The sequence below is a fragment of the Gordonia sp. IEGM753 genome, assembly GCF_050321825.1.
In the GTDB taxonomy this organism is placed as follows: domain Bacteria; phylum Pseudomonadota; class Gammaproteobacteria; order Pseudomonadales; family Pseudomonadaceae; genus Aquipseudomonas.
In genome coordinates, this window is record NZ_JBNQGB010000001.1 from 2,148,833 (window position 1) to 2,206,503 (window position 57,671).

Consider the following 57,671-nt stretch of genomic DNA (forward strand, 5'->3'; position numbering starts at 1 on the left):
CGCAAGGAAGATGCGCTCGACCATGTAGCCGGATATGCCTTGTTCAACGAAGGCTCGGTGCGCGATTACCAGTTCATTTCGCCTCAATGGACGGTCGGTAAAAACTTTGATGACACCGGTGCATTTGGCCCGACCCTGGTCACGGCCGATGAGTTACCGGCCGGCGGCAAGGGCTTGCTGCTGCAGACACGCGTGAACGGCAAGGTCGTACAATCGGCCAATACCGACGATATGCTGTTCGACGTCGCCACCATCATTTCCACATTGAGCGAAGCCGTCACCCTGGAAGCGGGCGATGTGATTGTCAGCGGCACCCCGGCCGGTGTTGGTTTCGGGATGAACCCCAAGGTCTACCTGAAAGCAGGTGATGTGGTCGAAGTCTCTATCGAGGGCATTGGCAAACTGGTCAACCCGGTGGTTGACGAAGCCTGATCCGCAACACCGCGTCGAACCCGGCGCACGGCCGACTTCTGCCGTGCGCCTCATTACAAGAATAATTAAATGGAGGCAATCATGAGCGTGTCCCATGGTGTGCATTCAATCGATCATTACGCACTGAACGTCCCGTCTCTGGACGAAGCCTGCCAGTTCTTTGAAAGCTTCGGCCTTGACGTTCAACGCGAACCTGAGCAACTGCTGCTGCGGGCTGCAGATGGCCATGTGTGGGCCAGGATCTTGCCAGCCGCTTCCAAGTCCCTCGCCTATTTGAGTTTCAACTGCTACGCCTCAGACTACGACGCGTTGCGTCATCAGATCGAAACTGCGGGCGGCCGCTTTGAGGACCGCGCAGATCCCGGGCTCTGGTTCCGCGACCTCGACGGCAACCTGTTGCAAGTGAAGGTCGGCGAAAAGACCATGCCGGACCAAAAGACTCTGCGCGCAGCCTTCCCTACGCCGTCCGACAGCCGTGGCGCGACAACGCGCGATGCGGTGCCACACATCCGCCCTCGCCGTCTGTCCCATGTCTTGTTGTTCACGCCTGATGTACTCGGCGCCCTGCATTTCTACGAACAGGCGCTGGGCTTGAGGCTGTCGGACAAATCGCTGGACATCATCGCCTTCAGCCATGCCTCCCATGGCTGTGACCACCATTTGGTGGCGTTCGCCAAGAGCAGCGCCAAGGGCTGGCACCACGCCGCGTGGGAAGTCGACAGCATCGATGAAGTCGGCGCCGGCGCTTCGCAAATGGCCGCGGCGGGCCACGCAAAAGGTTGGGGCACCGGACGTCATTGCCTGGGCTCGAACTACTTCCACTACGTGCAGGATCCCTGGGGTTCGTTCTGCGAATACTCGGCAGACATGGATTACATCTCCGAGGGCAGCGCCTGGCCGGCCGGCGATTACCCACCCGAAAACTCCTTGTACCTGTGGGGCCCGGACGTGCCGGACAACTTCATTTTCAACACTGAAGCGCAGCCCCCGGCACCCGCCTGAGTCGCACTGTTTTTTCACCGTCACACATTCCTGAAGTGCGCGAGCCTTGCCGCCCGCGCAACAGGCCCGGCTACGCCCGGAAATCATTGCGCAGTACACGAGGCACAGTTCATGAATCAGCAAAACACAGTCGATGTTGCCATTGCCGGTTACGGTCCCGTGGGCCAGACCCTGGCTATCTTGTTGGGCCAGATGGGTTACTCGGTGGCGGTATTCGAGCGCTGGCCAGTGCTTTATCCGTTGCCGCGCGCGGTATTTTACGACCATGAGATTCGACGCATTTTCCTCGCCATGGGCCTTGGCGACGCGCTGGAAAAAATCTCCCAGCCATCGGCTCGTTATCAGTGGTTCAACGCTGACTGGAAGGTCCTGGTCGAGATCGATTGGTCCGCTGAGTCCATCAGTGACGGGCCGTTCGGCTATCTGTTCAACCAGCCTTCGCTGGAGGCGGCACTGGACCGTAAAGCCAAGACCATCAGCAATGTGCAGGTTCACCAGGGCTGGGAAGCGACGGCGCTAAAGCAGGATGCCAATGGCTGCGACCTGGTGCTGACACGGGTCCTTCGCGAAGACGGCAAGTTCAGCCTCGGTGAAGAGCAGCAACACGTTCGCGCTCGCTACGTGATTGGCGCCGACGGGGCCAACAGTTTTGTGCGCCAGTCGCTGGGCATTGAATGGCAAGACCTGGGTTTCCAGGAAGACTGGCTGGTGGTCGACCTGCAGCCCAAACCGGGTGTGCAGCTGGATGTGCCGGACATCGGTCAGTGGTGCAACCCCGAACGTCCAACGACCATGGTCCCCGGCGGACCCGGTTATCGCCGCTGGGAATTCATGCGCCTGCCGCACGAAACAATTGAAGACCTGCAAGACACCGACAAGGTCTGGTCGCTGCTGTCGCGCTGGGTGACGCCGGACACTGCAGACCTGGTGCGCCACGCGGTCTATCAGTTCCGTTCGCGCATCGCCGCAAACTGGCACAGCGGCCGGGTACTGCTGGCGGGTGACGCGGCCCACGTGATGCCACCGTTCATGGGCCAGGGCATGTGCTCGGGCATTCGCGATGCGTGGAACATGTCCTGGCGCCTGGACCTGCTGCTGCGCGGTTTGGCTGATGAACAGCTGCTGCACAGCTACACACTGGAACGCAAACCGCAGATCCGCGCCGTGATCGAGGCGTCGATGGCCATGGGCAAAGTCGTGTGCGTGTCGGACCCCGTCAAAGCTGCCGAACGTGATGCGGCCTACCTGAGCGGTAACGTCGCGCCGCTGCCGCCCTTTCCCGGGCTGACCGATGGTTTGTTGCACGAGGATGGTCAGCTACGCGGCATTCTCGGAGTGCATGGCTCGATTGAAATCGACGGCAAGGTCAGTCGCTACGACGAGGTCATCGGTCGTGGCTTCCACCTGCTGGTGCGGGGTGATCAAGACCCTTTCGCAGTGCTCGCCCCACAACAGCTGGCCTTCATTCGAGACTACGGCCTGAGCATTGTGCGGCTCGCCGAAACGGCTGACAGCGCCAAGGGCATCTACCGCGACGTGTCTGGCAAGTACCTGAACTTCATGGCCGAGGCCGGGCTGAAGGTGCTGGTGGTGCGCCCCGACTACTACTGCTATGGCGGCGTCGCCGAGGTGTCTGCATTACCCGAACTGCTGAATGCCCTGCAAAAGCAATTGCAGGGGAGCGCCCACGTACACCCACCCCTCAACCACGAAAAAACCTGTCACGTCTGACATTGATGCCCCGGGGGCATGGACGCCCCATCGATTAAAACTCTGACAATAAAAACAAGAGACAGACAATGAAAAACATCAAAGTGAAAACGCTTGGTGCGGTTCTGGCCGCCTGCGCAACGCTCAACACCCACGCCGCCGAGCCTCCTGAAACAGGCGAAGGCTCGCTGTTTCGTAGCCTGTTCGGCGACACACTGGAAAAGGATTACGGGATCACAGTCTCCGGTCTGTTTGACGTCGGCTACTCGCGCAACAATCGATCGACCCACGACGAACGCCAGGATGGCTTGAGCAATTTGCCGCTGGTGGGTTTTGCCGATGAAGGCCTGGAATGGGGCGGCCTGCACCTGTTTGTCGACAAGGCGCTGAAGGGCGATGTGGTGCCGCGAATCACCCCGTTGCCGGGTCCCGCGCCGAGCGAAGCATCGTTCGGTTTTACCTTCGAAATGAACTACGGCCGCAACGCTCAATTCGCCCGTACCCAAGGTTGGGATATGCATTGGGACGTCAACTCGCCGGGCGACGACGACCTGGCCAAAGCCCAGCGTGACAAACAGAAATTCCTGGCCATTCCCAACATTGCGGCCACCGCGTACTTGCCGTATGGCCCCGGCGTCACGGCCATGGCCGGCGTGTTCGGCCCGGCAATCGGTTACGAAATCCCGCCGAACATTCGTGCTGCACGCAACCCGTTTGCGAGCAAGACCTACGCCTTCGTCAGCGAGCCCGGCACCGTTGCTGGCGTGTTGCTCGGCACCCGCGTGTACAACGGTGAATCCTCGTTGCTCGGCGCGGAACTCGGTGTGGTTCAGGGCTGGAACAACCTGCGCGATAACAACGACCAGAAATCGCTGATGGGCGCATTGCGCTGGCGTACCGCCGATATGCAAACCTGGGTCGACTACGAATTTATCGTTGGCGATGAACAGAACGACAGTTTCAGCGATGTTCAGGCCCCGACCTCGCGCCTGGTGTCCACCAGCGGACAGTTCAAGCAGCAGCACTCGCTGAACGGCTGGCATCGCTTCGACTCGAACTGGTCGATGGGGGCCGAAGTGGTCTACGGCCGGCAGGACGGCGACGGTAAGGCCTCGACCGTCGACATCATCAAAGGTCCAGGCTTCGACGGCGCTCACTGGTGGGGCGCCAACGCGGTGCTCACCTACCAGCAACGACCCGACCTTTCCTACTCCGTACGCGCGGAACATTTTGCCGACCCGGACGGTTTCATCCTGCTGCCCGCCTCCACCGCCCGCGGCAACTTCAATGCCGTCACCGCCGGCCTGCGGTACGACTTCAACAAGTACATCTCGCTGCGCCCGGAAGTGCGCTACGACGTGTTCGATGGCAATGCCGACGATCACCCTTTCGGTGCCGGCCGCGACCGCACGCAACTGACCGGGCTGGTTGAAGCACTGATCTATTTCTAAGCCTTCGACGGCCGGGCGCTCGTAGGCCGTCACCCTCCAATTTCATCCGGGTAACAACCATGAATAACAATAAGCAAGCGTGGGATGTTCGCTACGAGTTCAAAGCGGTAGCCCTGCTGGCCCTGGGCTTCGGCCTGGTAGGCCTTGACCGTTTTATCATCCTGCCGCTGTTTCCGGTGATGATGAAAGACCTGGGCCTGAACTATCAGGACCTGGGGAACGTGACTGCAATTCTGGGACTGGCGTGGGGGATTTCTTCGATCTTCATGGGCCGACTGTCCGACCGGATCGGCCGCCGCAAAGTACTGATTCCGGCCGTGTTGGTGTTCTCCCTGCTTGCGGGGCTGTCCGGCCTCGCAACGGGCATCGGTGGGTTGATGCTGATCCGCGCCATCATGGGCATTTCCGAAGGGGCGTTTACCCCGACCGCCCTGGCCGCCACTGCAGAATCTTCGCTCCCACGGCGTCGAGGCATGAACATCGGCATCCAGCAGGCATTCTTCCCGATTCTGGGGCTCGGCCTCGCGCCGATCCTTGCCACGCAACTGTTGCTCGTCGTGCCATCGTGGCGCTGGGTGTTCGTGATCGTTTCGCTACCGGGTTTCTTGCTCGCTTTGGCGATGTACCGCTATTTGCGCGAAACACGACCGGTCGCGGTACAACAAGCCGAAACCAGTGCCAGGCCAGATCACGCCGGATGGCTGGACGCGCTGCGCTATCGCAACGTCTGGCTGAACATTGTCGGCATGTTCTGCATGCTCACGTGCCTGTTCGTCGTCAGCGTGATGATGCCTAACTACCTGATGGACTATTTGCACCTTGAGGTGCAGCAGATGGGGTTTGTGATGTCGGCGATCGGCCTGGGCGGCTTTCTTGGGCAACTGATCATGCCAGCGGTGTCAGACCGCATCGGTCGCAAGCCTGTGGTGCTCCTGTCGTTTGTCGCCACCGGTGGTTTTCTCTGGTTGCTGATGGGCACTGGCGCCGAACCCGTGAAGTTGTTCGCCCTGCTGTTCCTGACGATTTTCTTCAACTTCAGCATGATCTGCATGACGGTCGGCCCGCTCACCAGTGAATCGGTGCCTGCGGCATTGACCTCCACGGCGACAGGATTGGTGGTGGGGATCGGCGAGATATTTGGCGGCGGCGTTGCGCCGGCTATTGCGGGCTATATCGCACAGCATCACGGCATCGAAAATACCCTGTACCTGGCGCTGGGGGCGGTGATGGTCGGGTTGCTGGTAGCCACTTGTCTGCGGGAAACGGCACCGGCCAAAACGCCGGAGCGCACCACTGAAGTGGCAGACAGCGTTTAACCACCCTTGAAGCGCCGGCCAAACGCCGGCGCCCATTACCCAGGCAGCGGCAATGCATGGCTACTTCGGCCGACGCACCGCCCTCACCTTCCCGCTCGCGCCACCGCCACAGAAAAACCGCTGTGCGCCATCGGATTCAAGCCCCGAGACACCGGTTCCGGCCGGCATTCTGAGACTTTCCAACACCTCGCCAGTGGTGGCATCGATGTGCCGCAGTTCACTTTCGTCGCCCTCCCAGATGCCATGCCACAGTTGCCCTTCAACCCAGGTCACACCGGTCACAAAACGGTTGGATTCCAGGGTCCGCAGGATGGCTCCGCTGTCGGGGTCGAGTTGATGGATCTTGCGGTTGCGGTATCCGCCCACCCACAACGAGCCTTCAGCCCAGGTCAGGCCAGAATCATTGCCGCCACCGGGCGCAGGAATGGTGTTGATTACCTGGCCGGTGTGCGGATCGATTTTCTGGATACGGTCTTCGGCGATCTGAAACAGGTGCTTGCCGTCGAACGCTGTCCCGGCGTTTGCCACCACTTCAATCGAACGCGAGGTGTGACCGCTTTCCGGGTCCAGCGCGTGCAGTTTTTCGCCACTCGCAAACCATACTTCTTGACCATCCCACGTCACGCCATGCACAGCGTCAACACCGGGAAATGGTCCGTATTCACGAAGGATTTCGGCCGTCTTGTGTTTCATGGTTGCTTCCTCGTCACGGGTTAGAGGCGTTCATCCTAGGTCACTCGGCAGCGGCACCGGGAGTAACAAGGTCGTCGCGAAACCCGGCACTGGCGGTGTCACCCAGCGACGCGTGCGCCCATCACCGAACGACTGCACTTTGCCTGCTGCCGCCAGCGTATCAAGCACGCGCTGAACCGTGCGTTGACTAACCCCAAGGGCCAACGCCAGCGCTGAACTCGACCACGATTCGCCATCGGCGAGCAGTGCGAGCAACGGCGCATGTTTTTCATCCGCAGGTTGTGCCAGTAACGCGACTTCGCTCGACACCCGTGGCACCAATACAAATCCACGCGCCGTAGCGCTCACGTCAGCCAGCGGTTTCAGTGCCGCGCGCAGTCGTCCGATTTCGACGCGTAACCGCGCGCGGTGTGACCCGTCACAGAGCTTGAGGCGGAACGTCCTGGTCATCAGCTCTTCGCGTGACACATCGCCCGGCCATGCTTCGGCCAACGCCCGCACGAGTGCGAACAGTACCGGGCGCGTGGCCAGCGAAACCGACATACCGACGCCTCGCACGGCATGACGACACGCGTCCACCACCAACACCGTCGAGCCGAGCAGCGCTTCAACTTCGTACAGCAACAACACACGTACTTTGCCGCCGACAATCAGCCGCGCTGCCGGGCGACTAAGCAGCGCCATGGCGTTTTCGACTTCAGCGTTCAACGCCGCAATACCCGACTCCTGGGCCGCATGCCCGGCCCGGTGCAGCGCGGCTTGGGCCTTATGCGTTTGCAAGCGACGTAACGCGATGCCCGCGACCACCAACTCATGCGCCGCCCTTAATGCCGGCGGCAGGGGGGCCGGGTCCAGTTCGGCCAGTCGCTGTTCGGCGTCATCAAGACGTCCGATCAGTAGCAGGCGCCGTATGGCCAGGTACTGCGCATGAGCCGCATTGATCCAGTCCCCGTGAGCCACGAGAGTTAATCGCGCCGAATCGAGCGCTGTCGCCGGCCAGCCCAGATCCCGCGAAGCCAGCGCAATCTCTGCCTCGGCAACCACACACCGTGCTCGGGCCAGGTGCTCCCTGGGCCCAAATGCGCGGGCGGCTCGACGCACCAATGCTTTGGCACGAACCAAGTCACCCAACTGCGCCATCGCGATACCGCGCAACGCGAGTGCCGCCGCATCGTCGCGCAAGGCCACGCGCCGCAGCGCACCGAGCGAATCACCCGCCGCCAGCGCCTGCGCTGCTGCGGTTATCAGCGAATCCATTGTCGAGCCACGCCGGTCACTCCCGGTGAATGGAACTGTGTCAGTGCCGTTGATTAAACCGATCGATCAGACGCTAGCAGTAAAACACCCTTGCATAAAACTGCATCCAGTGGCGGGCCAGGGTGTCGGGTTTCACCCAGAAAATAAACCATATGATTCACTTGACTCTTTAATGATTCAAGTGAATCATTCGCTCATTGCTTTACCACCCAGTCGCCGCGCCTATGAGGCCACCGAGGACAGAACAATGAGCGATTTCAAACTGACGTACTCCACGATGTTCAACCCGCCAGCGGAGTTACATCTTCAGTTCGAGCGGGCACTTGCCACGCTCAAACACGACCTGGGTCGTGACTACGGATTGTTGATCGATGGCAAGAATGTCTTCAGCCCGCAAAAGATTGAAAAACGCAGCCCCATCGACCAGTTCTGGCTGCTCGGGCGCTTTCACATGGCGCGTGAAGAAGACGTCGATAACGCCATGAACGCAGCCCGCAAAGCCTTTCCAGCCTGGCGCGCAACACCGTGGAAGGACCGTGTCGCACTGCTGCGCAACGTGGCGCGGTTGATCGAAGAAAGGGTGTACAAAATTGCCGCCGCCGTCAGCCTTGAAACCGGTAAAAACCGCATGGAAGCCTTGGGTGAGGTTCAGGAAACTGCAGTATTTTTCGATCATTACTGCGACCTGATGGAACAGAACCAGGGTTACGACCACAGCCTTCCCAACGATCCGCTGGAGGATTTCACCAGCACCAATCGCAGCGTGCTCAAACCGTATGGCGTGTGGGCAGTGATCGCACCGTACAACTTCCCGTTTGCGCTGGCCGGCGGCCCTGCCAGCGCAGCCTTGGTGACCGGCAATACCGTGGTGCTCAAAGGCGCCAGTGAAACGCCTTGGTCCGGTCTGTTGCTGGCGGAATGTATTCGCGATGCGGGTGTTCCGGACGGTGTTTTCAACTACCTCAATGGCAGCGGTAGCGTGGTCGGCCAGGCATTGGTCGAACATCCGCTGACGGCCGGCATCACGTTCACTGGTTCGTTTGATGTCGGCATGCGCATCGTCCGCGCTCAGCTGGATAAGCCCTATCCTCGGCCATGTATCGCTGAAATGGGCGGCAAGAATGCAGTTATGGTCAGTCGTCACGCAGACCTGGAGCGTACCGCGATGGGCATCATTCGTTCAGCATTCGGCATGCAAGGGCAAAAATGCTCGGCGTTATCGCGGATTTATGTCGAGGAGCAGGTTGCGGATCAATTGATTGCCCTGCTGAGCGATAAAATTCACGCGATCCAGATCGGTGACCCCGCTGTTCCCGCTCACTGGATGGGCCCGGTATCAACGCGCAAGGCCTACGACGATTTCGCCCTCTTCAGCAAACAACTGCAGGAACACGGCGCACGGTTGATTACCGGTGGCGAACAGTTGAAAAGCGAGGCCTACAGCGCAGGCTTCTACTGCACACCAACGTTGGCCGAGGCCCCCCTTGAGCATCCGCTATGGGCGGTCGAAATGTTCCTGCCCATCGTCATGCTGGCTCGGGTGAAGAACCTTGACCAGGCCATGCAACTGACCAATGAAAGCCCGTTTGGACTGACGGCAGGCTTCTACGGCAACGACCAGGAAACCCGATGGTTCTTCGACAACGTCGAAGCGGGCGTCACCTATGCCAATCGTCCGCAAGGTGCAACCACCGGCGCCTGGCCTGGCTATCAGCCGTTTGGTGGCTGGAAGGGCTCAGGCAATACCGGCAAAGCAATCGCTTCGTTCTACTACTTGCCCCAATACCTGCGCGAGCAATCCCAGACCCGTGTCGAGTAATGACCTTTTAACCGTTTCAACGAGGAAAATGCACGTGCATAACACCCACAACAAGCATCTGCTCACCGCCCTGCCCGGCCCCAATTCCCGCGCCATGATCGAGCGTGACAGTGCCGTGGTTTCACCGTCCTACCCACGCGACTACCCCTTTGTGATGAGTCACGGTCGCGGCGCCGAGGTCTGGGATGTCGACGGCAATCGCTTCATCGATTTTGCGAGCGGCATCGCGGTCTGCTCCACCGGCCACAGCCATCCGCAGGTGGTTGAAGCGGTAAAAAACGCAGCCGACAAGTTCCTGCATATTTCCTCCGACTATTGGCATGAAGAACAGGTACGCCTGGCGGAAACCATGAATCGGCTGTCGCCGTTCGGCGAGCCGGCCATGACCTTTTTCTGTAACTCCGGCACTGAAGCCGTTGAAGGCGCAATCAAACTCGCCCGGTACGTGACCGGTCGCTCGCGGTTTATCGGTTTTATCGGCGGCTTTCACGGCCGCACCATGGGTTCGCTGGCGTTCACCGCGAGCAAATACACGCAACAGGCAGGCTTCTTTCCGAGCATGCCGGGCGTGACGCATATCCCCTACCCGAATAATTACCGGCCACTGCTGGCGGGCGAGGATCAGGGTGCGGCCGTACTCGATTATCTGGAAAACGTGCTGTTTCAAAGCAATGTTCCCGCACATGAAGTGGCGGCCATTTTGCTGGAGCCGATTCAAGGTGAAGGTGGCTACCTGGTGCCGCCGGACGGGTTCCTCGAAGGCCTGCGCGCCTTGTGTGATCGCCACGGCATCCTGTTGATTGCCGATGAAGTGCAATCGGGCGCCGGACGCACCGGCAAGATGTTCGCCTGCGAACACTGGGGCCTGAAACCAGACATCGTGACCCTGGCCAAAGGACTCGGTTCCGGCCTGCCCATCGGCTTGGTCACGGCCAAAAAAACCATCATGCAACAGTGGAAACGCGGCGCCCACGGCAACACCTACGGCGGCAATCCGCTGTGCTGCGCAGCGGCCTCGGCAACGCTTGACCTGGTTGAAAACGGCTACATGGAAAACGCCGCGACAATGGGCGAGTACCTGACGGAGCGTCTGCTTGAACTGCAACGCCGCTACCCGGACCTGATCGGTCAGGTCCGCGGCAAAGGCCTGATGATCGGCATCGAGCTGATCACCGACCGCATCAGTCGTAAACCCGCCAAGGCATTTGCCGACCGTTTGCTGCACACCGCTTACCGCAAAGGCTTGTTGCTGCTGACCTGCGGTGTCAGCACCGTGCGCCTGATGCCGCCGCTGATGATCGACCAAAAACTGTGTGACGAGGCTATCGAGCTACTGGACGCCGCGTTGGCAGAAACGCTGGACGCCTGACCCCCCATCCATCCCCGAGGAAAGCAGACATGAAGAAATTGCACGGTGTACTGGCTGTTGTATTGAGCCTGGCGGCGTTGACCGCCAATGCCAAGGACTGGAAAGACATTCGCTTGGCAACCGAGGGTGCCTACAGTCCGTTCAATGAAATTGGCCCTGACGGTAAACCGCGAGGGTTTGATATCGACATCGCCAACGCGCTATGTGAGCAGATGCAGGCCAAGTGCACGTGGGCTATTCAGGATTGGGATGGAATGATCCCCGCGCTCCTGGCGAACAAGTTCGACGCGATTGTGGCTTCGATGACGATTACGCCGGAGCGCAAACAAAAAATCGGCTTCACCGAAAAGTACTACAGCTCCTGGGTGCAGCTGATCGCCAAGGCCGGCGCCCGCTATGACGCCGCCCAGCCCGCGACACTCAAGGGCATACGCATCGGCGTGCAGCGCGAAACCACCCACGAAAAATTCGCCAATGAAGTACTGGCTAAAAGTGGAGCCGAAATCGTCAGCTACCCGTCATTGGAAGAGGCCTACATGGACCTGAAAAACGGGCGCCTGGATGCCACGCTGCAAGACACCATACCGGGGGTTGAAGGCTTCCTGAAAAAGCCTGACGGCAAAGGCTTTGCATTGGCCGGCCAGCAACTCAACGATCCGAAATACTTCGGCGACGGCCAGGGCATTGGCCTGCGCAAGGAGGACAACGATCTGCGATTGGCGATGGACAAGGCACTTGGCGAAATAATCGCCAACGGCACCTACGAAATCCTGCGCAAAAAGTACTTCGACGTGCCCATCCTCTGATTGCACCCGGCGCTGCCCTTTCGGCAGCGCCGGGCAAGCCGGGAACACATTTAAATAACAACAAGAACGCGGCTGCCTGATCAGCCGGAGGGTTTTGCCGTGTCTCGCGATCCACGCTTCGATATCCTTTTCGAGCCGATGAAAATAGGCCCCGTCACGGCCAAGAACCGGTTTTTCCAGGTGCCACACTGCAACGGCATGGGTTGGACCCAACCGCGAGGCCTGGCAGAGCTGCGCCGGGTCAAGGCAGAGGGCGGCTGGGGTGTTATCTGCACCGAAGAAGTCGAAATTCATCCCAGCAGCGACTGCTCGCCCTTCCACGAAGGTCGCTTGTGGAGCGACCTCGATATACCGGCGTTGGCGTTGATGGCCGAAGCCGTCCACGGTTACGGCGCGTTGGCCGGTATTGAAATCATGCACCACGGCCCGTCGTGCGCCAATTACGACAGCCGCGAAATCCCGATCGGTCCTTCCCACCGACCCATCACTTACAACGCTCCGGTGCAGGCTCGCGCCATGAGCAAAAGCGATATCCGTGAACTTCGCCACTGGCACCGGCAAGCCGCATTGCGCGCTAAACGCGCAGGCTTCGACATTGTTTATGTGTACGCCTCACACGATTTGGGGTTGCCCATGCATTTTCTGCAGCGGCGCAAAAATGATCGCTGCGACGAATACGGCGGCAGCCTTGAGAACCGTGTGCGGTTGCTGCGCGAGTTGATCGAGGACACCAAGGAAGCCGTGGGTGATCGCTGCGCCGTCGCCGTGCGCCTGGGCGTCGAAGAACTGCTTGGGCCTGACGGCATTGTCAGTGCCGAGGAAGGCCGCGACATCATTGCCATGCTCGCCGAACTGCCAGACCTGTGGGACGTCAACGTCAGCAGTTGGAGCAATGACAGCGTCACCTCGCGTTTCAAAAAAGAAGGCTACCAGGAAGAACACACAGCCTTTGTGAAATCCCTGACCAGCAAACCGGTGGTGGGTGTCGGGCGCTTCACTTCGCCCGACACCATGGTCAGCCAGATTCGTCGTGGGGTCATGGACTTTATCGGCGCCGCCCGGCCCTCTATCGCGGATCCCTTCCTGCCGAACAAAATCGACGAAGGCCGAACCGATGACATTCGTGAATGCATCGGTTGCAACATCTGCGTGTCCAGCGACTATTCCAGCTCCAACCTGCGGTGCACCCAAAACCCGACCATGGGCGAAGAGTGGCGCCGTGGCTGGCATCCGGAAAAAATTCCGACCAAGGGCTCGGACAAAACGGTGCTGGTGGTAGGCGCCGGCCCAGCAGGCCTTGAGGCCGCATTAGCCGCCGCAAAGCGCGGTTACGAGGTGCACCTTGCCGAAGCCAGCAGCGAACTTGGCGGCCGTGTGCTCCGTGAATCCAGCCTGCCGGGGCTGCGTGAATGGGGTCGAGTACGCGAATGGCGTATCGGCCAGTTGTTGCCCATGACCAATGTCAGCATCTACCGCGAGAGTCCGCTATCCGCTGCCGACATTCTTGAGTTCGGTGCCGGTCATGTCGCCATCGCCACCGGCTCACACTGGCGCCGCGATGGTGTGGGTCGCGCTAACGGCTGGGCGGTTCCGGGGTTTGACTCACCGAACGTATTCACCCCTGACGACCTCATGGCCGGACGGGTTCCCGAGGGGCCGGTGGTGATCTTCGATGACGACCATTACTACATGGGCAATGTGCTGGCCGAGCGCTGCGTCGAGCTGGGCCTGAAAGTGACCTTGGTCACACCCGCGTTGCAGGTCGCCAGTTGGGCCAGCAACACGCTGGAATCGACCAGCATCCTCAAGCGTCTGATGACGTTGAAGGTCGATTTGGTGCGTCATCACAACATCGTCCGTTTCGAGGAGGGCAGCGTGCGAGTGCGGTGTGAAATCACCGGGCATACGCAGGTGCTGGAATGCAAGTCGCTCATCAATGTCACTGCCCGTTTGCCCAATGATGAACTGCACCAGACCTTGCTTGGGCAAAGCGCCTCGCTGAGCGCAGCAGGCATCGGCAGCGTCAGCCTGATCGGCGACAGTCAAGCCCCGGGCACCATCGCTGCAGCGGTGTATCAAGGGCACAAATTCGCACGCTATCTGGACAGCGACCTGCCACCCCACGAGTACGCCCGCGAGCTGCCATTGATCCATCGCGCGAGCGCGGCCGCCACTCTCTTTGAACAGTGAGAATACCAACATGCTTTATGGATATGCAGACAGCATCCTCGCAGGTGCGCTGGTCACCATCAAAGTCGGCGTGTGTTCCTTTGCCGTGGCATTGGCGTTCGGTTTGCTGGTGGCGAACGGCAAGTTGTCCAGGCATCGCTGGCTGGCCACGCTGGCCACCGGTTTCACCTCGCTGATGCGCAGTGCGCCAGATTTTGTCTGGTTGCTGTTTTTGTACTACGGCGGGCAAACGGCGCTGAACCTGCTCGGCCAGCGCATGGGATTCCAAGCCATCGACATCAATGCCTTCGTGGCCAGCGTGATCATTCTCGGGGTGATCTATTCCGCCTACCTCGCGGAAACGTTTCGCGGTGCTTTCCTGGCAGTCGATAAAGGCCAGGCGGAATCGGCACAGGCCTTCGGCTTCAACAGGCTTCAGGTGCAAATGCACATTGTCGTGCCGCAAATGATGCGCTTCGCCCTGCCCGGCATCAGCAACAACTGGCTGGTGATGCTCAAGGCCACCGCGATCACCTCGATGGTCAGCCTCAACGAACTGATTTTTCTCTCGCGTTCGGCAGGCAAAGCCACGGGGCATGGCCTGGAAATGTTGATCGTCGCCGCACTCATCTATCTGCTGCTGAGCACTGTCTCGGTGGTCGCCCTCAGGTTTCTCGCCGCGCACTATGCCGCCGGCAGCAAGGAGATCACCTTATGAACTGGAACGTGGTCTTCGATAACCTGGCGTTGTTTCTCTGGGGCGACGGCACCCGCACCACCGGGTTGCTGCTGACGGTTGAGCTGTTTGTGACCTCGCTTGGGCTAGGCCTGTTGATGGCGATTCCGTTGTCGCTGCTGCGGGTGTCCAGCAACCCGGTGCTGCGCATTCCGGTCTGGCTGTTCACCTACTTGTTCCGGGGCACTCCGCTGCTGGTGCAGATCTACATCATCTACTTCGGACTCGCCGAAATCGGCTGGATACGCACAAGCTGGGCCTGGACCTATCTGCGCGAGGCCTACATTTGCGCGTGGCTGGCGATTGGTTTGAACACGGCGGCGTACACCATCGAAATCCTCGCCGGCTGCATCAAAAAGACTTTCCACGGCGAAATAGAAGCCGCGCGGGCGATGGGCATGGGCCGGTGGACGCAAATGCGCCACATCATCCTGCCAGGTGCACTGCGGCGTGCGATTCCCGCCTACAGCAATGAAGTGGTGCTGACCCTGCATGCCACTGCGTTGGCGTCGAGCATCACGTTGCTGGATCTGGCGGGTGTCGGCCGCTCGATCAGCATGCGCTACGCCTCGCCCTATGAAGCTTACATCGCAGCGCTGGTGCTTTATGCCGCGTTTACCGCACTGGTGTTCCTGCTGTTTCGCCTGGCCGAAGGTAAATGGCTGGCGTACTTGCGGCCACGCTCAACCCATCCATGACAAGACGGCCAACCATGGCTGCAAAGGTGCACGACATGTCCAAACTGCAGGTCAACGACCTCCACAAAAGTTACGGCCAACATGAGGTGCTGAAAGGGGTTTCACTCACCGCCAATGCAGGCGACGTGATTACGCTGATAGGTTCCAGCGGCTCAGGTAAAAGTACGTTCCTGCGTTGCCTGAACCTGCTGGAGCAACCTCAGCGCGGCGAGATTATTTGGGATGGCGCGCCCATCGCCATGAAACGTGCGCGTGACGGCAGTTTGCAGGCGCGTGATGCGCGGCAGTTGCAACGCCTGCGCACGCAATTGTCGATGGTGTTTCAGAGCTTCAACTTATGGGCGCACCTCAGCGTGCTGGAAAACGTTATCGCCGCGCCCATGCGTGTGCAGAAATTAAGCCGCGCGCACGCCACGGAAAAAGCCTTGTACTACTTGAACAAGGTGCAAATCGACCCGGCCCGATTCGCCGCAAGCTATCCATCACAGCTGTCCGGAGGCCAGCAGCAACGCGTGGCGATTGCCCGGGCATTGGCCGTAGAACCGGAAATGATATTGCTCGACGAGCCGACGTCGGCACTCGACCCAGAGCTGGTTGGCGAGGTGTTGACGGTGATCCAGAACCTGGCCAGCGAGGGGCGCACGATGATCATGGTTACCCACGAAATGAGCTTCGCGCGTGAAGTCTCCAGTCAGTTGATCTTCTTGCACCAAGGGCTGATTGAAGAACAAGGCGCGCCAGCGAAACTGTTCCGGTCCCCTGAAAGTGCACGGCTCAGAGCCTTTCTCGGCACGTCGCTGCGCAGCCCAGAGCCCTTTCCTGTGTCCGGAAATAAACCATTTGTTTCATCAACATAATTTTTTTAACAACCGAGACTGCTCGCGTTTCATCTGTTCGCCGGGTGACGCCAAGGAAGTGTCCGCATGACTCATATTTTTCACCGCAACCCTGCCCTGCCCCTGCCCATCGCCGTGCGCGGCGAAGGCTGTTACCTGATCGATGCCAACGGCCGGCGCTATTTCGATGGCTCTGGCGGCGCGGCCGTGTCGTGCCTTGGCCATGCCCATCCCACGGTCATTGCCGCCATGAAGCAACAGATGGAAACGCTCGACTATGCCCATACCAGTTTCTTCAGCAGCGAACCCGCCGAGCGGCTCGCCAATTTGCTGGCTGAGCACAGTCCGTCGACGCTGGGTAATGTGTACTTTCTTTCCGGTGGCTCGGAGGCCATGGAAACCGCGCTGAAAATGGCCCGCCAGTACCACGTGGAAAATGGCCAGGTACACCGTCATCACTTCATTTCGAGACGGCAGAGCTACCACGGCAACACCCTCGGCGCGCTGGCCATTGGCGGCAACCTGCCAAGGCGCAAACTGTATGAACCGTTGCTGATGAAGACCACTCAGGTGTCGCCCTGTTTCGCCTTCCGCTACCAACACAGTAATGAAAGCGACACGGATTATGTCGAGCGGCTTGCCCAGGAACTGGAGCAGGCAATTTTGCAAGCGGGCCCGGAAAATGTGGCGGCGTTCGTCGCTGAGACCGTGGTCGGCGCGACGTCCGGCGCAGTCACACCGGTGCCGGGTTACCTGGCCCGGATGCGCGAAGTGTGCAACCGCTACGGTGTGTTGCTGATTCTGGATGAGGTGATGTGCGGCATCGGTCGCACCGGCAGCTATCACGCCTTCGAACAGGAAAACGTGCAACCCGACCTGTTGGTGCTTGCCAAAGGCCTGGGCGGCGGTTTTCAACCCATCGGTGCGGTCATGGCCAGCGACCGCGTGGTGCAAACCATCAGCGGCGGCAGTGGCAGCTTCCAACACGGTCACACCTACGTCGGCCACCCTATCGCGTGTGCTGCTGCGTTGGCGGTGCAACAGGAAATTATCGAACAAAACCTCTGCGCCAAGGTGCGTAGCAGCGGCGAACTGTTGGGTAGCCTGCTGCAGGAACGCTTCGGTGAACACGCGCACGTCGCTGACATTCGCGGCCGGGGTTTGTTTTGGGCGATCGAACTGGTGCAGGACCGCGACAGCAACACGCCGTTTGCGGCGGACCTGCGCCTGCACGCGAAAATCAAACAGGCGGCACAGGCCCATGGCCTGCTGTGTTATCCCGGCGGCGGCACCCTCGACGGTGTCCTCGGTGATCACGTCCTGCTGGCTCCCCCGTATATCAGCACGCCCCAGCAACTGGCCTTTGCGGTCGACACGCTCGCCGTGGCGCTGGATGAAACGCTGGCCATTCAATGACAACAAAAAAGAGGCATAAGCAATGAATCATCGTTATCTGAACCCTGTGCTCCTGGCCTGCGCTGCCGTCCTGCTCAGTCAGGCCACGCTGGCTGCTGACCCCCAACGCGCACGCGACCTGGGCATTCCCTTTGAAGGCACGCCTGGAAAACTCAACGCCATCACTGATGTGCCCGGCGTCGAAGTCGGCCAGGTCACGCTCAACAGTGGCGAAGGCAAACTGGTGCCAGGCAAGGGGCCGGTTCACACCGGCGTGACCATGGTCATACCGCGCGGCAAAGCCGCGGTGAAAGCCGTCAACGGTGGCTTCTTTAACCTCAACGGCAATGGCGAGATGACCGGGCAATCCTACTTGCAGGATTTCGGCCTGGTGTACGGGCCGATTGGCATTTCCAACACCAATGCGATTGGTCCGGTTTACGCCGGCATCACCGAATGGTCGGCAAAAACCTTCGGCAACGCGATCTGGCCTGTCGTTGCAGAAACATGGGACGGACGCCTGAATGACATCGAAGGCCTGCATGTGAAACAGGAGCATGCAATAAAGGCTATCAATGAGGCGAAGGGCGGCGCGGTGCAGGAAGGCAACGTCGGCGGCGGCAATGGCATGGTGTGCTTCGGCTTTAAGGGCGGCATCGGCACCTCCTCACGTGTGGTTGAGGTCGACGGCAAGACTTACACCGTTGGCGTGCTGGTGCAATGCAACACCGGACAACGTGACACCTTGCGCGTGGCAGGTGCTCCGGTGGGACAGGAATTGGCGCAAAAATGGCTGGGCTGTTTCCAGCCAGGCGTAGCGGCGACCGACAAAACCCCGCATTGCCAGAAGAGCGGCGATGGCGGTGCCCCGAGCAAGGATCAAGGCTCGATCATTATCGTGGTGGGTACCGATGCGCCGCTGCTGGCGACGCAATTGAACCGTATCGCCAAACGCGCCTCGATGGGCCTGGCACGCATGGGTTCGTTCGCGGGTAATGGCTCGGGCGATATCATCGTTTCGTTCTCGACAGGTGACGCAATCAACGACGTCGAAGAAGAAAACCCGGTGACCGTGACCCAGTTCCCGAACGACAAGATCGACCCTGTTTTCAACGCCACGGTGCAGGCCACTGAAGAAGCGATCACCAACGCGCTGGTCGCGGCGCGCGACATGACCGGGATCGACGGTTACACCTCATACGCCCTGCCCCACGGCGAACTCACCACCCTGCTGAAAAAATACAACCGGCTGCAGCAATAAACGCAAAAGCATCGCTGGCAAGCCAGGCTCCTACAGGTCGGTGGTGATTCCCGGATTGATGCCGTAACGCAAATCCCGTAGGAAACCGGCTTGCCGGTGATGGCGATTCCGAAAACGCCATCGCTGGCAAGACAGGCTCCGACAGGTCGGTGGTGATTCCCGGATTGATGCCGTTAACGCAAACCCGTAGGAAACCGGCTTGCCGGTGATGGCGATTCCGAAAACGCCATCGCTGGCAAGCCAGGCTCCTACGGATCGGTGGTGATGCCCGGATTGATGTCGTAACGCAAATCCGTACGAAACCGGCTTGCCGGTGATGGCGATTCCGAAAACGCCATCGCTGGCAAGCCAGGCTCCTACGGATCGGTGGTGATACCCGGATTGATGCCGTAACGCAAATCCGTAGGAAACCGGCTTGCCGGTGATGGCGATTCCGAAGGCGCAGCGGTTATTCCACGTAAACGCTAAACCGCTTGAGCTGCGCTTCGCTGTTGGCGATTTCCTGCAGGCTGTCCTCGCTGCCGTTGGCCACCAACAAGGCTGCGAGCGTTTGCGACACCGCGAGTGCGGGAACCACCGAAGGAAACAGCGATGGCGTGGCGTTGCGCACCACGATCAACACATCTGACGGCGCTGCGACGGGTGACACGGGGCTATCGGTAATCGCGACCACTTTGGCCCCGCGCTCACGGGAAAACTGGACCGCGCGCAACGCGTCTTGCGCGTACGGGTGATAACTGAACACCACCAGCGCGTCATCCGGGCCGATACGCCGCAGTTCATCGGCGAATGCACCGCCAATACCGCTCAGCAGCGTGGTGTTGTTGAGAAACATGCCGCAGACATAGCTGAAGTAATAAGCCGCCGGAAAAAGACTGCGCAGCCCCACCACATAAATATGTTTGGCGCTGGTCAGCAGAGCGTGAGCGGCCAGGATCTGTTCGTAGCGCTCAGGGCTGAACGTATCTTCCAGGTTGCTTTGCTCGGCGCTCAACATCTCACTGATCAGGCCTGTGTTCTGGTCACCGTGCGATCGTTTGCGCAATGCATCGGCACGCTGGGTAAAGATCGAATCGCGCTCCGTCAGCCACTGCCGAAAACAATCGCGCAGCTCTTCGTAACCACCGAAACCCAACTGTCGGGCCAGGCGCAGCATCGACGCCGGTTGCAGCTTCGCCATGCCCGCCACGGTACGCATTGATTGCAGCGCAATTTCATTGGGGTGATCAAGAATGAAACGGGCCGCCCGCTGAAGTGTTGGCGTAAGCGAATGAAAAGTTTCTTCAATGAGCTTGTCTAGTTGATGCTTGTCCATGGAAATCCTTCACCCCGATGTGGCGCAAATCCTAACATGTACCGGGTCCACAGACGTCGCGCGACCTCACTCGGAAATGGCCACTTGATTACGGCCTCGCGCCTTGGCCCGGTAAAGTGCCTTGTCTGCGCTGTCCATCAGGCTGTGAAGGTCGTGCTCGCCGGTGTCCATTGAAGCGATACCGATGCTGGCGGTGATGCGGTACACCGGAACAGTCATCAACCCGGCAATTGAACGGGTCAGGTGCTCGGCAATGTCCAGGGCAACTTCTATCGACGTGTCCGGTAGCAGCACCGCGAACTCTTCCCCGCCCAATCGGCCATGGACATCGTTTTCGCGAAAGCAGGTGCTGATGACCAAACCCATCTGGCGCAGCACCTGGTCGCCCACCTGGTGACCGTAAGTGTCATTGATGTGCTTGAAATGGTCCATGTCCAGCATCACCACACACAACGGCAAGCGCTGGCTCTTGCAGTAGCTGTGCAGCTGTTGGGCGCGCTCGAAAAATGCCCGGCGATTCTTCAGGCCCGTCAGCTCATCGGTTTGCGCGGCGTGCGTGGCAATCAGGTGCGCCCGCTCCATTTCACGGGTTAAACGGAACGCGGTTTCCAGTGCATCGGAGAGTTTGCGGGTAGCACTGGCCACGAATGAGGCAAAGACCAGCACCGCCAGCGCGATGCCCACCTGCATCGCTGAAGGTTGAACCAACAACCACAGGGTGCAAGGTAATAAAACCAGGGCGATAGACGCTAACGTCATGTAACGGTAAGCCGAATAGCAGGACACCGCACTGACCGACATTCCGACCGTGAACAGCATCACCAATGTCTGGGACAAAAGGTCATTTGCCGGCATTACCGCCAGCGCACCAAACCCCCAGATACCGGCGGACAACACCAGTGTGTACCAGTAACGGCGCTCCCAGCGCTGCGGTGTGCGCTCGATTTCCGGACTGCGGAAATAAACGACAAATAACACGATGCGCAACAACGTCGACCCGGTCAGCAGCGCTAGCCACCGTTCCATGACGCTTTGATCAAACTGTCCCCAACACAATGCGCAGAGCATGAGCGCGGCTAGAAAACTGCCGAAAACCGCTGAAACGGATTGATGGAATAGCTGATGTAATCGGTCAGTGCGTACCTGTGCTGCTATGAAATTTTCTTGGTCGTACCGAAGTCCAAGGCCATCCATTTGATCCGCCCGATCATGATGCTGCGACAAAGATTCATTGTGGCACCTCGCCAGCAACGCAAACAAACATTTAAGACGCTTCAGCGTCCGAAAAGACTGTTGACAAAAAATAACAGCACTGGGTGAAGCTTATACCGGGCCTGAATACGGCGCCTCGTCGCGCTGAAAGTCTTTGCCTATCAACGCCCAATGCCCAGCCTATTAGCTATCTGACCCAGAGCGTCTAGCCTTGATGCAGCGCCGGTGTAAGCCGGCCGATTTAGCCCGATAAGAGATAGGAAAGCGTTATCAGCGCGCCAGGTTGCCGTGGTTTATTTTGCAGGCACCCAGGTAGCGACTGCCCAGATTTCCAGATGTACATGACCAAAGGTAACTTTCACATGGCAACTGAATCGAAATGCCCGTTCAATCACGCCGCTGGCGGTGGTACGACGAACCGCGACTGGTGGCCGAACCAACTTAACCTGAAGATTTTGCATCAACACTCCTCACTGTCCGACCCGATGGACGACGGCTTCAACTACGCCGACGCGTTCAAAACCCTGGATTTTGCGGCGCTCAAGCAAGACCTGCGTGCGCTGATGACCGACTCACAGGATTGGTGGCCGGCCGACTTCGGCCACTATGGCCCGCTCTTCATTCGTATGGCCTGGCACAGCGCCGGCACCTATCGCACCGGTGACGGGCGTGGCGGCGCCGGTTCTGGCCAGCAGCGCTTCGCCCCGCTCAACAGTTGGCCCGACAACGTCAGCCTGGACAAGGCACGCCGGCTGCTCTGGCCGATCAAGCAAAAATATGGCCGCAAAATCTCCTGGGCCGACCTGATCGTACTGACCGGCAACGTTGCGCTGGAGTCCATGGAGTTCAAGACATTCGGTTATTCCGGCGGCCGCGCCGACGTCTGGGAACCCGATGAGGACGTGTACTGGGGCACCGAGAACAAATGGCTGGGCGGCGACAAACGCTACGGCAAAGAAGAAAAGGAACCGATGCAGGAACCGGGTGAAGGCCCACTCGTTGCCGAACCGGGAGAAAATGAAGAAAGCCGTACCGAGGATGGACGTAACCTCGAAAATCCCCTGGCCGCCGTGCAAATGGGCCTGATCTACGTCAACCCCGAAGGCCCGGAAGGCCAACCCGACCCCGTAGCGTCAGCCAAGGACATTCGCGAAACCTTTGGCCGCATGGCAATGAATGACGAAGAAACCGTGGCACTGATTGCCGGCGGCCACGCCTTCGGCAAAACCCACGGCGCCGGCCCTGCGGACAATGTCGGCCCTGAGCCCGAAGCGGCTGGCCTTGAAGCCCAGGGGCTTGGCTGGAAAAACAGCTTCGGCACCGGCAAAGGCCCGGACGCCATCACCAGCGGCCTGGAAGTGATCTGGACCACCACGCCCACCAAGTGGAGCAACAACTACCTGGAAAACCTGTTCGGTTTCGAGTGGGAACTGACCAAAAGTCCGGCCGGAGCCCACCAGTGGACACCCAAAAACGGTGCCGGCGCGGGCATCATTCCAGACCCTTTCGACCCGGCCAAACGGCGTAATCCGACGATGCTGACGTCGGACCTCGCCCTGCGATTCGACCCGATCTATGAACCGATTGCGCGGCGCTTCCTGGCCAATCCAGACCAACTGTCCGACGCGTTCGCCCGTGCGTGGTACAAACTGATCCACCGCGACATGGGACCGCTTTCGCGCTACCTGGGCCCGGAGCTGCCCACTGAAGAGCTGTTGTGGCAAGACCCGATCCCGGCGCTCGATCATCCCGTGATCAACGACACTGATATCGCCTCGCTCAAAAGCAAAATCCTCGCCTCGGGCCTCAGTGTTTCGCAGCTTGTATCCACTGCGTGGGCAGCCGCTTCGACATTCCGCGGCTCGGACAAACGCGGCGGTGCCAATGGCGGTCGCTTGCGTCTGGCCCCACAAAAATCCTGGCAGGCCAACCAGCCTGAACAACTCGCGAGCGTTTTGGCGAAACTCGACGGCATTCAGCGCGAGTTCAACAACGGTGGCAAAAAAGTCTCGCTGGCCGATCTGATCGTGCTGGCCGGGGATGCCGGTGTCGAGCAGGCGGCAAAAAATGCCGGACACACGGTGACAGTCCCGTTCACGCCGGGCCGGATGGACGCGTCGCAAGAACAAACCGACGTCGAGTCGTTCGGATTTCTCGAGCCCATTGCCGATGGTTTCCGCAATTATCAGAAAGCCCAGTACAGCGTTTCGGCTGAAGAGTTACTGATCGACAAGGCGCAACTACTGACGCTGAGCGCGCCAGAGATGACCGCATTGGTGGGTGGTTTGCGTGTGTTGAACACTAATGTTGGCCAGAGCAAGCACGGCGTGTTTACCCAACGGCCGGAAGCGTTGACCAACGACTTTTTCACCAACCTGCTGGACATGAGCGTGGAATGGAAACCCACCTCATCTGATGCGCAAGCGTTTGAAGGTCGTGATCGCAAAACCGGCAACGTGAAATGGACCGGCTCGCGTGTCGACCTGGTCTTCGGCTCCAATGCGCAGCTACGTGCATTGTCGGAGGTCTACGCGAGCAGCGATTCCCAAGAGAAATTCGTCAAGGACTTCGTGGCGGCGTGGACCAAGGTGATGAACCTTGATCGCTTCGATGTGAAGTGAAGTGAAGTGAAGTGAACCAGGCAATTCCATGAAATGAAAAACGGCCCTCCCGACTTGAATGTTCAAGTCGGGAGGTTTTTTTTGCTGGTTGATTTCATCCAGCCCGATAAACCTGTGGTAGAACGCTGCTTGATCTTTAAATTGTCTCAAAGGATTACGTCAGTGAGTTCCCCCGCTACCCCGGATTCCGGCACCGCTGCCCAGGCGGGTCTCAGCCTGCAAACACGATTGATCGCGCTGATTGTCGCGGTCACCTTTTTCATGGAGAACCTCGACGCGACGGTCATCGCGACGGCCCTGCCGACGATGGCGAAAGCATTCGCCATCACCGCGGTGGACATGAACATCGGGATTACCGCCTACATCCTTGCGGTGGCCATTTTTATTCCGCTGTCCAGTTGGGTTGCCGACCGCTTCGGTGCGCGACGGGTATTCGCCGGTGCAATCGTGGTGTTCACCCTCGCCTCCCTCTTGTGCGGGCTTAGCCAGAACATCGAGATGTTTGTTTTCGCCCGCGTGCTCCAGGGCATTGGTGGTGCGCTGATGGTGCCCGTCGGGCGGTTGGCGGTACTGCGTAATACCGACAAGAAAGACCTGGTGAAAATGATCGCGGTGATCACTTGGCCTGGGCTGGTGGCGCCCATTCTCGGGCCGTTAGTTGGCGGGTTGATCGTCACCCACGCCACGTGGCCGTGGATTTTCTACATCAATTTGCCACTCGGTGTGCTGGCGTTGATTGCGGCGCTGTGGCTGGTGCCCGAAGGACGTGAGGAAAACGTACGCAAATTCGATGCTAAAGGCTTCATCTTGCTGGCGGGTGCCTGCGCCTTCTTGCTCGGCGGTCTGGAAGGGTTGGGCAGCCAACACGGCAATGCGATGTTCTGGGGTGTGGGGGCAGTGCTTTCAGGCACGGCGTTGGCCGTGTGGGCCGTGCATCACTGCCGGCATCATGCCCACCCGCTGCTGCCCCTCGGCACCTTGTCGATCAATACCTTCAGGGTCAGCATCTTCGGCGGATCGCTGTTTCGGGTCGCCATCAGTGCCTTGCCATTTCTGCTGCCATTGCTGTTGCAAGTGGCCTTCGGCTTAACCCCCGTCGACGCGGGTTTGTTGGTGTTGGCGGTGTTCGCCGGCAACCTGGCGATGAAACCGTTCACCACCGCCATCATGCAGTGTTACGGCTTTCGCAAAGTGCTGCTGGTGAACGGGTCGATCGGCGTGATCTCGATTGCGGCCTGCGCGCTGTTCACCCCGCACACGCCATTTGCAGTGATGGCTGCGGTGTTATTCGCCGGAGGGCTGTCGCGGTCGATGCAGTTTACGGCCTACAACTCCATCGGTTTTGCCGATGTTCCCAAGGCGCACATGAGCGAAGCATCGGCGCTGTTCAGCCTGTTTTTCCAATTGGCGATGGGCCTTGGCGTGACAGTCGCCGCCCTGTTGTTGCGCGCATCGATGTCGCTGCAGCACCACGACGTGCAGGCGCAGGTCGGCGACTTCAGAGTGGCGTTCGTCGGCATAGCGCTGTTGGGAATGTTGGCGCTGGTGGATGTGCTCAACCTGCCCAAGTCGGCAGGGGAAAGTGTCTTAAAGCGCACGTGATCAACGGCCTGACGTAACCCGCGTCAGGCCACTCGCTCGATAGATTCCTCACTGCTCTTTTTCTTGCCGCCATTGAAGTGGGTCAAAACGAACCGCACAACCTTGTTCCACACATAACCCACCGCGATGCCTCCGACGACGGCAATGACCACGGAGAGTGCCGGCACGTCAACGATACGCCGTGCCAACGATTGGAACTGAAAGTGCGTGAGGTAGATGTACAAGGTTGACGAAGCGATCAGCGCGACGCCGCGTGCGATCAGGCCCGGCACCGGCACAGACCTCACCCAGATCAACATCAGCACCGCCGGCAAGGCAATGTCGACATATTCCCTGAGCAACGCCTCATTACCGTAGACCGCCAGCGCGTCCTGCCACCCCATCAACAGCAGTGCGACGGCACTGACGACACACTTCTGCACGTTCGAATGGGCGTAGTAAATGGCCATGCCAAGCACCATCACCGACAGGTAATGCTGTGGCACCCGGTTCTGCAGGTCAGAGGCATCGAACACGTAGGCATTGATCAAGACGCTCGCCACGGCCAATCCGCATGCCGTAATGATAAAAAAGCGAAATGGATCCGCCAGGATGGCTTGGCGGACACGCTGGAACGACAAGGCCAACCCGATGATGGCAATCATCTGCACCAGCAGTTCGATGTACCAATAGGTAAAGACGCCGATGTCTTCCGTTCGAAACCAGTTTGAAATCAGCAATAACGTTTGCCAATGCACCCGGTCGAACATGACCTGCGTGAGTACCGTGTACAGAATTGTCGGCACTGCGATACTGACCATCGACTTGATAAGCGACCCGGCATTGCCGCGCTCATTGATGGCTTTCAATTGAAACCTTGCCAGACTGATGCCGGATATCAAGAACAGCAACTTGGTTTCGCCTGCAATCGGCCACTTTGAAAAAAGATGAAAATGCCCGGCAACAATCAACACAATGGCCAACACCCGTAAAAGCACCGGGATTTCCACGGCTCGGATCGAAAACCTTGAGCCTGGCGCTTTGCTCCTCAGTTCACACAGTTCACGTACCGGGATCATTTCCCATTGATCGGGCAGATGACCAATCAGGCCTTCAAGGACCATCGACGCCTGAACAAACGAGAGCGAATCACCCCCCAGTTCGACGAACGTCAGGTTTGCGTCGACGCTACGCACTTCAAGTATTTCAGCCCATGCATTGGCCAGTTGCGCAGCCAGCGGCGACAGGTCTTGAGTGGAAGTCGGCAGGTCCGCGCTACCGAGTGCTGAAGATAACGCCCGTTTATCAACCTTGCCATTGGGCGTCAGTGGAATCACATCGAGGAAAACAAACAGCGCCGGCACCATGTAATCGGGCAGTTGCTGAGCGACATGCTCACGCAATTGCGCAGATGAAACCGGCTCGGCACAGACGCAATAGGCAACCAGCCGGACCGTCGCGCTGTTGTCGTCAGCCAGTACCACGCACTGTTTGAGGTGCGGATGCCGAGACAGCACGCCTTCTATTTCGCCAAGTTCGATTCGATGGCCACGAATCTTGACCTGGCTGTCGCCTCGTCCCAGAAAGCTGACACTGCCATCGGACAAATAAGTGCCAAGGTCACCGGTTCTATAACAGAGGTCGTCCGGGGCATTGGTAAAGGGGTTAACCACAAACTTTTCGCGTGTTTGTGCGCTGTCGCCAAAGTAACCCTGGGACAAATAAGGACTGCGTATCAGGATTTCGCCGACTTCGCCCTCGCCAACCAGCTGATTGGCCTCATTCACCAACAGCAGTTGTGCGCCGTCTATCCCCTTCCCCAGCGCAATGCGCGTGTTGTCGGCTGCGGGGTCCACAGGATGGTAGGCCATTGCCTGCGGCGTTTCGGTGGTGCCGTAGAAATTCACACTCTGCGCGTTGGGTGCAACGCGGCTTATCTGTTCGAACAACGTAACGCCCAGCGCTTCGCCGCCCCAGAACAGATAGCGCAACGCATTGAATTTGAGTTCACTGATTCGTGCGCCGGTTTCAATCAGCTTGCCCAACGGCGGCGTGAGGTGAATGACCGAAACCCCATTGCCGTAAATCCACGCGGCCAGTGCCGAGGGGTTTACAACGGTCGACTGATCGGGAATGACGATTTTTGCGCCGATGGACAGCGGCGTGAAAACGTCCCGGTAAACCGGGTCATGACCCAGCCCGGACAGCATGGAAAAACAGTCATCCCGGGTTAACGAATGCTGCCGGGTGTGCCACTCGATGAAGTGCACCAAAGGCGCATGCGTTGTCACAATGCCCTTTGGTTCGCCAGTGCTGCCTGAGGTGAACGTGATATAGGCCGCGTTGCCGGGATCAACCTCGGGCAAGGCACCGCTGGCAGGGAACTCAAGCAATGCGGCGTCGGGCGTTTGCGGTATACGCACCACCCTCGCACCGGATTGTGCAGCCAAGGGTTCTAAGGTTTGCAGGTTCAGGCCGTCGGCCGCCTCACCGCACAACAACACAAAGGTAGGCTGAAGTGTGTGGATGATTTGCCCGATGCGCGCGGGTGGATAAGCGATGTCGGCAACGCTGAATACCAGGCCGGCACGCGAGACGCCAAGCATGGCGTAGACCAGTGCGGCACAGCGGCTCGAAACAATCACCACCCGCTCGGAGCCGGTGGCGCCGTTGGCTATCAGAAAGGAGGCGATGCCTTGGCTTATTTGTTCAAGTTGCCGGTAGCTGCAGCTCGCCTCTTGAGCGACGACAGCGATTGCCTCAGGCGAGTGCCTGGACTGCTGCACAAAGTCGATGAATATCGGGCGCTCGGCGCAATAATTCAAACGCAGCGTGGGGTTTGGGCGGACGTCCTGCATATTATTGTTATACCCGGCGTGATCAAGCGAGGGACAGATACGCAACGGCAATACATTGTTGTTCTGGGGCGCACTCTACCGGAAATTGAGCATAGCAAAAGGGTATTTAAGTGGCACGCGCGTGCCGTTAATCCTGCAAGCGCAGCCTAGACCGGAGAGATCGTCGCCAGCGCACCAATCAAAAGGGTCAGCAATAGAAAACCACCGAGGAAAATCGCCATCTTAGCCATTGCGGCCTCCTGCGTTATGAGTGTGCGGTGCAGTGCGGGACGCGCCTGCAAACCGTGCCGTTATTGTGAGCGACGGTAGGGGTGCATAACAGATGCAGATAGCGCAGGAAAAACCGTATCAGCGATTGAATCGCCCATAAAAAATGCCCGACCTGGGCCGGGCATTCCAGACAAACGCGAGACAGCAATCAGTCGGTGTAACCCAACCGCACCGCGTTTTTTTCCTGCGCTTTACTGCGTGTCGCCAGGCAATAGTAGAGCGGGCACGTCACCACCAGTCCCACCAGCCACGACAGGTCGGCACCCTCCACCCAATGCGCGTAAGGCCCCACATACAGCGACGTGTTGGCAAACGGCAGTTGCACGATGATGCCGATGAAATACGCGACAATCGCGTGCAGATTAAACCGACCGTAAATCCCGCCATCCGCACGGAAGATAGAGGCAATGTCGTAGTTCCCACGCTTGATCAGGTAAAAATCAATCAGGTTGATCGACGCCCACGGCACCAACACCAGCAATAACGCGAGAATCAGGCCGATGAACTGCGAGATAAAGTCTGCCGAAGCACCCAGGGCCACCACGCAGCAACCCACCAACACCACACTCGACAACACCACACGCACTTTGATGCTCGGCGTCCATTGACTGGCGAACGTCTGGATCGAGGTGATGATCGACAACACCGCGCCATACAGATTCAAGGCGTTATGGCTGATGATATTCAGCAAGAACAACACCATCAAAATCGGCCCCAGCCAACCAGTCGACTGCTTCACCGCCACCATCGCCTCGGTGCCTTCAGGCGTCGCCAATACCGCGACCGCACCAAAAGAAAACGACAGGATTGTGCCCAGTGTCGCGCCCAGGTACGTGGCGAAAAAAGGACGGGCGATGCCGATGTCTGCCGGCAGGTAACGCGAATAATCTGACACGTAAGGCGAAAAGCTGATCTGCCAGATGATTCCCAGCGACACCGTTGCCAGCCATCCCGACAGGTTGAAGCCACCTCGGGTGAAGAAGTCTGCCGGCAGGTCATGCGCAAAGATGTAAAGAAACCCGGCGAGCAATGCGCTGCCCATGACCCAGGTCCCGATGCGGTTCAGGCTGTGAATGAAGCGGTAGCCAATAACCCCGATGGCCGTCGCACTCAGCGCCCCTATCAGGATGCTGGCAGGTACCGGTACCGACGGCACGATACCGACGATCGATTTGCCGGCCAGCACGATATTGGAGATGAAAAAACCGATGTAGATGATCGCCGCGAAAAACACGATCAGCAGCGCGCCATAACGGCCGAACTGACCACGGCTTTGCACCATTTGTGGAATACCCATGCGCGGCCCTTGCGCCGACGCCAGGGCGATCACCAGGCCACCGATCATGTGCCCGAGAGCAATCGCAATCAGGCCCCAGAACAAGTTGAGATGGAACACTTGAACCACCATTGCGCCGGTGACGATAGGCAGTGGCGCGATATTGGTGCTGAACCATAAGGTGAAAAGATCGCGGGCCTTCCCGTGGCGTTCCGCGAGTGGGACGTAGTCGACCGTGTGATTCTCGATCAGGGGGTCTTGCCGGGACATCTGGGACATGTGCATGAACTCGAGTTTGTCTGATCTTATATTTGTATGAAGCCAAACCGGGGGTGCTCTCTGGCCTCCCCTCAGATGCCAGCCATATTATGGTATTCCAACTTTTAAACAAGACTGATCTGGTCTTTTCAGACGCATCTGATCTGCATTTATCAGGCACAACCGGCATGACCCATCGCCTTAAAGCCCCGTAAACATTGGGCTTAGCGCATGTCGATTACGTTTATCGGGTGGATAGAAAAGCCCTTGCAAATGATGTATTACGGTATACCATCATACCTACAAACTCATAAAAACCTGCTCCACCGCCAGAGGAACGCCCGATGATCGATGCCGCTATCTACAAACAAGTGATGGGTTCGTTTCCGTCGGGAGTGACCGTGATCACCACCCTGGATGACGATGGGCAAATCGTCGGTTTGACCGCCAGTGCCTTCAGCTCACTGTCCATTGACCCGGCACTGGTACTGTTTTGCCCTAACTACAGCTCGGATTCGTATCCGGTGCTGATCAAGAACAAGCGCTTCGCCATTCACGTATTGTCCGGCGGCCAGCAAAGCGAAGCCTATGCCTTCGCGCGCAAAGGCAAGGACAAGGCGCAAGGCATCGAATGGACGCTGAGTGAGCTCGGCAATCCGATTCTGGCGAATGCCACGGCGGTAATCGAATGTGAACTGTGGCGCGAATATGAAGGCGGCGACCACGCCATCATGGTCGGCGCGGTGAAGAACCTGATCGTGCCTGCGCACAACGCAGGTCCGCTGGTGTACTGCAACGGTAAAATGGGCGCCCTGCCCGTGCTTGCCTGATTTACGCTTGATGCGGGTGCCGATTCCGAAAACGCCATCGCTGGCAAGCCAGTCTCCTACAGGTCGGTGGTGAATCCCGGATTTATGCCGTAACGCAAACCCGTAGGAAACCGGCTTGCCGGTGATGGCGATTCTGAAAATGCCATCGCTGGCAAGCCAGGCTCCTACGGATCGGTGGTGAATGCCGCCATTCAGGGTTCCGACACAACCCCGTAGGAAACCGGCTTGCCGGTGATGGCGATTCCGAAAACGCCATCGCTGGCAGGCCAGGCTCCTACGGATCGGTGGTGAATGCCGCCATGCAGGGTTTCAACACAAACCCGTAGGAAACCGGCTTGCCGGTGATGGCGATTCCGAAAAACGCCATCGCTGGCAAGCCAGGCTCCTACGGATCGGTGGTGAATGCCGCCATTCAGGGTTCAAACACAAACCCGTAGGAAACCGGCTTGCCGGTGATGGCGATTCTGAAAATGCCATCGCTGGCAAGCCAGGCTCCTACAGATCGGTGGTGAATGCCGGATTTATGCCGTAACGCAAACCCGTAGGAAACCGGCTTGCCGGTGATGGCGATTCCAAAAACGCCATCGCTGGCAAGCCAGGCTCCTACGGATCGGTGGTGAATGCCGCCATTCAGGGTTCCAACACAACCCCGTAGGAAACCGGCTTGCCGGTGATGGCGATTCCGAAAACGCCATCGCTGGCAAGCCAGGCTCTCGTGGGTCAGGTGCGAAAACGACTGACCAACTGGTTCAGGGTTTCCGACAATTTAGTCAGGTTCTTCGCATCCTGGCGCGTGGAATCCGCCAGGCTGGCAACCAGTTGCGCATCACCGTGAATCTGGCTGATGTGGCGATTGATATCCTCGGCTACCTGATGCTGCTCTTCTGCTGCCGTGGCGATTTGCGTATTCATGTCGCGGATCACGTCCACCGATTCTCGTATCAGCCCAAAGCTCTCCCGCGCCGCATTGATCGACACCACAGTGTCTTGTGACACCTCAAGGCTGGCGTGCATCTGCTTGCCCATCTGATGGGTGCGGCGCGCCAGATTACCCAGCAAACCGTCAATTTCGCTGGTGGAGTCCGACGTGCGTTTGGCCAGTGCGCGCACTTCATCGGCAACCACCGCAAAGCCGCGACCTTGCTCACCCGCCCGAGCGGCCTCGATGGCGGCATTCAGTGCCAGCAAATTGGTCTGGTCGGCAATCGAACGGATGGTGCCGAGAATAGACTGGATGTCATTGCTGTCCTGCTCCAGTTGCTGCATGGCTTCGGCAGAATGGCTGATCTCCACGCTCAGGCGATCGACGTTGGTCACTGCCGCATCGATTTGCTGTTGCCCCGTGTGCGCCTGACGCTGGCCGTTGTCGGCAGACTCTGCTGCCTGGCTGCAAGACCGCGCCACTTCATTGGAAGTGGCAACCATTTCATGAAACGCCGTCGACACCATGTCCACCGCTTCACGCTGACGCGATGCAACATCAGCCATTTCCACCGAGACCTCAGTGGCACTGCCGGAACTGCTGTGAATCTGTCCCGCCGCCACGCCAATACGCTGGATCAGGGTGCGGATAGCCTCGAGGAACTGATTGAACCAACCTGCCAACTGAGCCGTTTCATCTTGCCCACGCACTGCCAGGCGAGCAGTCAGGTCGCCCTCACCTTGGGCGATGCCTTCCAGGCCGCTGGCCACACCGCGAATCGGCTTGACGATCAAACCGGCAAACCAGGCCCCGGCGATGGCGAACAGCACCGCGCAAGCCAAGGCAATAGCGGCGATGAACCACGTCAACCGTGTGGCACCCGCCATCACTTCACCTTGGCGAACCACGCTCACAAAGCGCCAGCCCAGCGCTTCGGACGGCCATACGAACGCCATGTAGCGCTCACCGTTCAACTCGACCTCCACCAGTCCCTTGCCTGCTGCGGCGAGTTGCCGGTAACCCTCGCCAAGCTCATTCAGGTTCTTGAAGTTATGCGTTGGGTCCGCAGGGTCGACCAACACCGTGTTGTTTCCTTCCATCAGCATCAGGTAGCCGCTGTTGCCAAGCTTGATCTGCTTCACCAGGTCCGTCAGTTGCTTGAGCGACACATCGATGTTGACGACACCGGCGTTGCTGCCCAAGCGATTGTTGAAGCTCTGGACGGTGCTGACCAGCACCACATCATCAGCCGCCCAGTAGTAGGCATCGGTGCGCAGCGTCTTGCCCGGTTGTGCCATCGCTGCCTTGTACCAGGGACGGCTGCGTGGATCGTAACTGGCGAGCTTCGGATCGCCAGGCCAGAACACGTAACCGCCCTGCTCGGTGCCCAGCGACAGATAGGCATAAGCGGCATGGCTCTTGGCCAGGCCAGCAAACAGCTGGAATAATTGCTGGTCGTGCTCACCCATCGGGACGCTGGCCGCATCGCTTGCCAGGTAGCGCTTCAGGCTGGCGTCAATGCCCTGCAATTGGGGATGTTCGGCCAGATAAGCTACGTTCTGGCTGATGCCTTCGAAAAACAACTGCATGGCGTTTTCGACCTGACGAATTTCCCGGCCACTGCTGTCGACGAACGTGTCTCGCGCCTCCTGACGAACGTTGAGGATGATCAGCACCGCCACCAGCACGACCGGCAGGCTGGCAATCGTCGCAAATGCCAGGATCAGTTTTTGTTTTATGTTCATCTAGCAAGCCTTCCTTGTGAGGTACTTACGCTACCGTCTGAGAGAAATATTTTGCGGATATTCCGTATTATGGTATACCAATAATCAATCAGCCGACCAGCCGTACTCAGCGACGCGCTAATACTGGCGATAACACCCGGGAGCGCCCCGCGCTCATTCCTGGCAACAGGCCCGCAGTCGACAGGCCGACAACAAAAGATTCGAGGTAAGCGTCATGAAATTTTCCCTGTTCGTGCACATGGAACGCTGGGACGAAAGCGTCAGCCACCGTCAGCTGTTCGAAGACCTGACCGAACTGACCCTGATCGCCGAGGCCGGTGGTTTCAGTACCGTCTGGATCGGTGAGCACCACGCCATGGAATACACCATCTCGCCAAGCCCTATGCCGCTGCTGGCCTACCTGGCTGCAAAAACCACCACCATTCACCTCGGCGCCGGCACCATCATTGCGCCGTTCTGGCACCCGCTGCGGGTGGCAGGCGAATGCGCGCTGCTGGACGTGATCAGTAACGGGCGCATGGAAGTGGGCCTGGCTCGCGGCGCGTACCAGGTTGAATTCGACCGGATGGCCGGCGGCATGCCGGCATCGTCTGGCGGCCAGGCGTTGCGCGAGATGGTCCCGGTGGTCCGTGCATTGTGGAAAGGCGATTACGCCCACGACGGCGACATCTGGAAATTCCCGACGTCGACCAGCGTGCCAAAGCCTATCCAGCAGCCGAACCCTCCGATGTGGATCGCCGCACGCGACCCGGACTCGCACAACTTTGCGGTGGCCAACGGTTGCAACGTGATGGTGACGCCGTTGATGAAAGGCGACGAAGAAGTCCTCGACTTGAAGAACAAGTTCCAGGCTGCGCTGGACAACAACCCTGACGTGCCACGCCCGCAACTGATGGTGCTGCGCCACACGCACGTGCACGCCGTTGACGACCCGGAAGGCTGGAAAGTCGGGGCCAAGGCGATCTCGCGTTTTTACCGCACATTCGACGCCTGGTTTGGCAACAAGACAGTGCCGGTCAACGGTTTCCTGGACCCAAGCCCGGAAGAAAAATTCGCCGAGCGTCCAGAGTTCCAACTGGAAAGCCTGCACAAGACGGCAATGATCGGTACGCCGGAAGAAATCATCCCGCGCATCAAGTACTACCAGGAACTGGGCGTGGATGAATTCAGCTTCTGGTGCGATAACAGCCTGCCCCACGCGGAAAAGAAAAAATCCCTGGAGCTGTTCATCAAACACGTGGTGCCAGCGTTTCGCTGAGACCGCGAACTGGCCCCCGGTTGCGTAACCCGGGGGCTGACTGACGTGTAGGGTCGATTCCCATGCCGAACGATCGTCGCCCATCACTCGCCCTTCCCTGCGGCGCCGAGCAGACCTACCTGCGCGGCGAATGGACCGCTTCGCATATCCATTTCAAACGCCTGCGCGCCAGCGTTTCAGCCAAGCAAAACGGCTTCTGGCAACCCGTTTACTGAGCCCACCCGAACAGAAATCAACGCACCTCACGTCGCGCCAGACGCGCGACGTGCGCTGCACTGTGCTTCGGCTCATGATCAGGTTTGCCCAATGAACAATAAAAACGCGTTGTTGATCATCGACATGCAACAAGAGGACGGTTTCGTCCTGCAAAACTTTGACGCGGTGGTGGACAACACTGCTGCATTGCTTGGCACCGCCCGCCTTCAGCAGGTACCGGTGATCTATACCCGCCACGTCAATCAAGCCGACGGCAGCGACATGCCGCGCGGTGAACCACGCGCGGCCGATGGCGGCCCGAGTAGTTACCGCGCCGGCACCCGGCAAATCCAGATCATCGAACAATTGGCACCGCAACCTGCCGACCTGGTATTGGATAAGGGCCGCTACAGCGCCTTTCACCGCACCGACCTGGATGCCCGACTCAAAGCGCTGGACGTCAATACGCTGATCATCAGTGGCGTGTTGACCGATGTCTGCGTACTCAGCAGCGTATTCGATGCCTTTGCCCTGGGTTATCACATACGTCTGGTGGGCGATGCGTGTACCACCACCACGTCGGCCGGACACTATTCGGCGCTGTTGATAATGGCCAATTGGGTTTATGCATTGGAAGTGCTGACCACGCAGCAATGCCTGCGAGCGTTGGAAAACCGTGATTACCTGAGCCTGATGACCGATGGCCCGGACCAGTTTGCGCATCAGCCCCATGAGTTCGAACGCACCATCGATCGGTTACAAACCCACCTCGCCCGGACTCAGGAGTAATCGCCATGCAAGTCGAAAAAAGAAGCATCGATTTCATTCCTGAATCCGAGCGCCATGGCCAACCCGGCTCACTGTTTTTCATTTGGTTTGGCGCCAACATGAACATCACCACCATTGCCTCGGGCGTGTTACCGGTGGTGATGGGGCTCAACCTGTTCTGGAGCGCGTTGGCGATCCTCGTCGGCTCGCTGTTGGGCGCGATTTTCATGGCATCGCATTCGGCGCAAGGGCCGAAACTGGGGATCCCGCAGATGATCCAGAGCCGCGCGCAGTTCGGTGTACTGGGCGCGGTGCTGCCGTTGCTGTTTGTGATGCTGATTTACCTCGGGTTTTTCGTTAGCAATACCTTGCTTGCTGCCCAGGCGCTGGAAACCGTCAGCCCATTGCCGGTGACAGGCAACATCTACCTGATTGGCGCGTTGTGCTTCGTTGTCGCACTGTATGGCTATCGCTTGATCCATCGGCTGCAGAAGCTGCTGTCGTTGCTGTCGTTACTGGTGTTCTGCGCCGCCACGGTGCTGGCGTTGCAATTGCCGATCGCGGCAGAACAGTGGTTGCCGAGCGGATTTTCGCTGTCGAAGTTTCTGGCGGCGGTGAGTATCGCCGTGACCTGGCAGCTGTCGTACGCGCCTTATGTCGCGGACTATTCGCGCTATTTGCCGAGCCAGACCTCGACCGCAAAAGTGTTCTGGTACAGCTACGTCGGCACAGTCACCGGTGGCGCGTGGATGATGATCCTCGGCGCGATTCTCAGTGTGGGTATCACTGACTTTTCGGCCAATGTCGGCGGGCATGTTGCCGGGCTATTCGGCAGCGGCGCGGTGCTGTTGTTCGTGTTCATCCTCTACGGACAGGTCTCGATCAACGTGTTCAACCTGTACGGCGCATTCATGTCGACCATCACCGTGATCGAACCGTTTGCACGGTTCAAGGTAACGCCCAGGGTGCGCGGTCTGTTCATGTTGCTGATCAGCGTGTTGGCCACCGCGTTGTGCACCATCAGTCAGGACGATTTCATCAACTTCTTCCTCAACTTCATCTTCTTCATGAGCTATTTCCTGATCCCGTGGACCGCGATCAACCTGGTGGACTACTACTGCCTGCGCAAAGGTCAGTACCGGATCGCCGACATCTTCGACATGCAGGGTATCTACGGGCGCATCAACTGGATCGCCTGCGGCAGTTTTGTGTTGGCGATAGCGCTGGAAATTCCATTCATGAACACCACCCTGTATGTAGGCCCGATGGCCACGGCGCTGGACGGTGTAGACCTGGCATGGATCATCGGCTTGCTGGTGCCGGCGTTGGGTTATTACTGGCTGATGAAGCTGGGAAAACGCACAGCCGAGGTGAACCCGGCGTTGTAACCAGTCGTTGAAAAGCACGACGCCGGCTCAGGGCCGGCGTCGTGTATTCAGCCATTACGTTAGTGGTTGTAGGCCCGCTCGTTGTGCTCGGCCAGGTCCAGCCCCATTTCCTCCACTGATTCATCGGCACGCAAGCCGATCACCGCATTGATCACCTTGAGGATTACCCAACTGATGGCAAAGCAATACACGGTCGTGAGCAACACGCCTTTGATTTGCGCCACCACCTGAGCGCCCATGGTCACGCCTTCGACCAGGCCACCCATCGACGGAACGCAAAACACCCCGGTCAATACCGCGCCGATCATCCCGCCAATACCGTGCAAGCCGAACACGTCCAGACTGTCGTCATAACCGAAGCGACGTTTGAGCACGGTGACGCTCAGGTAGCAGAACACGCCGCATAACAGGCCGATGGCCAACGCACCACCGACGCCGACATACGCGCACGCCGGAGTGATGCCCACCAGACCCGCCAAGGCACCACTGGCGAGACCGAGCGCACTTGGTTTGCCGACCTTGAACCACTCAGTGAACATCCAGCCAAGAATGCCCGCGCAGGCACCCAGTTGCGTGTTGAGCATGACGATGCCAGAGGTGCCATTAAGGCCGCCACCGGAACCGATGTTGAACCCAAACCAGCCGACCCACAGCATCGCCGCACCGACCATGGTCAAGCTCAGGTTGTGTGCCGGCATCGGGGTATTTTCATAACCCTTGCGCTTGCCCAGAATCAGGCACGCGGCCAACGCGGCAACACCGGCATTGATGTGCACGGCGGTGCCGCCGGCGAAATCGAGCACACCCCAGTTATGCATCAACGCCCCCGAACCACCCCAGACCATATGGGCCACAGGCGCGTAAACCAGGGTGAACCACAGCGCCATGAACCACAGCGCCATGAACCACAGTGCCGCCGAGAACTTCATGCGCTCGGCGAATGCGCCAGCAATCAGCGCCGGGGTGATGATGGCGAAGGTCATCTGGAAGGTTACGAACACCCCTTCCGGAATGTCACCGACCAGGCTCTCAGGCGTCATGCCCGCCAGAAACGCCCGGCTTAAACCACCGACAAAACTGTTGAACGTCACTTGCCCTTCAACCATGCCGGTGCTGTCCACCACCATGCTGTAGCCGTAAATCACCCACAGCACGCCGACCAGCCCGGCGACTCCGAAGCACTGGGTAAACAGCGAGAGCATGTTTTTCGCCCGCACCAGACCGCCATAAAACAGGGCCAGGCCTGGCAAACACATAAACAGCACCAGCACCGCGGCGGTCACCATCCAGGCAGTGCTGCCAGTGTTCAATGTGGGTGCGTCGGCCGCCTGGGCGAGCGGCGCGAGGGTGCCGGTCGCCAATAAGACAAGAAGGGATTTGCCGAGAAGACGATTGACCATGTTCAAAGCTCCTGCAAAAGAAATGGAAAGGGTCTGGCAGCGAGCGAAGTGAGTGAGCATGGGCCTCTTGAGAGACCTCTTGGTCGTTGAATGAACATGCCGCGGTCTTTCAGACCCGCTTATAACTGTGGCGAACGAGCTTGCTAGCGCTCGAGTGCGTAGCAATCGCAAAGAGTCTTGGGGCCGCTTCGCAGCCCAGCGCGAGCACGCTCGCTCGCCACGGGTTTTGTCAGTAACCGGTACCGGAGCCCGGTACCCAGTTTGTTCCTGCCAATGGAACCCGGGCCATGGCGGCAGACTCGACGGTCAGCGCAACCAGATCCTCTGGGTCGAGGTTGTGCAAGTGCGACTTGCCGCAAGCCCGGGCCATCGTCTGCGCCTCCAGCACCATCACCCGCAGGTAGTTGGCCAGACGCCGGCCACCTTCGACCGGGTCCAGTCGTTTCGACAGCTCCGGGTCTTGCGTGGTAATCCCGGCCGGGTCGCGACCGTTCTGCCAGTCATCGTAAAAACCAGCCGCCGAGCCGATTTTTTTCAGTTCCTCGTCCAGTCGTGGATGGTTGTCGCCCAGTGCGATCAGTGCAGCCGTGCCGATGGCCACCGCATCCGCCCCCATCGCCATGGCTTTGGCCACGTCGGCACCGTTACGAATACCGCCGGAAACGATCAGTTGAACCTTGCGGTGCATGCCCATTTCTTGCAAAGCCTGTACCGCTTGTGGAATGGCCGACAAAATCGGGATGCCGACGTGTTCGATAAACACTTCCTGAGTGGCTGCGGTTCCGCCCTGCATGCCGTCGAGCACAATCACGTCAGCCCCGGCTTTTACCGCGAGCTTGACGTCGTAGTAAGGTCGGCTGGCACCGATCTTGACGTAGATGGGTTTTTCCCAATCGGTGATTTCCCGCAGCTCGGCAATCTTGATTGCCAGGTCATCCGGGCCGGTCCAGTCCGGGTGACGGCAGGCGCTGCGCTGGTCGACACCGATTGGCAACGTGCGCATGCCGGCCACACGCTCAGTGACTTTCATGCCGAGCAACATGCCGCCTCCCCCCGGTTTGGCGCCCTGCCCCAGCACGATTTCAATCGCGTCAGCCTTGCGCAGATCGTCCGGGTTCATGCCGTAACGCGACGGCAAATATTGGTAGACCAGATGCTGCGACTGCCCGCGCTCTTCCGGGGTCATGCCGCCGTCACCGGTGGTGGTGCTGGTGCCAGCAATGGTCGCACCACGGCCCAGGGCTTCCTTGGCATTGGCCGACAACGCACCGAAACTCATGCCGGCAATGGTCACCGGAATCTTCAGGTGAATCGGCTTCTTGGCAAAGCGATTGCCGAGGATCACATCGGTGCCGCACTTCTCGCGATAGCCTTCCAGCGGGTAGCGCGAAACGCTGGCGCCGAGCAGCAGCAAGTCATCGAAATGCGGCAACTTGCGTTTGGTGCCGCCGCCGCGAATGTCGTAGATGCCGGTCTCGGCGGCACGCTGGATTTCCTGGATGGTCAGGCGATCGAAAGTGGCGGACTCGCGCAGTACCGGTGCAGTTTTCTCACTCATGTTGTGTTCTCCTGGATCAGTACGCAGAGGCGTTATCGACTTTGAAGTTGTACAGCTCACGGGCCGAGCCGTAGCGTTTGAAGTCGGCCGCTTTGTGGTTGAAACCGGCCGTGTTCAACAACGCTTGCAACTCCTGCAGGTGCTCGGCGCGCATCTCTTTTTCGATGCAATCGGAGCCCAGCGACTCGACATTGCCTTTGACGTAGATATGGGTTTCGTACAGTGAATCACCCAGCGCATCGCCGGCGTCGCCGCACACCACCAAGCGCCCGGCCTGGCCCATGAAGCAGCTCATGTGGCCAATGCTCCCACCCACCACAATGTCGATGCCTTTCATGGAAATGCCGCACCGCGCGCCGGCGTCGCCCTCAATCACCAGCAAACCGCCATGAGCTGTCGCGCCGGCCGCTTGGGAGGCGCTGCCTTTGACCCGCACGTAACCGCTCATCATGTTCTCGGCGCAACCCACGCCGACGTTGCCGTGCACGGTGATTGAGGCCTTCTGATTCATGCCGGCGCAGTAGTAGCCGGCGTGCCCCTGAATATCGATGGACACCGCTTCATTCACCCCGACAGCGAGGTTGTGTTTGCCATTGGCGTGAGTCACCACCCACTCGTGTTCGGTAACGTTGTTAACCTGGTCGTGCAGCGCCTGATTCAGGTCACGCACGGTAGCAGTGGAAAGATCGATGGTTTTCATGTGCGCTCCTTAAGCTGTCTCGCGTTCCCAGAGGTACAAAGTGGCCGGTGCCGGTTCCCAGATTCTTGCGTTCTCGATGCCTGGCAGGCTCGACAAGGCTTGATATTCGGAGGCCATGGCGACGTAGTCGTCAGTCTCGGCAAGGATGGCTGGCTTGCAGGCAATCGGGTCGCGGATAACCGCAAAACCGTTGCGGGTGCCAATAGCAAAGGTGAAGAAACCGTCCAGGTCCTCAAGCGAATGATCCAGCGCTTCCTTCAACGAATCGCCTTGCTGCAAGCGCCAGGTCAGATAACCGGCCGCGACTTCGGTGTCGTTGTCAGTTTCGAAATGGATGCCTTCGCGCTTGAGTTCCTGACGCAGGCGAAAGTGATTCGACAGCGAGCCGTTGTGCACCAGGCACAGGTCGGCACCCGTGGAAAACGGGTGACTGCCTTCCATGGTCACCGCACTTTCAGTGGCCATGCGGGTGTGGCCGATGATGTGGCTGCCCTTCATGCCGGCCAGGCCGAAACGCCTGGAAATTTCCTGCGGCAAGCCCATGCCTTTAAGGATTTCGATGCTCTGCCCGGCGCTCATGATGCGCACGCTCGGCGCCAGTTCAGCGAGGGCCGCACGCACTGGCGCCTCGGCGGCGTTGATCTTGAGCACCGCCGCGCTGGCATTCTGGAACCCGTCCAGTGAACAGCCGAGGCGCTCTTCGAGTTCACCCATCAGGGTTTTCCAGTCGAAGCTTTCGGTGGTTGCCTGCAGGGTCAGCTTGACCCAGCCTTGCGCCACTTCATCGCCATAAATCGCAAAACCGGCGCTGTCCGGGCCACGGTCGGTCATGGCTTGCAACATCGGCTCAAAGAGCTTGCCGAGCTGGGATTCCAGCTGCAGATTTTTCAAATAAAGACCTACGATTCCACACATAACAGCAGCACTCACTTCGTTCGGGAGCGACAAGTTGCGAGCGGTAAGCCGCAAGTTGACCGCGTTGATATGATCATTTGTGCCACGCCCCAAACCGCTTTACGTACGGCCTGACGCTTGCGACGTGTTGCTGCCGCCCGGCAACCTCAAAAAAATTCGGTGTAGCGCTGCACCTCCCAATCACTCACATGGCGGCTGTACTCCACCCATTCCATACGCTTGAGCTTGATGAACTCGCCAACGATCTGCGGGCCAAGGACCTCGGCAAACAGGGGGTCGGCTTCAAGTGCGTCGCAGGCTTCCTTGAGTGATTGCGGCAAGGTCTTGATACCCCGTGCGGCAATCTGCTCCAGGCTCAGGCTGTAGAGGTTTTCGTTGCAGACGTGGTCGATTTCCAGCTGACGGTCGATGCCGTCGAGGCCGGCGGCGATGATGGCGGCGCTGACCAGATACGGGTTGCAACCCGCGTCCGGCAGGCGGAATTCGAGCCGCCCGTAAGGCACGCGGACCATGGCTGAACGGTTGTTGGCACCGAAGGCTATAAAGGCTGGCGCCCAGGTCGCGCCAGACAACGAGTTGCCGACCACCAGGCGCTTGTAGGAGTTGACCGTGGGTGCGGCGAACGCACACAGCGCCGGGCCATGGGCCAGCAGGCCGGCAGCGAAGTGATACGCCATTTTCGACAGGCCCATGCCGCTCGGATCACTGGCGTCATGGAACATGTTCTTGTTGTCGGCACTGCTGATCGACAGGTGAAAGTGCATGCCATTGCCGGCGCGCTTCGGGTCTGGCTTGGGCATGAACGAGCAGATCATTCCGAGCTCGTTGGCGATCTCGCCCGCGGCCATCCGGAAAAAGGTAAAGCGGTCCGCCGAGGTCAGCGCATCGCTGTAGGTGTAGTTGATTTCAAACTGGCCGTTGGCGTCTTCGTGGTCGATTTGGTAGACCTCGAAATCCACTGCCTGCAAGGCTTCGGTCAGACGCTCAAGAAACATGCGCGAACGCGACAGGCCTTTGTAGTCGTAGCAAGGCTTGTCGAGGTTGTCGCTGGGATCCACCAATTGCAGCTTGCCGAATTCGTCGCGCCGCATCAGGTTGAACTCTGGTTCCAACCCGGTATTAAGCGTCCAGCCCTTGGCCGTCAGGCGCTCGACCTGCTGTTGCAATACATAGCGGCTGTCGAAAGGATGAGGCTCGCCGTTGACGTGACCGATGCACACGACCCGGCCATAACCCGGTTGCCAGGGCACCGGCGTCAGGGTCGATAAATCGCCGCGAGCCATGAAGTCCGGACCGTGCGGTTCCATGCCCATGCCACTGATCGCGAAGCCGGCAAAACCAGCGCCCTCTTCAGCCACGGCTTTGAGCCCACAAATCGGCACCGATTTGGTTTTGGCCGCACCATGAATATCGACAAACTGCGCAAGCACGTATTTGATCCCGTGCTTGTCGATGATGCGCTGGGTTTCTGCTGGCAACATTGCTCGTCACTCCTCGCGAAAGGCAAACCATTGTGGATAGGCCTTAACCGACTTTTTATTCCTAAAAAGAAAGTTAGTTTCCCTTTAGGAATGCAAAGCCCTTGCCAGATTCGTGACTGAAGCGCTCCAACGCCGTAAAAAGCGCTTTTGTGCTGTATATATGGGAAAATTCTTTTCCTTGTGGGAATACGCCAGCCCAACAGCTGGTGGAATTATTATCGATTTGCACTTTCCTAGTGCGAAACTAATATTACTGAACGGAAAGTGTGCAGGACTTGATGACCATGTCGACCGAAACCGCCCCACGCCTCAAGCTCGAGCAATACCTGGGACTGCAGATCAAACGCCAACGCCAGGCGCAAGACTTGAAACTCTCTGACGTGGCGAAGATTGCCGACATCAGCCAGGGCATGTTGAGCAAGATTGAAAACGCCCAGGTGTCCACCAGTCTCGATACGCTCAGCCGTCTGTGCGATGTGCTCGGCTTGCCCATGTCGAAGTTGTTCAGTGAGTACGATCAGCAAGATGGCAGCGCGCTGCTGGTCAAGGCCGATCAGGGCATGGAAGTGGTTCGGCGCGGCACCGAGAAAGGCCACACCTATCACTTGCTCAATCACACCCGCGGGCCGAAGAAAAGTTTCGAGGCATATATGGTGAGCATGGATGACGCCAGCGAGGAGTTTCCGACCTTCTCTCACCCAGGCACCGAGTTTCTGCATTTGCTGGAAGGCGAGCTGATTTATCGCCACGGCAATCAGCTGTACCGCATGGAGGCAGGTGACAGCCTGACATTTGAAGGCGAAATCCCCCATGGCCCGGAGGAACTGGTGCAGGTGCCGATTCGGCTGTTGTCGATCATGAATTATGGCAATGACAAAGAGTGACTGAATGCGGCTCGCCTGCCGCTTGATCGCGGCGCCGCTCTGGCAAAAAACACCACGGCCCTTGAGCAGTTTCGGCATAGGCCAAAAACCTCGCCGACCCTAGACTTGCACCCCAAATACTGTGCCCACGCGCACCCAAATCCAGGACAGTTCCAGGGGAACCCGCATGAACCCAACCGATATTTTTGTGATCAGTGCCGTCCGCTCCGCCATCGGCAGCTTCGGTGGCTCGCTCAAGGATGTGCCGCCGATTCAATTGGCGACCGATGTCTGCCGCGCCGCCATCGAACGCGCAGGCCTGGCGCCTGAGCATATCGGCCATGCCGTCATGGGCCATGTGATTCCCACCGAAGCCCGGGACGCCTACCTCTCCCGCGCCGTGGCAATGAACGCCGGCCTGCCGAAAGAAACGCCAGCCTTCAACGTCAACCGCCTCTGCGGTTCCGGGCTGCAGGCGATTGTCAGCGCCGCACAAAGCCTGATGCTGGGCGATGCAGGCGCGGCGCTGGCCGGTGGCGTCGAGTCCATGAGCCGTGGCGCGTACTTGCTGCCGCAAGCACGTTGGGGCGCTCGCATGGGTGACATGCAAGCCATCGACTACATGCTGGGCGTATTGCAAGACCCGTTCGCCGGTTTCCACATGGGCATCACCGCAGAAAACGTCGCCGAGCGTTATGGCATTACCCGCCAGGCTCAGGATGAACTGGCGATGGTCAGCCAGCAGCGTGCTGCACGGGCAATTGCCGAAGGTCGTTTTACCGGTCAGATCGTGCCCATTGAAATCGCCACCCGCAAAGGCACCGTGACGTTTGCCACGGACGAGCACGTGCGCGGCGACGTCAGCGCCGAGCAACTGAGCAAGATGAAACCGGCCTTCAAGAAAGACGGCAGCGTCACCGCTGGCAACGCTTCGGGCCTGAACGACGGTGCGGGTGCACTGATCATGGCCACGGGTGAAATGGTTCGCGAACACGGCCTCAAGCCAATGGTGCGCGTGGTCGGTTACGCGCATGCCGGTGTTGAACCGGAACTGATGGGCCTGGGACCGATTCCGGCGACTCGCCTGGTTCTCAAGCGTGCCGGCCTGACCGTGGCAGACCTGGACGTTATCGAGTCCAACGAGGCCTTCGCCGCACAAGCCTGCGCCGTGGCACAGGAATTGGGCTTTGACCCGGCAAAGGTCAACCCAAACGGCTCGGGCATTTCACTCGGCCACCCGGTGGGCGCCACCGGTGCGATCATCGCGACCAAGGCGATTCACGAACTGCTGCGTGTTCAGGGCCGTTACGCGCTGGCGACCATGTGCATCGGCGGCGGTCAGGGCATCGCCGTACTGTTCGAACGCGTCTGATACAGCAAAAAAATTACGGCGCCCGATGTGGGCGCCGTAATTGTCAGCTCTGCTGCGGTTGGATCAGTGTGCGATGCACACCGATTTCAGCTCGGTATACGCCTCGATGACGGCACGTCCAAACTCGCGGCCCATCCCCGATTGCTTGACGCCACCGAACGGCATTGCCGGGTCGAGCAGCACATGCGCGTTGACCCAGACCGTACCGGCTTCGATGCGCGGCACCAGGTTCATCGCTTTACCGAGGTCGTTGGTCCACAGGCTGGCTGCCAGTCCATAACGGTTGTCGTTGGCCAATGCGATGACGGCGTCTTCGTCGTCAAACGGCATGACCCCCAACACCGGGCCAAAAACCTCTTCACGGGCCACCGTCATGCTGTGGTCAATGTCGGCCAGAATGGTTGGCTGCACGTAAAAACCGTCACCTTCAAGCAACTCGCCGCCCGACACCACGCGAGCCCCTTCCTTACGCGCCAGTTCAATGTGTTTGAGCACCGCTTGCTGTTGCTTGCGCGACACCAACGGATTGATCGCGGCCTCGCAGTTCATGCCGTCCCCAATCGGCATCGCCGAGACCGCAGCTGCCAGCCCTTCGACAAACGTGTCGTGGATCGAGCGATGCACGTAGAAGCGTGAGGCCGCCGCGCAGACCTGACCATTGTTCAACAGGCCACCGAGGATCGCACCTTGAATGGCTTTGTCGATGTCGGCATCGGCGAGCACGATCATCGGATTTTTGCCGCCCAGCTCCAGCGAGAAACGCGTCATGTTGGTCATGCACGCCACACCGACACTTTTGCCGACGGCGGTAGAACCGGTGAAAGACACTTTGCTGACCAGCGGGTGCGCGGTCAGCACACCGCCCACCGAGGCACCACCACCGGTCACCACGTTGAACACGCCTGCCGGAATACCCGCTTCAAGGGCCAGTTCCGCAAGACGCATGGCGCTCAGCGGGGTTTCCATTGCAGGTTTGATAATCACGGTGCAACCGGTGGCCAGCGCCGGCATCAACTTCCAGGCAGCGATCAGCAACGGGAAATTCCACGGCACAATCCCGACCACCACGCCCACCGGTTCGCGCTTGGTGAACGCGGTGAACCTGGCCCCCGGCGGCAATGGAATCGACACATCGAACGTCTGCCCTTCGATCTTGGTGGCCCAACCGGACATGTAGCGCATGAACTCGACGGTGGCGTTCAAATCCAGCGCACGCGCCATGTTGATCGACTTGCCCTGGCTCAGGGTTTCAAGCTGCGCCAACTCTTCGGCGTGTGCCTCCACCAGGCGCGTGAAGTTCAGCAGGATGCGTTCGCGATCAGCCGGACGCAGCCCGGACCAGACGCCGGATTTGAACGCGGCGTGCGACGACTGCACCGCACGTTCAACCACCTCCAGTGGCGCGTCCATTGTCTGGCACAGGGTTTGACCATTGGCCGGGTTGAGCACGGCGAGGCTTGGTCCCTCGGCAAACACCCATTCGCCATCGATGAAGCAGCCATGACGACGGTTAATAAAGGCAGCTACCTGCGGCAGAATTTCCACGTTGCTCATAAATCACCTTTGACTTAGACGCGTTTTTCAGCCTGAAACCGGCTGATTACTGTTGTTCTTTGAGGTAACACCCGACGGCCTGCCGGTCGTCGGCAGAGGCCAGGCCCATGTACGGCATGTAGGTGCCTGGCACAAAGGCCTGAGGTTGGGTGATGAATTGCTCGAGGGTCTCGATTTGCCAGTTGATGTCTTTGTTGCGCATCGCCTGGGAGTAGTTGAAGCCTGCCAGCGAGCCGGATTTGCGCCCGACCACGCCTGCCAGGTTTGGCCCCATCATCCCGGTCGCGTTCTTGGTGACCGAATGGCACACAGCGCATTCATTGGCGAACACCTGAGCGCCATGACCTTGGTCAGGTACGCAATCGGCAGCCATTGCGCCATGCACCAAAGTCAATGAAAGCAAACCCGCAAGGGGCAATCGCAGCGAGATGAACATAAGAAACGACCTTCAGATCCGCGTATTCGTCAGCCGACGAACACCAACACTAAAAATGCCGATGCGAGGCGCATCGGCTGGGTTGGTACGGATTGTCGATGGTCACAGGCAGGCAGGTTTTTCCCTGCGTGCCAGTCGTGTTGGCTGGGCTGCCAAACCGGGCATTTTGGCAAGCACAGCCAACTCTTTGGCAACCACGCAACAGGGCAAAAAAAAACCCGGCATTAGTATCTGAAAAGACCGCAAACCTGCGCTCAAGAACAAGAACGGATGCCACACCATGCTCAAATCCCCTTTGCTTCGTCTCTCGACTCTCGCGCTGATGGTTAACGCCGGCAACGCGTGCGCGTATGAACTGTATGCCGACAGCGACAGCCATTTGAACGCCACGCTGGAGGCTGTATTCGGTATTTTCCACAGCCAGGAAAACTACGCCCCTTCCGGCCGTCTCGATCAGGGCTCCTCCTCGTGGCGCGAGGGCTACATCAAATACGGCTTGAGTTTCGATAAAGGCCTGGGCAATGCGGGCACCGCGTACGGTGCCGCGAACCTGCTCAGCTCCGGAACCTGGGGTGACGGCGACGCGGCAGGTTTCAGTGACGGTACGGAACGCACCACCCGATTCGAAGACGCCTACCTCGGCTGGCGTTCAGGCAAGCTGTTTGGGGCACTGGGTGATGACGGTGTCGACCTGTCCTTCGGCCGCCAGAACATTGTGGTGGGTGACGGCTTTTTGATTGACGGCGATGCTTTGAACATTGGCAAGGGCCTGGCCGACGGCGAATTCAACCGTGGCGGTGCGTACTACCTCGCCGCGCGCAAAGACTTTGACCAGACCGCCGTGTTGCGCCTGGGTGGCAAGGAAGGCTGGCGCAGTGACCTGATGTGGCTGAAGTCGGACAATCGCGCACAGGCCAAAACCGAAATGTATGTGGGCACCCTGGAGCATGTCGCGCCAGAGGGCACCGTCGGTTTGACCTACGTCGACACCACCGATATCGACGAGCAATACGCGTCCCCTGCGCAGCTGGAGCGCGACGGCATGAAAACCTACAGCCTGCGCGCCCAAGGCAATGCCGGGGTGAAAAACCTGTTCCTCTCGGGTGAGTACGCAAGGCAAGACAAACCACACGCCGGCAACGAAGACGCCTGGTACCTCGAAGCCGGATGGACCTTTGCCGATGTCGTCTGGGCACCGAATGTCAGCTATCGCTACAGCCGGTTTTCGGAAGGTTACGACACCTTGTTCTACGGTTTCAGCCGCGGCTATGGCACCTGGTTCCAGGGTGAAGTGGCCGGCAACTATGCCGGCCCTTTCAACAGCAACTCGCGGATCCAGAACGTGACGTTGAAAGTCTCCCCCCTGGAAAACCTCAACGTGGGCGCGATGTATTTCAATTTCGACACCATCGACCGCAACCTCGGCAATACCGATGGTCATGAAGTCGACCTGTACGCTGAATGGCACCTCAACGAGCACCTCACGGTGATGCCGTTGATTGGCCTGTATCAGCCCGAAAAAAGCGCCGCACAGGGCGGAACTCAACTGGGCAACAACGACAAAAACCTGTACAGCCAAGTGGTATTCGCGACCTCGTTCTAAGCCCGACCGGGGCCACGGCCCCTCCTCTGCGCTCAACACCGCAGATGCGTCTCAATAGCTTTCATTCGGCATCTTCTGGCGGGCTTCATTTTTACGCCTGGATGTTGTATGAAGCTCCAGCGATTTGAGTAAATGATTGCACAGTAGTGCTAAAGTGACAGCACACGCACCACCCGCCCGGATCAACCCTCCTGGCGGGTGATTGACGTGTCACACGTACGAGCAGCTAGCCGGTGGCGCCAACGCTTTCAACCGAGGACTGTGTCGACCTGAATCTCGTCATCACCGAGCGCAAGGGAAAGCAAATGAGGTCTAAACAATGATTTTTGAACCAAACAATACCCGTTCCGTTTTGCAGCGAAGAAGCAGCACCAGCACCGTTATTCAAGCCGGCCTGGATTGTGTTGCTGTAACTGGTGTCGCTTGGTTTTTGATCAATTATCATATCGGCTACATCTCGCAAGACTACGTGATCATGCTCCTGCTGCTACTCGGGGCATTGGCCGTGGTGTACGACCACTATGCGATTTACCGCAGCAACGTCGGTTTTACCGTCAAAGCCTTCAAGCTACTAAAAGCATGGACCGCAACCTTTGGTTTTCTCGTCGCCATGGCGTTTCTGACTAAACAAAGTGAGACGTACTCACGTTTATTAGTCGGAGAGTTATTTGTTCTTGGCTACCTGGCGCAGTTGCTGTTGCACCTGGCGACGCGCGAGATGCAAAAGAAGTTCTTGGCCCATCCGACGCAATTGGAAAACGCGCTGATCATCGGCACAGGCGAACTGGCCAAGTACCTATACAAAAAAATCAGCAACAACCCGTGGCTGGGTGAGCGGATCGTCGGTTGCGTGTCGATGGGTAGCGAAGAAGATCGCGGTAAGGACGGCTCGCAAAGTGCACAACGCCTGACAATTCTGGGCGATATTTCCGACCTTGATGAACTGGTCGTGCGCCACTCCATTCGTACCGTGTATTTCGTGACGCCGCTGGGTGGTTCGGAGGTGATCAAGGATGTTTACCTGAGGCTGTTCGATAAACACATCTCGGTGAACTGGGTGCCGGACATCTTTTCGTTGCGCCTGATCAATCACAGCGTTCGTGAGATTGCCGGTATTCCGGTGCTGACCCTCTCGGAAACGCCGCTGATGGGTATGCGGCTGTTCTTGAAGAACCTCGAAGACAAGGTCCTGACCTCGCTGATCCTGCTGATTGCCGCCCCCGTGCTGGCGATGGTCGCCATTGCGATCAAGCTCGATAGCCCGGGGCCGGTGTTCTTTCGGCAGGAACGCATGGGCTGGAGCGGCGAGAGCTTCCGGATCTGGAAATTCAGAAGCATGGTCGTGCATCAGCCCTCGGACGGCGTCGTCCAGCAAGCACAGAAAAATGACCCCCGCGTTACCCGGATTGGCGCCTTTATTCGGCGAACCAGTCTCGATGAATTGCCGCAGCTGTTTAACGTGTTGATGGGCGAAATGTCGCTGGTTGGACCACGACCGCACGCGATTCAACACGACGTGCAGTACTCGCCCGATATCTCGGACTATTTCGCGCGCCACAACATCAAACCCGGCATTACCGGCCTGGCCCAGGTGCGTGGTTATCGCGGTGAGACAAAGGATATCGAGCAGATGATTCGGCGGGTTGATTCGGACATCGAGTACATCAACAACTGGTCGCTTTGGCTCGATTTCGTCATCCTTGCAAGAACAGTGTTTGCGTTCTCCGGCAAGCATGCCTACTGATCCCTATTGAGCCTTTGGCCGATCTTGCCTTCACGCTGAATGCGCGATGAAGGCAAGATCGCTGCCTGAGCGCATCAGGCTGGCAGCAGATCCAGCGTGCGCTCCAGTTCATCGGGGTCGATGGTAAAACCGTTTCCGTCGGTGATTCCGACCACAAAAGCAAAATTTTGATGATCGCGATCGGTCAGGTATTTGAAAAAACACAGGAAACGATTGGGCGGCTGCAACACCAGCAGCGAGCCACCCGGCGGTAGCACGTTAACCCCATGGATCAAGTGACTGCCCTCGATACCGACCACGGTTCTGGCCCCGGCGCAGGTGGATACGATCGTTGCCACATCGCATTTTGTCGGGTCCAGGATGCGAAACCCCCTGCGGTCACGCAACTGTTCGGCAAGCGCCATTTCGTTACGTAACAAGCGTAACTCTCCGCTGCCGCCGCGCAAGATAAAGACACCGGGATGGGACTGTACGCTGACGTGCGACAGCAGTTTTTCACCCATGGCCCGAAAACGCAGGTGCTTGTCTCGATTTTGACTGAGGTCGTCAAAGATCACGAGTTCACGGAAATACGCATCGCGTAGACGAACCGGCTTCATGCCCAGCCAGTCTTCATAAGCCGGTGTATGCAGGATGCCGTTTCGGGGAGCAGAAACGAGATTGGCCGAACGGGCCGTGGTGACGGGAATACCTTCTTCGACGGCCAATGGATAAGTGATGCAGTCATCCATCAACCATGTGCCAAACCATTTATTGCCACCGGCAGTGCAATACATCGCCGCACGGTCTATTTCTGTTTCAATACGGATCTTTGGAAAGCGCTCGGATTTGGGCGACAACCACGACTTGGCATTATCTTTATAAACAGCACCGTCAATTAACCAGGCATCTTTAATCAGATAACCGCGTGTCGGGCCGTTCTCAAAACTATAACCACCCTCCATGGTACGACGTGGATGTTCATGAGGATAAAACAGCGCCTCTTCCCATCCCGTTACACGCTCTAGTTGGTTAGGCAAATAGAAGGCAGGTGGCGCAACAGCCGTTGTGCCCGGTGCAATTTCCCAGGTTTTTTCCGCCACACTTTGCAGGGTTAACGAGGGTTTCCCGGAGAACCGGGTTTTCAGCATATGTTTATAGGCCGCCAGGCTCCACTTGCCGGAGTCGCTACTGGCCAATGTAATAAGTTCCGACATATGCAACCCTCACAACTTTTTAATAAACAGCGTCCTTTCAACGGGATAAAACAACTTCCAGTAGCGGCGGTGACTTCAATTGGGCATAGCGACTACGCAATAACTCCAGCAGCACTTCTTCCGGCGCCTGCGAACAATGCAAGATAACGTTGGCTAACCCGCCAAACCCCATCTCACGATAACGCGCCGTCACTTCTTCATTACTTTTACCGCTGGGTATTCCCAAGTGCAGCGTCAGGTTTTTGCCTTCGACGGCGAACAACGGCGACTCCCACAAGAATTGTGCAGCACCCACCTTGGGCAACCGAACAAACAGGTAGCCATGGTTATTCAGCGTATCGACATCGCCGCCACGCCTTCTTTTCCATTCCAGAAGTCCATCATCCGGGCGTGCCAGGCAGGTCCCGATGTCGTAATAGTCAAAACCGTTTGCCAGCGCCCATTCAAGCGCCATGAAGGTCGTGATGGAGTTGATTTCCCGAAGTTTTTTAGCATCTGAGAACACTCCGTCGGGATAGCCAAAACGAACCGTGCTCCAGTAGCGCTTACCTTCACGGGTAATGACACAACCAAGGTGGCATGCAACGACTTGATCTTCCAGCAGCACCAGGTCAAGCCGTCCAGCACTTTTGGCAACGCGGTGAACTTCATGCGATTCAATTTGCGAAGCTGCGGAGCCATGCCTCGCCCTGGCGTAAGGCTGCAGCATTTCACGGTCGGCAATTTCTATCTCGTCATCATTGAGCGCCTGCTTCATTGCATAACGCAGCCGGTTTTTACGCAGATTGCGACGCAACTCGGAATTGTATTTTGCAGTGATTTCTTCAAGAGAACTGCTGAGCGGCACCACCGCGCTCAGGTAATGCGGCACCGATAGCGCACCAGGCATAGGCACCTCGCTAACGACAACCGTCTGCTCGCTGGTGCGCACCCTCAACTGACTGTCGACGTCCGCTGCGGCGCCCAGAAGCACCTTCAAAAATTCGCGTTGTGATTTTCTACCTACATAAAGAATGTCAAATTCGCTGTCATTACGTAGTTTGAACCTGGCAATTTCCCAGCGCCAAAAACAGGCACGTGCGGCGATCTCGCGCAGCCATTCGACGATATTCCTGAGCTTAAAGCGCATGGACGGAGATAATAACGTGCGCGCCAGTGTTGCCATATATTCTTTCATCTGTTTATTAACACAAGTTAAGGAAAGTTCATTTGAGTTTATAAACAAGCAAACTAAATACTCGAAATGGCAGCTCGATAGCTCACCACGCCCGTCACACTGTGCGGCCAACCATTACCCCGACACCTGTACGATTAACCCGCCATTTTTAGACTGTGCTTCAGGCTTTTCCTTCTTGCGAACAACTCGCAACTTCCCTCCCTGAAACTAAGGTTTTCTGACGCCAATTAGCTGTCTCACACCTTAACGAAGAAAACCCCTAACACCGCTGTAAAGCCGGTATTACAACCGTGAGTAAAGATGGAACGCAGGAGTTTTGCAAGATATTTCAAACGTGTTTTTTCCGGAGTGTGAAGCCCCCTGCAACCTCAGGAGTTTTTGCAGATCAGTGAACGTAACAGGAACATCGGGTTACCCATCACGTAGCGAACGAACAGCCGCTTGGGCTCACTTAAGAGACGGAATACCCATTCACAACCCAAACGACGCACCCATTGCGGGGCGCGTGTGACCTTGCCACCGAGGAAATCGAGAATAGCCCCGCCGCACACAATCACGCAGGGCACACCACTGGCTGCCAGCCTGGCAGCAACGGCTTCCTGCTTGGGCATGCCCATGCCCAAAACCACCAATTGCGGCTGGAACTGACGGGCAAGTTCGAGGTAGGTATCGACGTCGGCAAAACCATGGTGGGCACTCACCACATTGACCGCAAACAGCGCTTCGCTGTGCTGTGCAGCGTTGGTCAAAAAGGGTTCTTCGGTGCCCCAGAACGCCACGCGCCGACCGTTGAAGGCTGCCAGCAGCTTGGGGATGAAGTCGGTGCCGTTCATGTTCAATCCCGACGCCAGCCCGAGCCGACGAAACAGGATGCCCATGCCGGAGCCATCGCGTAGCAATACGTCAGCCGCCAATAACGAGTGGTAATAATCCGGATTGGCCGCCACCAGGTTCATCGCATGGGCGTTGACGAAACCGACCACGGTAGCGCCCTCTGCACGGGCTAACGACTCGATCAGGCGTCGCTCGGCATCGGCATCATTGACCACCTTCAGTTTCTGCACAATCGCTTGCCAGTTGTCTCGCCAGTTCATCGTGCGCATCAGTTGTCATCCCGCTTGGAACGCACCCATTCAACCTGGCGTTTGAGCACAAAGCCGATGTACAGCGGTATTTTTTTCAGTGCGTAGAACGGCGCGTACATCAAGGTCGAAAAAGAAATGATGCCGCGTCCGAAGCGACTCCACGCCAGCAGAATCGTCACGCCCAAAATCGCCACACCCACAGTTGCTATCAACGCCGGTGCCAAGGCGCCACTTACCAGAAACAGCAGCCACGTCAGGCAGAAAGCCGCGACCAGCACCAGGGTCAGCAACGCCAACGGCGGAACCCATAAGTCCAGGGTCATCGCCAGCAAGCTCCAGTTACCTCGACGGATCGACTCGACGAACAGTTTAGGCGCATCACCCAGGATCACCCCCAGATGACCATGCTCCCAACGCGTGCGCTGGGTGGCCAGACCTTCATCACTGCGCGGAAAGTAGCTGGTGACCAGGGCCTCGGGGCAAAACACCGGCGGCTTGCCGCTGCGACAGAAATCCAGGCCCATCTTCAAGTCTTCGACGATATGACCGCTGGCCAATTCGATCAGGCCCATGTCGCGCCAGACGAAGGCCATTCCCGTGCCCATCAACGGACACGGCAACCCGAGCCGCGTCCAGCCCCGCGGGCGCACCCGGTTTTTCACACACCAGGCGAACTCGGCAAGCCGTACTTTCAGCCCGGAGCCGCTGGGTGCAAGCATCAGATTCAAGGCCTGCGCGGGCCGTCCCGATTCGATGCAACACTTGGACAAACGCTCGATGAAGCCCTCACCGATCTGGCAATCGGCGTCGACAATGATCATCACGTCCGGCGCGGCGCTCGCCAGATGACGAGCGCCGAACTCCAGCGCATAACCTTTGCCACGTTGCTGGTTGTTGTTGCGCTCGACCACTTGCGCACCTGCCGCGCGGGCCAGCTCGGCGGTATCGTCAGAACAGTTGTCCGCGACCACCAGCAAGCAATCACCTTCCTGCAACTGAGGAAGAACGCTGTTTATTGTCGCCACTATCACTGAGGATTCGTTGTGTGCCGGCACCAGCACCGCCACCCGTGGTCGCGGCCCTTGCAGGCTGGCAGGCTTGCGCGCGGGCAGATACGCCATCAGCACTTGCACAAACAACACCAGCACCGGCAGTACGATGAGTATCAGCAACACGCTGAACAGCCAACTCAATAATGTGATCATGCGTGCGCCTTGAATAAGTCAGCCAATTTGGCGGCTTCGGTATCGATATCGTGTCGTTCGAGCACTCGCTGATACGCCGCCTCGCCCATGCGTTGCAGGACTTCAACGGGTTGTGCGAGGCAATCGGTCAGCGCTGCCGCCAACTCTTCCACCGAGCCTGCGGGAAACAGCCAGCCGTTTTCGCCCTGGCGCACCAGTTCGGGAATGCCGGCCACATAAGTGGTCAGCACGGGTCGACGCAACGCCATGGCTTCCATAATCACCACGGGCAAGCCTTCGGCGAAACTCGGCAAGACCATAGCGCGCGCCGCGAGAATTTCTGCGCGTACCTGCTCGCTGCTGATCCAGCCAGTGATTCGCACCTGCGCCTGCAAACCATGCTGCGCAATCAGCGCTTCGAGTTGCCCGCGCATTTCGCCGTCACCGGCCAGCACTAAATGGAACGGCACGCCGTTGGCCGCCAGAATGCGTGCGGCCTCAAGCAACAACAATTGGCCTTTTTGCTCACACAGACGCCCCACGCACACCAACTGCGGCACGGACGGCACCGCCACTGGCAACACATCATGAAACGCCCGCTCCAGCCCGCAATGCACGACTTTTACCTTGGCCCAATGCGCATGATCCACCCAGCGATACAATTGGCTGCGGCCATAGGAACTGATAGCGGCGACGAAAGATGCACGCCGGACTTTCTCGCCCAGATGAATGAACTGCGGTTTATCGAACTCTTCCGGGCCATGCACAGTGAAGCTGTACGCCGGCCCGCCGAGCGCATGGGCCAGCATCACCACCTCGGCGGAGTTGGTGCCGAAGTGCGCGTGCACATGCTGGGCGCTGAACTCGTTCAGCCAGGACAACACGCGGCATGCTTCAGCCAGATAAACCAGATGATACGGCCACGAACGATCGGCACGCCGTCCCATGCGCAGCGCCAGCCACACTGTCGAAAAAAACTGCTTGGGCCGGGCGCGCAGAACCTGCAGTACCGGCTTAAACAGCTCTTTTAATCCGCCCTGCAATACATAGCTGGTTTTATCGCGCTCGGACACGTCCTCGGCATCGACCAACTCGGCGTCCCAGCCACGCAAGGCAATGCGCTGCACCTCGAAGCCCTGACGCTCCAGCGCCAGAATCTCGCGACGAATGAAGCTATGGCTGACCTTGGGGTATTGATTGATGAAATAGGCGATACGCATAGGGACCGGGCTTAAATGTCGTTGCGGTTAATTGTGACTGCGGGTAGGCCCACAGCAGCATCGTCAAGCGTGTTTTCGTGCACGGCGGCCGTCGGCACAGCGCTGGTGATCAACACGCTGTTTATCTTTTCGAACGTGCTGTCCAGCAGCTCATAGCGACGGCGGTACATGGCGCGCTTTTTCGCGGCAATCGTTTCCAGCGGCTTGTTCGATGGCGCCATGGGGATTTCGAAGAAGTCTTCACGATTGGCCGGTGTCGCCCCGTGCTCCAACCAGATCACATCGTAATTAGCCGCCAGTTCCTGGGCTTTTTTCGCGCCAAAATAGGGGTGACGGTGATGCCGAAAGGCGTCGCCCACCGCGTAGATGCTGGTGACCCCGATGCGCGCCGCGACATGTTTAAGCACTTCAATCACAAAGCTTCGGGGGCGAAGTCCTTCGAACGCTTTTGTAAGGTCGCGGTAGATCGTCAACGATGTATCGCTGTCGATGCCTTTGTGTATCCCCTGAACGGCACCGACAAAAAGGCAGAGGCCCTCGTCCGTGCGGCACAAAGTGAAGGCGATTGATGCAATCCGCAAATCAGCCTGGAACAGGTTAAGCACCAACTCCCCTTCGCGCATGAACCAAATGGGGCGGTCCAGTACCAGTGAGCAGCCTTCGGCCCATTCCGACACATCACCCAACTTCAAGCGATCATCGCGGCCAAATAGCAATAACTGTGGGCAGTGTTCAG

At 58.5% G+C, this 57,671-nt stretch carries 45 protein-coding genes (2 of these 45 running past the window's edge); 25 read left to right on the forward strand and 20 right to left on the reverse strand.

Going from position 1 to position 57,671, the window contains the following annotated elements; genetic code table 11:
* The 5 genes from ACQR3R_RS09615 to ACQR3R_RS09635 form a co-directional block, all read left to right on the forward strand.
* On the forward strand, nt 1-432 hold the 3' portion of the coding sequence (locus tag ACQR3R_RS09615) for a fumarylacetoacetate hydrolase family protein (protein WP_428271833.1). 402 nt of this gene lie to the left of the window's left edge; the window shows 432 of its 834 coding nt (coding positions 403-834); its start codon lies off the left edge, out of view; the stop codon is at nt 430-432.
* Between the two features lie 81 nt (nt 433-513).
* On the forward strand, nt 514-1,434 hold the full coding sequence (locus tag ACQR3R_RS09620; RefSeq protein ID WP_428271834.1) for a VOC family protein: 921 nt from the start codon (nt 514-516) through the stop codon (nt 1,432-1,434).
* A 111-nt stretch (nt 1,435-1,545) separates the two neighbouring features.
* Nucleotides 1,546-3,165, forward strand: a complete 1,620-nt coding sequence (locus ACQR3R_RS09625) for a bifunctional 3-(3-hydroxy-phenyl)propionate/3-hydroxycinnamic acid hydroxylase (RefSeq protein WP_428271835.1) — start codon at nt 1,546-1,548, stop codon at nt 3,163-3,165.
* Between the two features lie 68 nt (nt 3,166-3,233).
* A complete protein-coding gene (locus ACQR3R_RS09630) occupies nt 3,234-4,595 on the forward strand; it encodes an outer membrane beta-barrel protein (protein ID WP_428271836.1) in 1,362 nt (453 codons plus the stop codon).
* Between the two features lie 59 nt (nt 4,596-4,654).
* A complete protein-coding gene (locus ACQR3R_RS09635; protein ID WP_428271837.1) occupies nt 4,655-5,911 on the forward strand; it encodes an MFS transporter in 1,257 nt (418 codons plus the stop codon).
* Between the two features lie 60 nt (nt 5,912-5,971).
* Here the strand turns inward: ACQR3R_RS09635 and ACQR3R_RS09640 are convergent, their stop codons facing one another.
* Together ACQR3R_RS09640 and ACQR3R_RS09645 are read right to left on the reverse strand one after the other, a co-directional pair.
* A complete protein-coding gene (locus ACQR3R_RS09640; protein WP_428271838.1) occupies nt 5,972-6,604 on the reverse strand; it encodes a hypothetical protein in 633 nt (210 codons plus the stop codon).
* Between the two features lie 30 nt (nt 6,605-6,634).
* The gene (locus ACQR3R_RS09645; RefSeq protein ID WP_428271839.1) at nt 6,635-7,861 is read right to left on the reverse strand and encodes a hypothetical protein; all 1,227 of its coding nucleotides are present in this window, start codon (nt 7,859-7,861) and stop codon (nt 6,635-6,637) included.
* A gap of 247 nt (nt 7,862-8,108) precedes the next feature.
* Between ACQR3R_RS09645 and ACQR3R_RS09650 the strand changes: the two genes are divergently transcribed.
* The 9 genes from ACQR3R_RS09650 (at nt 8,109) to ACQR3R_RS09690 (ending at nt 18,950) form a co-directional block, all read left to right on the forward strand.
* On the forward strand, nt 8,109-9,680 hold the full coding sequence (locus ACQR3R_RS09650; protein WP_428271840.1) for an aldehyde dehydrogenase family protein: 1,572 nt from the start codon (nt 8,109-8,111) through the stop codon (nt 9,678-9,680).
* A gap of 34 nt (nt 9,681-9,714) precedes the next feature.
* The gene (locus tag ACQR3R_RS09655) at nt 9,715-11,049 is read left to right on the forward strand and encodes an acetyl ornithine aminotransferase family protein (protein WP_428271841.1); all 1,335 of its coding nucleotides are present in this window, start codon (nt 9,715-9,717) and stop codon (nt 11,047-11,049) included.
* A gap of 29 nt (nt 11,050-11,078) precedes the next feature.
* A complete protein-coding gene (locus tag ACQR3R_RS09660; RefSeq protein WP_428271843.1) occupies nt 11,079-11,855 on the forward strand; it encodes a lysine/arginine/ornithine ABC transporter substrate-binding protein in 777 nt (258 codons plus the stop codon).
* Nucleotides 11,856-11,993: 138 nt separating this feature from the next.
* Nucleotides 11,994-14,045 (forward strand): oxidoreductase, encoded by a 2,052-nt coding sequence (locus tag ACQR3R_RS09665; protein WP_428272605.1) that lies wholly within the window; start codon nt 11,994-11,996, stop codon nt 14,043-14,045.
* 10 nt (nt 14,046-14,055) lie between these two features.
* Nucleotides 14,056-14,742, forward strand: a complete 687-nt coding sequence (locus tag ACQR3R_RS09670; protein ID WP_428271844.1) for an ABC transporter permease subunit — start codon at nt 14,056-14,058, stop codon at nt 14,740-14,742.
* The gene (locus ACQR3R_RS09675) at nt 14,739-15,458 is read left to right on the forward strand and encodes an ABC transporter permease subunit (RefSeq protein ID WP_428271845.1); all 720 of its coding nucleotides are present in this window, start codon (nt 14,739-14,741) and stop codon (nt 15,456-15,458) included. Before ACQR3R_RS09670 ends, ACQR3R_RS09675 begins: the two co-directional genes overlap by 4 nt.
* A 35-nt stretch (nt 15,459-15,493) precedes the next feature.
* A complete protein-coding gene (locus ACQR3R_RS09680; protein WP_428271846.1) occupies nt 15,494-16,315 on the forward strand; it encodes an ATP-binding cassette domain-containing protein in 822 nt (273 codons plus the stop codon).
* A gap of 66 nt (nt 16,316-16,381) precedes the next feature.
* Nucleotides 16,382-17,710, forward strand: coding sequence for an aspartate aminotransferase family protein (locus tag ACQR3R_RS09685; RefSeq protein WP_428271847.1), 1,329 nt, complete (start codon nt 16,382-16,384; stop codon nt 17,708-17,710).
* Between the two features lie 22 nt (nt 17,711-17,732).
* Nucleotides 17,733-18,950 carry a P1 family peptidase gene (locus ACQR3R_RS09690; RefSeq protein ID WP_428271848.1) on the forward strand — a complete coding sequence of 406 codons (1,218 nt, stop codon included), beginning with the start codon at nt 17,733-17,735 and terminating at the stop codon, nt 18,948-18,950.
* A 448-nt stretch (nt 18,951-19,398) separates the two neighbouring features.
* On the opposite strand, the gene ACQR3R_RS09695 is transcribed toward ACQR3R_RS09690, so the two are convergent.
* Both ACQR3R_RS09695 and ACQR3R_RS09700 read right to left on the reverse strand, forming a co-directional pair.
* On the reverse strand, nt 19,399-20,265 hold the full coding sequence (locus ACQR3R_RS09695) for an SIS domain-containing protein (protein ID WP_428271849.1): 867 nt from the start codon (nt 20,263-20,265) through the stop codon (nt 19,399-19,401).
* 66 nt (nt 20,266-20,331) lie between these two features.
* The gene (locus ACQR3R_RS09700) at nt 20,332-21,291 is read right to left on the reverse strand and encodes a diguanylate cyclase (RefSeq protein WP_428271850.1); all 960 of its coding nucleotides are present in this window, start codon (nt 21,289-21,291) and stop codon (nt 20,332-20,334) included.
* Nucleotides 21,292-21,839: 548 nt separating this feature from the next.
* Here ACQR3R_RS09700 and katG point away from each other — a divergent pair.
* Together katG and ACQR3R_RS09710 are read left to right on the forward strand one after the other, a co-directional pair.
* Nucleotides 21,840-24,098, forward strand: coding sequence for a catalase/peroxidase HPI (gene katG, locus ACQR3R_RS09705; RefSeq protein ID WP_428271851.1), 2,259 nt, complete (start codon nt 21,840-21,842; stop codon nt 24,096-24,098).
* A 162-nt stretch (nt 24,099-24,260) separates the two neighbouring features.
* A complete protein-coding gene (locus ACQR3R_RS09710; RefSeq protein ID WP_428271853.1) occupies nt 24,261-25,700 on the forward strand; it encodes an MFS transporter in 1,440 nt (479 codons plus the stop codon).
* 23 nt (nt 25,701-25,723) lie between these two features.
* Here ACQR3R_RS09710 and ACQR3R_RS09715 read toward each other — a convergent pair whose 3' ends face one another.
* Nucleotides 25,724-28,537, reverse strand: coding sequence for an amino acid adenylation domain-containing protein (locus ACQR3R_RS09715; RefSeq protein ID WP_428271855.1), 2,814 nt, complete (start codon nt 28,535-28,537; stop codon nt 25,724-25,726).
* Between the two features lie 418 nt (nt 28,538-28,955).
* On the reverse strand, nt 28,956-30,362 hold the full coding sequence (locus tag ACQR3R_RS09720; protein WP_428271856.1) for a cytosine permease: 1,407 nt from the start codon (nt 30,360-30,362) through the stop codon (nt 28,956-28,958).
* Nucleotides 30,363-30,685: 323 nt separating this feature from the next.
* Between ACQR3R_RS09720 and ACQR3R_RS09725 the strand changes: the two genes are divergently transcribed.
* On the forward strand, nt 30,686-31,171 hold the full coding sequence (locus ACQR3R_RS09725; RefSeq protein ID WP_428271858.1) for a flavin reductase: 486 nt from the start codon (nt 30,686-30,688) through the stop codon (nt 31,169-31,171).
* 720 nt (nt 31,172-31,891) lie between these two features.
* On the opposite strand, the gene ACQR3R_RS09730 is transcribed toward ACQR3R_RS09725, so the two are convergent.
* The gene (locus ACQR3R_RS09730; protein WP_428271860.1) at nt 31,892-33,838 is read right to left on the reverse strand and encodes a methyl-accepting chemotaxis protein; all 1,947 of its coding nucleotides are present in this window, start codon (nt 33,836-33,838) and stop codon (nt 31,892-31,894) included.
* Nucleotides 33,839-34,052: 214 nt separating this feature from the next.
* Here ACQR3R_RS09730 and ACQR3R_RS09735 point away from each other — a divergent pair, with 214 nt between their 5' ends.
* The 4 genes from ACQR3R_RS09735 (at nt 34,053) to ACQR3R_RS09750 (ending at nt 37,447) form a co-directional block, all read left to right on the forward strand.
* Entirely contained in the window at nt 34,053-35,096 is a 1,044-nt protein-coding gene (locus ACQR3R_RS09735) for an LLM class flavin-dependent oxidoreductase (protein ID WP_428271861.1), read from the forward strand.
* A 62-nt stretch (nt 35,097-35,158) separates the two neighbouring features.
* Nucleotides 35,159-35,311 (forward strand): hypothetical protein, encoded by a 153-nt coding sequence (locus ACQR3R_RS09740; protein ID WP_428271862.1) that lies wholly within the window; start codon nt 35,159-35,161, stop codon nt 35,309-35,311.
* Nucleotides 35,312-35,402: 91 nt separating this feature from the next.
* Entirely contained in the window at nt 35,403-36,080 is a 678-nt protein-coding gene (locus ACQR3R_RS09745) for an isochorismatase family protein (protein WP_428271863.1), read from the forward strand.
* Nucleotides 36,081-36,085: 5 nt separating this feature from the next.
* Nucleotides 36,086-37,447 carry a cytosine permease gene (locus tag ACQR3R_RS09750; RefSeq protein WP_428271865.1) on the forward strand — a complete coding sequence of 454 codons (1,362 nt, stop codon included), beginning with the start codon at nt 36,086-36,088 and terminating at the stop codon, nt 37,445-37,447.
* A 59-nt stretch (nt 37,448-37,506) separates the two neighbouring features.
* Here ACQR3R_RS09750 and ACQR3R_RS09755 read toward each other — a convergent pair whose 3' ends face one another.
* The 5 genes from ACQR3R_RS09755 to glnT all read right to left on the reverse strand — a co-directional run bounded on the left by ACQR3R_RS09755 (nt 37,507) and on the right by glnT (nt 43,501).
* Nucleotides 37,507-38,847 (reverse strand): ammonium transporter, encoded by a 1,341-nt coding sequence (locus ACQR3R_RS09755; RefSeq protein ID WP_428271866.1) that lies wholly within the window; start codon nt 38,845-38,847, stop codon nt 37,507-37,509.
* 229 nt (nt 38,848-39,076) lie between these two features.
* On the reverse strand, nt 39,077-40,405 hold the full coding sequence (locus tag ACQR3R_RS09760) for a glutamate synthase-related protein (RefSeq protein ID WP_428271867.1): 1,329 nt from the start codon (nt 40,403-40,405) through the stop codon (nt 39,077-39,079).
* A 16-nt stretch (nt 40,406-40,421) separates the two neighbouring features.
* On the reverse strand, nt 40,422-41,105 hold the full coding sequence (locus tag ACQR3R_RS09765) for a GltB/FmdC/FwdC-like GXGXG domain-containing protein (protein WP_428271868.1): 684 nt from the start codon (nt 41,103-41,105) through the stop codon (nt 40,422-40,424).
* A 9-nt stretch (nt 41,106-41,114) separates the two neighbouring features.
* Nucleotides 41,115-41,996 (reverse strand): class II glutamine amidotransferase, encoded by an 882-nt coding sequence (locus ACQR3R_RS09770; RefSeq protein ID WP_428271869.1) that lies wholly within the window; start codon nt 41,994-41,996, stop codon nt 41,115-41,117.
* Between the two features lie 170 nt (nt 41,997-42,166).
* Complete coding sequence (gene glnT, locus ACQR3R_RS09775; protein WP_428271870.1) at nt 42,167-43,501, reverse strand: type III glutamate--ammonia ligase; 1,335 nt, start codon at nt 43,499-43,501, stop codon at nt 42,167-42,169.
* A gap of 284 nt (nt 43,502-43,785) precedes the next feature.
* On the opposite strand from glnT, the gene ACQR3R_RS09780 reads away from it, so the two are divergent.
* Both ACQR3R_RS09780 and ACQR3R_RS09785 read left to right on the forward strand, forming a co-directional pair.
* Complete coding sequence (locus ACQR3R_RS09780; RefSeq protein WP_428271871.1) at nt 43,786-44,385, forward strand: helix-turn-helix domain-containing protein; 600 nt, start codon at nt 43,786-43,788, stop codon at nt 44,383-44,385.
* Nucleotides 44,386-44,551: 166 nt separating this feature from the next.
* Nucleotides 44,552-45,736, forward strand: a complete 1,185-nt coding sequence (locus ACQR3R_RS09785) for a beta-ketothiolase BktB (protein WP_428271873.1) — start codon at nt 44,552-44,554, stop codon at nt 45,734-45,736.
* A gap of 63 nt (nt 45,737-45,799) precedes the next feature.
* Here ACQR3R_RS09785 and ACQR3R_RS09790 read toward each other — a convergent pair whose 3' ends face one another.
* A complete protein-coding gene (locus tag ACQR3R_RS09790) occupies nt 45,800-47,290 on the reverse strand; it encodes an aldehyde dehydrogenase family protein (protein WP_428271874.1) in 1,491 nt (496 codons plus the stop codon).
* Between the two features lie 46 nt (nt 47,291-47,336).
* The gene (locus ACQR3R_RS09795) at nt 47,337-47,726 is read right to left on the reverse strand and encodes a c-type cytochrome (protein ID WP_428271875.1); all 390 of its coding nucleotides are present in this window, start codon (nt 47,724-47,726) and stop codon (nt 47,337-47,339) included.
* Nucleotides 47,727-48,006: 280 nt separating this feature from the next.
* Here ACQR3R_RS09795 and ACQR3R_RS09800 point away from each other — a divergent pair, with 280 nt between their 5' ends.
* Together ACQR3R_RS09800 and ACQR3R_RS09805 are read left to right on the forward strand one after the other, a co-directional pair.
* On the forward strand, nt 48,007-49,329 hold the full coding sequence (locus ACQR3R_RS09800; protein WP_428271876.1) for a hypothetical protein: 1,323 nt from the start codon (nt 48,007-48,009) through the stop codon (nt 49,327-49,329).
* A gap of 319 nt (nt 49,330-49,648) precedes the next feature.
* Nucleotides 49,649-51,073, forward strand: a complete 1,425-nt coding sequence (locus ACQR3R_RS09805; protein ID WP_428271877.1) for an undecaprenyl-phosphate glucose phosphotransferase — start codon at nt 49,649-49,651, stop codon at nt 51,071-51,073.
* 74 nt (nt 51,074-51,147) lie between these two features.
* Here the strand turns inward: ACQR3R_RS09805 and ACQR3R_RS09810 are convergent, their stop codons facing one another.
* From ACQR3R_RS09810 to ACQR3R_RS09835, 6 genes are all read right to left on the reverse strand, one after another.
* Entirely contained in the window at nt 51,148-52,269 is a 1,122-nt protein-coding gene (locus tag ACQR3R_RS09810) for a glycosyltransferase 61 family protein (RefSeq protein WP_428271879.1), read from the reverse strand.
* A 37-nt stretch (nt 52,270-52,306) separates the two neighbouring features.
* Complete coding sequence (locus ACQR3R_RS09815) at nt 52,307-53,434, reverse strand: hypothetical protein (protein WP_428271881.1); 1,128 nt, start codon at nt 53,432-53,434, stop codon at nt 52,307-52,309.
* A 380-nt stretch (nt 53,435-53,814) separates the two neighbouring features.
* Nucleotides 53,815-54,549 carry a WecB/TagA/CpsF family glycosyltransferase gene (locus tag ACQR3R_RS09820; RefSeq protein ID WP_428271883.1) on the reverse strand — a complete coding sequence of 245 codons (735 nt, stop codon included), beginning with the start codon at nt 54,547-54,549 and terminating at the stop codon, nt 53,815-53,817.
* The gene (locus ACQR3R_RS09825; RefSeq protein ID WP_428271885.1) at nt 54,549-55,736 is read right to left on the reverse strand and encodes a glycosyltransferase; all 1,188 of its coding nucleotides are present in this window, start codon (nt 55,734-55,736) and stop codon (nt 54,549-54,551) included. The genes ACQR3R_RS09820 and ACQR3R_RS09825 overlap by 1 nt, the downstream gene beginning before the upstream one ends.
* Nucleotides 55,733-56,935: a glycosyltransferase gene (locus ACQR3R_RS09830; protein ID WP_428271886.1), complete on the reverse strand. Its 1,203-nt coding sequence runs from the start codon at nt 56,933-56,935 to the stop codon at nt 55,733-55,735. The genes ACQR3R_RS09825 and ACQR3R_RS09830 overlap by 4 nt, the downstream gene beginning before the upstream one ends.
* Before the next feature lie 11 nt (nt 56,936-56,946).
* Nucleotides 56,947-57,671, reverse strand: the 3' portion of a protein-coding gene (locus tag ACQR3R_RS09835; RefSeq protein ID WP_428271888.1) for a DUF535 family protein. It continues 274 nt past the right edge of the window; 725 of the gene's 999 nt are visible here — the last part of the coding sequence; the start codon falls outside the window, past its right edge; it ends in the stop codon at nt 56,947-56,949.

Coding starts and splice junctions, on each gene's coding strand:
- ACQR3R_RS09820 (WP_428271883.1), bottom strand. CDS start 54,549: ATGCGCACGATGAACTGGCGAGACAACTGGCAAGCGATTGTGCAGAAA.
- ACQR3R_RS09765 (WP_428271868.1), bottom strand. CDS start 41,105: ATGAAAACCATCGATCTTTCCACTGCTACCGTGCGTGACCTGAATCAG.
- ACQR3R_RS09830 (WP_428271886.1), bottom strand. CDS start 56,935: ATGCGTATCGCCTATTTCATCAATCAATACCCCAAGGTCAGCCATAGC.
- ACQR3R_RS09780 (WP_428271871.1), top strand. CDS start 43,786: ATGTCGACCGAAACCGCCCCACGCCTCAAGCTCGAGCAATACCTGGGA.
- ACQR3R_RS09715 (WP_428271855.1), bottom strand. CDS start 28,537: ATGCAGGACGTCCGCCCAAACCCCACGCTGCGTTTGAATTATTGCGCC.
- ACQR3R_RS09670 (WP_428271844.1), top strand. CDS start 14,056: ATGCTTTATGGATATGCAGACAGCATCCTCGCAGGTGCGCTGGTCACC.
- ACQR3R_RS09800 (WP_428271876.1), top strand. CDS start 48,007: ATGCTCAAATCCCCTTTGCTTCGTCTCTCGACTCTCGCGCTGATGGTT.
- katG (WP_428271851.1), top strand. CDS start 21,840: ATGGCAACTGAATCGAAATGCCCGTTCAATCACGCCGCTGGCGGTGGT.
- ACQR3R_RS09730 (WP_428271860.1), bottom strand. CDS start 33,838: ATGAACATAAAACAAAAACTGATCCTGGCATTTGCGACGATTGCCAGC.
- ACQR3R_RS09640 (WP_428271838.1), bottom strand. CDS start 6,604: ATGAAACACAAGACGGCCGAAATCCTTCGTGAATACGGACCATTTCCC.
- ACQR3R_RS09725 (WP_428271858.1), top strand. CDS start 30,686: ATGATCGATGCCGCTATCTACAAACAAGTGATGGGTTCGTTTCCGTCG.
- ACQR3R_RS09680 (WP_428271846.1), top strand. CDS start 15,494: ATGTCCAAACTGCAGGTCAACGACCTCCACAAAAGTTACGGCCAACAT.
- ACQR3R_RS09635 (WP_428271837.1), top strand. CDS start 4,655: ATGAATAACAATAAGCAAGCGTGGGATGTTCGCTACGAGTTCAAAGCG.
- ACQR3R_RS09760 (WP_428271867.1), bottom strand. CDS start 40,405: ATGAGTGAGAAAACTGCACCGGTACTGCGCGAGTCCGCCACTTTCGAT.
- ACQR3R_RS09735 (WP_428271861.1), top strand. CDS start 34,053: ATGAAATTTTCCCTGTTCGTGCACATGGAACGCTGGGACGAAAGCGTC.
- ACQR3R_RS09795 (WP_428271875.1), bottom strand. CDS start 47,726: ATGTTCATCTCGCTGCGATTGCCCCTTGCGGGTTTGCTTTCATTGACT.
- ACQR3R_RS09625 (WP_428271835.1), top strand. CDS start 1,546: ATGAATCAGCAAAACACAGTCGATGTTGCCATTGCCGGTTACGGTCCC.
- ACQR3R_RS09690 (WP_428271848.1), top strand. CDS start 17,733: ATGAATCATCGTTATCTGAACCCTGTGCTCCTGGCCTGCGCTGCCGTC.
- ACQR3R_RS09815 (WP_428271881.1), bottom strand. CDS start 53,434: ATGGCAACACTGGCGCGCACGTTATTATCTCCGTCCATGCGCTTTAAG.
- ACQR3R_RS09755 (WP_428271866.1), bottom strand. CDS start 38,847: ATGGTCAATCGTCTTCTCGGCAAATCCCTTCTTGTCTTATTGGCGACC.
- ACQR3R_RS09620 (WP_428271834.1), top strand. CDS start 514: ATGAGCGTGTCCCATGGTGTGCATTCAATCGATCATTACGCACTGAAC.
- glnT (WP_428271870.1), bottom strand. CDS start 43,501: ATGTTGCCAGCAGAAACCCAGCGCATCATCGACAAGCACGGGATCAAA.
- ACQR3R_RS09695 (WP_428271849.1), bottom strand. CDS start 20,265: ATGGACAAGCATCAACTAGACAAGCTCATTGAAGAAACTTTTCATTCG.
- ACQR3R_RS09685 (WP_428271847.1), top strand. CDS start 16,382: ATGACTCATATTTTTCACCGCAACCCTGCCCTGCCCCTGCCCATCGCC.
- ACQR3R_RS09720 (WP_428271856.1), bottom strand. CDS start 30,362: ATGTCCCAGATGTCCCGGCAAGACCCCCTGATCGAGAATCACACGGTC.
- ACQR3R_RS09785 (WP_428271873.1), top strand. CDS start 44,552: ATGAACCCAACCGATATTTTTGTGATCAGTGCCGTCCGCTCCGCCATC.
- ACQR3R_RS09790 (WP_428271874.1), bottom strand. CDS start 47,290: ATGAGCAACGTGGAAATTCTGCCGCAGGTAGCTGCCTTTATTAACCGT.
- ACQR3R_RS09630 (WP_428271836.1), top strand. CDS start 3,234: ATGAAAAACATCAAAGTGAAAACGCTTGGTGCGGTTCTGGCCGCCTGC.
- ACQR3R_RS09805 (WP_428271877.1), top strand. CDS start 49,649: ATGATTTTTGAACCAAACAATACCCGTTCCGTTTTGCAGCGAAGAAGC.
- ACQR3R_RS09650 (WP_428271840.1), top strand. CDS start 8,109: ATGAGCGATTTCAAACTGACGTACTCCACGATGTTCAACCCGCCAGCG.
- ACQR3R_RS09665 (WP_428272605.1), top strand. CDS start 11,994: ATGAAAATAGGCCCCGTCACGGCCAAGAACCGGTTTTTCCAGGTGCCA.
- ACQR3R_RS09825 (WP_428271885.1), bottom strand. CDS start 55,736: ATGATCACATTATTGAGTTGGCTGTTCAGCGTGTTGCTGATACTCATC.
- ACQR3R_RS09660 (WP_428271843.1), top strand. CDS start 11,079: ATGAAGAAATTGCACGGTGTACTGGCTGTTGTATTGAGCCTGGCGGCG.
- ACQR3R_RS09750 (WP_428271865.1), top strand. CDS start 36,086: ATGCAAGTCGAAAAAAGAAGCATCGATTTCATTCCTGAATCCGAGCGC.
- ACQR3R_RS09700 (WP_428271850.1), bottom strand. CDS start 21,291: ATGGAACGGTGGCTAGCGCTGCTGACCGGGTCGACGTTGTTGCGCATC.
- ACQR3R_RS09645 (WP_428271839.1), bottom strand. CDS start 7,861: ATGGATTCGCTGATAACCGCAGCAGCGCAGGCGCTGGCGGCGGGTGAT.
- ACQR3R_RS09745 (WP_428271863.1), top strand. CDS start 35,403: ATGAACAATAAAAACGCGTTGTTGATCATCGACATGCAACAAGAGGAC.
- ACQR3R_RS09810 (WP_428271879.1), bottom strand. CDS start 52,269: ATGTCGGAACTTATTACATTGGCCAGTAGCGACTCCGGCAAGTGGAGC.
- ACQR3R_RS09740 (WP_428271862.1), top strand. CDS start 35,159: ATGCCGAACGATCGTCGCCCATCACTCGCCCTTCCCTGCGGCGCCGAG.
- ACQR3R_RS09675 (WP_428271845.1), top strand. CDS start 14,739: ATGAACTGGAACGTGGTCTTCGATAACCTGGCGTTGTTTCTCTGGGGC.